A 57,036-nucleotide genomic window follows, 5' to 3' on the forward strand; every position below is an offset into this window, starting at 1 on the left:
GCTATGCCGGGCAGATCATTACCTTCACCTTTCCGCACATCGGCAATGTCGGCGCGAATCCCGAGGATATCGAACGCAGCGCACGGGCGGCCATCGGCTGCATCACCCGCGAACTGCCGACCGCGCCGAGCAATTTCCGCAGCGTCCAGACGCTGCCCGAATGGATGGCCGAACAGGGCCTGATCGGGCTGGCCGGCATCGACACGCGCGCGCTGACCCGCCGCATCCGCGATGCGGGCGCCCCCAATGGCGTGATCGCGCACAGCCCCGACGGCAAATTCGACATCGACGCGCTGCTGGCGATGGCGCGCGGTTGGCCGGGGCTGGAGGGCATGGACCTGGCGAAGGAGGTCAGCCGCACGGATACGGGTGATTGGGATGCGGGGACTTGGACGCTGGGCAAGGGGTATGCTCCTCCCCTCCTGCATGCGGGAGGAGCCGGCGGTCGGCCAACGTCTGCACCGATATCTGAGAACATGCCCACCCCTAACCAATCCCGCGAGCGGGAGGGGGATAGCAGACCTCATGTCGTCGCGATCGATTATGGCGCGAAGGACAATATCTTCCGTAACCTCGTGAAGGCCGGCGCGCGCGTCACCGTGGTCCCCGCGACCGCGACACTCGACGACGTGCTGAGCCACCAGCCCGCGGGCGTGTTCCTGTCGAATGGCCCCGGCGACCCCGCGGCGACCGGCGAATATGCGGTGCCGGTGATCCAGGGGCTGCTCGAGCGGGGTGTGCCGATCTTCGGCATCTGCCTCGGCCACCAGATGCTCGCCATCGCGGCGGGGGCCAAGACCATCAAGATGCACCAGGGCCACCGCGGCGCGAACCATCCGGTGCAGCGCGTCGGCGGCGATTTTGCGGACGGCGTGGTCGAGATCACCAGTATGAACCACGGCTTCGCAGTGGACGCCGCGACACTGCCCGCAGGCGTGGTCGAGACGCACAAGAGCCTGTTCGACGGATCGAACTGCGGCATCGCGATCATGGGCAAGCAGGCGTTCAGCGTGCAATATCACCCCGAGGCGAGCCCGGGGCCGCAGGACAGCTTCTATCTGTTCGAGAAGTTTGTGGGTGGGTTGAAGTGATTGCTCGCGCCGTTACGGCAATCACGCTTATGCTGACATTGGCGGGATGCGCGGCCAGCCCCACAGATTCCGACGCGGAAAGATTGAAGGCGGGGCTGGCACGTGTGGAGACACAATGCGGCGCGAAGCCTGGCACGTTAAAACTCGATAGCGATAACTTGGTCGCAGTGATGCCGACGCCGGATGCAAAATACGAAACGATCGATTGCGTGTTTCGAGAGCTGAAGAAGCCAGAATTCTCGGACCACATCAAACTCGGCTTCGTCGGCAACGAATCATACGCAGCAGAAGAACAGAAATAATGCCCAAAAGAACCGACATCCAATCCATCCTCGTCATCGGCGCCGGCCCGATCGTGATCGGTCAGGCGTGCGAGTTCGACTATTCGGGGACGCAGGCGATCAAGGCGCTGAAGGAGGAGGGCTATCGCATCGTCCTCGTCAACTCCAACCCGGCGACGATCATGACCGATCCCGAGCTGGCCGACGCCACGTACGTGGAGCCGATTACGCCCGAGATCGTCGCCAAGATCATCGAAAAAGAGCGCCCGGATGCGGTACTGCCGACGATGGGCGGGCAGACCGCTCTGAACACCGCGCTGGCTTTGTTCAACGACGGCACCTTGACCAAATATGGCGTCGAGATGATCGGCGCCGATGCCGAGGCGATCGACAAGGCCGAGGACCGGATCAAGTTCCGCGACGCGATGGACAAGATCGGGCTGGAAAGTGCGCGCTCGGGCATCGCGCACACGCTCGACGAGGCGTTCGCGGTGCTCGAACGCACCGGCCTGCCCTCGATCATCCGGCCCAGCTTCACCATGGGCGGCACCGGCGGCGGCATCGCATACAACCGCGAGGAGTTCGAGCATATCGTTCGCGGCGGCCTGATCGCCTCGCCCACCACCGAAGTCCTGATCGAGGAATCGCTCCTCGGCTGGAAAGAATATGAGATGGAGGTGGTGCGCGACCGCAAGGACAATTGCATCATCATCTGTTCGATCGAAAATGTCGATCCAATGGGCGTCCACACCGGCGACAGCATCACCGTCGCCCCCGCGCTGACGCTGACCGACAAGGAATATCAGATCATGCGCAACGCGAGCATCGCGGTGCTGCGCGAGATCGGGGTCGAAACCGGCGGGTCGAACGTGCAGTTCGCGGTCAATCCGAAGGACGGCCGCCTGATCGTGATCGAGATGAACCCGCGCGTGTCGCGCTCCTCGGCGCTCGCGTCGAAGGCGACGGGCTTTCCGATCGCCAAGGTCGCGGCGAAGCTCGCGGTCGGCTACACGCTCGACGAAATCTTGAACGACATCACCGGGGTGACCCCGGCGTCGTTCGAGCCGACGATCGACTATGTCGTCACCAAGATCCCGCGCTTTGCCTTCGAAAAGTTCAAGGGCGCCGAGCCCTTGCTGTCGACGGCGATGAAGTCGGTCGGCGAGGTGATGGCGATCGGCCGCACGATCCATGAATCGATGCAGAAAGCGCTGCGCGGGCTGGAGACCGGATTGTCGGGCTTCAACTTCGTCGATCGGCTGGTCGGCGCGAGCCACGAACAATTGAAAAGCGAACTGGCGCAGCGCACTCCAGACCGGCTGCTGATCGCGGCGCAGGCGATCCGCGAGGGCGTGTCGCTCGCCGAGATCAACCGCATCGCGGGCTATGACATGTGGTTCCTCGCCCGCATCGCAGAGATTGTCGAGGCCGAGAACGGCGTGCTCGAAAATGGTCTGCCACGCGATGCCGAGGGGCTGCGCCGGCTGAAGGCGATGGGCTTTTCGGACAAAAGGCTCGCCTATCTGGCGCTGCAGTCGGCGCATCTGCGGCCCGGCACCGGCGCGGCGGCGGCGCGCGGCAGCGGGCTGATTCACGAGGCAGTGAAGGCGATGACCGGCGGCGTCACCGAAGGCGAGGTGCGGAGCCTGCGCCACAAGCTCGGCGTGCGGCCGGTGTTCAAGACCATCGACACCTGCGCCGCCGAATTCGCCGCCAAAACGCCCTATCTCTATTCGACCTATGAAGCCCCGACCTTCGGCGAGCCCGAGAATGAGGCGAACCCGTCGGACCGCAAGAAGATCGTCATTCTCGGCGGCGGGCCGAACCGGATCGGGCAGGGGATCGAGTTCGATTATTGCTGCTGCCACGCCTGCTTCGCGCTTGGAGAGGCGGGCTATGAAACGATCATGGTCAACTGCAACCCCGAAACGGTGTCGACCGACTATGACACGTCGGACCGCCTCTATTTCGAACCGCTGACCGCCGAGGATGTGCTCGAAATATTGCACGTCGAGCAGTCGAAGGGCGAGCTTGTGGGCGTGATCGTCCAGTTCGGCGGCCAGACGCCGCTCAAGCTCGCGCAGGCGCTCGAGGAAGCGGGCATCCCGATCCTCGGCACCTCGCCCGACGCGATCGACCTCGCCGAAGACCGCGAACGCTTTGCGGCGCTGGTCAACAAGCTGGGCCTCAAGCAGCCCGAGAACGGCATCGCGCGCAGCCGCGAAGAAGCCGTCGCGGTCGCGGCGCGCATCGGTTACCCGGTGCTCACGCGCCCCTCCTATGTGCTCGGCGGCCGCGCGATGGAGATCGTCGACGATCAGGCGCAGCTCGAAAATTACATCGAGACCGCGGTGCAGGTGTCGGGTGATTCGCCCGTGCTGATCGACCGCTATCTGCGCGACGCGATCGAGGTCGATGTCGATGCGCTGTGCGACGGCACCGATGTCGTAGTGGCCGGGGTACTCCAGCATATCGAGGAAGCGGGCGTCCATTCGGGCGACAGCGCCTGTTCGATCCCGCCGTACAGTCTGCCCGCCGACATCGTCGCCGAGATCGAGCGGCAGACCGACGCGCTGGCGCGCGCCCTCAACGTCCGCGGGCTGATGAACGTGCAATATGCGGTGAAGGATGGTGAGGTCTACCTGATCGAGGTCAACCCGCGCGCGAGCCGCACCGTGCCCTTTGTCGCCAAGGCGGTGGGTTCGCCGATCGCCAAGATCGCGGCGCGGGTGATGGCGGGCGAACGCCTTGCCGATCTGCCGAAGATCAATCGCGACATCGACCATGTCGCGGTCAAGGAAGCGGTTTTCCCCTTCGCGCGCTTCCCTGGCACCGACCCGGTGTTGTCGCCTGAAATGAAGTCCACCGGCGAAGTCATGGGAATCGATAGCGATTTCAATCTCGCCTTTGCCAAGGCACAGCTCGGCGCGGGAGACCGCCTGCCGACCGACGGGCGGCTCTTCGTGTCGGTGAAGGACAGCGACAAGCCGCGCATCGTCGCGTCGGTGAAGCAGCTCGCCGCCTGGGGGTGGCAGGTGATCGCGACCGGCGGCACCGCCGACTATCTGGCGGGGCAGGGCATCGACGTCGAACGGGTGAACAAGGTCGCCGAAGGTCGTCCGCACATCGTCGACCGGATCAAGGACGGCGATGTGCAACTGATCTTCAACACGACCGAGGGGTGGCAGTCGCTCCAGGACTCGCAGTCGATCCGCGCCTCGGCGCTCGCGGCCGACGTCGCCTATTATACGACGGCGGCGGGCAGCGATGCCGCAACCCATGCGATTGGCGCGCTGCGCTCGCACTCTCTTGAAGTAAAGCCGCTTCAGGACTATTATTGAGGGACCGCTTCATCTCCCTACATTGACGGAAACAGCGGCTCAGCCGCCCCGGCGAAGTTTCGCTGGCGGTGGATTATTGACGAAGGACAACAGGATAATGGCAAGCGTTGAAAAGGTTCCGATGCTGCAGGAAGGCTATGAGAAGCTGAGCGCGCAGCTCGCCACTCTCAAAGCCGAACGCCCCCTCATCGTCGATGCGATCGAGGAAGCGCGCGCGCATGGCGACCTTTCGGAAAATGCCGAATATCACGCCGCGAAGGAACGCCAGGGCCAGGTCGAAGCGACCATCGGCGATCTGGAGGACAAGCTGTCGCGTGCGCAGGTCATCGACCCGACGACGCTGTCGGGCGACCGCATCGTATTCGGTGCGACGGTGACGCTCGCCGACGAGGACGACAAGCCGGTCAAATATCAGATCGTGGGGCAGGCCGAGGCCGACGCCAAGGTGGGCAAGATCAGCTATAATTCGCCGCTTGGCCGCGCGCTGATCGGCCGCAAGGTCGATGACGAGATCGAAGTCACCGTTCCGGCGGGCGACAAATATTATCTCGTCACGAAGATCGAATTCATCTGACGATCGCGCCGAAATGAAACCGCAGGACGCACCGCTGGTCACGGGAGTTTCCGTGCTATGCGCGGTGATCTTCATCCTGCTGTCGATCAGCGGCTATCAGGTCGAGGCGATCGTGCGCGCGGGTTTCATTCCCGCGCGCTTTGCGATGGAGCCGATTGCGGCGCCGGGCTTTTTCGTGCCCTTCGCGCTCACCCCGCTGACCTCCGCTTTACTGCACGGCGGCATCCTCCACCTGGTGTTCAATCTGGTCGTCTTGCTGTTCATCGGCCGCCAGCTCGAAGCGCCGCTGGGGACGAAGGCGATGGCGGTATTGCTCGTCGCCGGCGCCTATGCGGGGGCCTTCGCGCAATATCTGGCCGATCCGCAATCGCCGGTGCCGATGATCGGCGCCTCGGGCGCGATTTCGGCGCTGATCGCGGTGTTCGCGCTGATTTTCAGTCGCTCCGAGACGCAGGCGCTGGGACCGATTCCGGCGCATTGGGTGCGCGCACTATGGCTGGCGGCAGCATGGATCGGGGTGCAGGTCCTGATCGGCTTTGCGGGCGGCGCGGGATTCGGCCTCGTCGCGATCTGGGCACATGTCGGCGGCTTCCTCGCGGGGATATTGCTCGCACGGCCGTTGCTGCGCTGGCGCTTCGGCGCGCGCTGACCGTCAGGACAGCGCGAGCAGCCCGCCCGCGAGCAGCATCGCGACGCGCACGTCGATACCGCAGCCTTCGGCGCGCTTTGCGGCGATAAAGGCGGCGATTTCGGGCAGCGGGACGCGGTGGACCGCAATGTCCTCGCCATCGACGCCGCCGCCTTCGCCGACCTTGGTCAGCCCGGTCGCGCGGAGCAGGGTGAAGCTTTCGCTGACCATGCCGGGCGAACTGTAGAATTCGCCGACGGTCAGCCACTCGGTCGCGCGGTAGCCCGTTTCCTCTTCGAGTTCGCGCACCGCGGCAAGCTCGGGCGCCTCGCCCGCGCTGTCGTCCCCGACAAGCCCCGCGGGCAGTTCGAGGCAATATTTGCCGAGCGGGACGCGATATTGTTCGACCAGCAGGATGTGCCGCCCGTCGGCGTCCTCGTCGATCGCCAGGATCACCGCGGCGTGAATGCCGCGCGACCGCGACACATATTCCCAATTGCCTTGCTGTTTCACCGTGATGAAGCGGCCTTCCCAGCGCGTTTCGACGGGCGTGCCGGCTGCGGGGCGGGTCATATCGTCTCCGTCGGCGAAAGGGTAAGGATCAAAGCTCGATCAGCCGGTCGGGCAGCTCGTTGGGGTTGCCGTCGCTCTTCGGGAAATGTTCGGCCAGCACGATACCCATGCGGCGGACCGCCTCGGCCATGCCATGGCCCGGACGACCGGCGCGCACCTCGTCGATCAGCGCTTCCATCGCTTCACCCCATATCGAGGGCGCGACCTTGGCGGCGATCGCTTCGTCGGCGACGATGTCGGCGCGATGTTCGCGCAGGCTAACATAGAGCAGGATGCCGGTGCGGCCCATCGTCTTCGCCTCGGTCCCGACCTTGAACAGGTCGATGGCGCGGGCGCGGACGCGCGCGGCGAGGATCGCGCGCGGCGTCAGCCACAGGCGCAGCGGGCGCCACAGCAGGACCAGCCAGACGCCGATCCATTTGAGCACCCCGACCGCGATGACGGTGCCGAGCCATTGATTGGCGGTCAGTTCATGCCCCCAGCCCCCGCTCAGCCGGTAGTAGAGACCCTGATAGAAATCGGGAAAAAGCGCGATCACCGACATGGCGATAAAGGCGATGACGCTCGCCCAGACGAGCGCGACATCGTCATAGTCGTTCGACTGCGCGGCGATCACCGTGACGATCTCGCCATCGGTGTGCCGTTCGGCCTCGGCGACCGCGGCGGTCACGATGTCGTGATCGGCTTCGCTGACATGGCTGACTTTCATTGCGCGTCCCCCTTACCAGCCGCCCGAGGCACCGCCGCCGCCGAAGCTGCCGCCCCCGCCCGAAAAGCCGCCTCCGCCGCCGAAGCCGCCCCCGCCGCCCCAGGAACCACCGCCCCAGCCGCCACCCGAACCGCCGCCCCAGTCATTGTCGCCCCAGATGATGATCGGGGCGCCGCCCCATGGGCGATGCTTGCGATGCCGCCGTCCACGACGCCCGAAGGCGCCGAGCATCGGCAGGATGAAAAAGAAGAAGATGATGAAGGCCACGAAGATCAGCCCGCCGATATTTCCATTGTCGGCGCGGTCGCGCTCGGCCTTCGCGGCCGACGCGGCGCGCGCCGCGGCTTCCTCCGGCGGCAGCTGGATCTGCTCGGCGATTGCATTCACGCCGTCCTGGATGCCGCCGGGCATGTCGCCGGCCTTGAATTTGGGCGTCACCACGTCGCGGATGATCCGGCCCGACAGCGCGTCGGTCAGCACGGGTTCAAGCCCATAGCCGACCGAGATGTTCATCCTCCGTTCGTTGGGGGCGATCAGGAAAACGACGCCGTCGTTATTCTCCTTGCCGCCGATGCCCCACGCGCGGCCGAGCTTGTAGCCATAGTCGCTGATGTCATTGCCATCGAGGCTGTTCACCGTCGCAACGACGAGCTGATGCCCCGTGGTCTTTTCCAGTTGTTCGAGCTGGACGGTCAGATTGGCTTCCTCGGCCGCCGGAATGATATCCGCCTGATCGACGACGCGCCCGCTGAGCTTGGGGAAATCCTGCGCCGCCGCGGGCGCAGCCGTCAGCAACAGCAGCCCGGAGAGGGCCGCCGTTGCTATGGAACGAAGCTGGGCGATCAGGCCCACCTTATTGACCGAAATCGACCTTGGGCGCGACGTTCGCGTTGGGATCGACCGCCTTATAGGGGGTCATCGGCTTGGCGCCGTGGACGATCTTGGCGCCGATTATGTCGGGGAAGGTGCGGATCGTCGTGTTATAGTCCTGCACCGCAGCGTTATAGTCCTGGATCGTTACGTTGATGCGGTTTTCGGTTCCCTCGAGCTGGGTCATCAGGTCGGCAAAGCGCGCCTGGCTCTTGAGCTCGGGATATTGTTCGACGGTAACGAGCAGGCGGCCGAGTGCGCTCGACACATTGCCCTGCGCCTGCTGGAAGGCCTGAACCTTCGCGGGGTCTTCCAGGTCGTCGGTGCTCAGCTTCACCTGCGTCGCCGATGCGCGCGCCTGGATGACGCCTTCGAGCGTCGATTGCTCGATCTTCGCGGCACCCTTGGCGGTTTCGACGAGGTTGGGGATCAGGTCGGCGCGGCGCTGATAGGCGGCTTCGACATTGGCCCATTTGGCCTTCGCGGCTTCTTCCTTGGTCGGAACGCTGTTGATGCCGCAGGCCGACAGGCTCATCGCGGCGGCCGGAACAATCAGCCAGCGGGCGGAACGATAGGACATGGTCATCAGGCTCCCTCAGGCGGCGTTTTGCCGCAACAATACACATAATAGGATGCCCCTTGCTTTTGCGCAATGACCGGCGCACCACCATGACGGCAGGATCAGCAGTTCGGGGAGCAATAAGATGCTGAACGAGTTCAAGGAATTTATCGCGCGCGGCAATGTCATCGATCTGGCGGTCGGCGTCATCATCGGCGGCGCGTTCGCGACGATCACCGGATCGCTGACCGAGGACGTCATCATGCCCCTCGTCGGCTGGCTGTTCGGCGGGGTCGATTTTTCGAGCAAGTTCATCCTGCTCGGCAGCATTCCCGACGGCATCGCCGCGACCGACTATGCGGCCTTGAAAAAGGCGGGCGTCGCGATGATCGGCTATGGTGCCTTCATTACGGCGGTGATCAACTTCCTGATTTTGGCATGGATCATCTTCCTGCTCGTGCGGGCAGTGAACAGGGTGGTGCGCAAGGAAGCGCCGGCCGAAGCGCCCGCGGGGCCGAGCGAGGTCGATCTGCTCACCGAAATCCGCGACGAACTGCGCAAGAAATAGCATTTCATCGCGCGCCGGCGTGGGTCCGGTGTCGATTCAGGACGAAAGGCCCGCCTGCGCTCTTCCAAAGTGCGGGCGGGCTTCCTATATGGGGAGGGTCGGTTTCGACCGGCTATGAGGATAAATGGTGTCGTGGAATAGACACAGCGGACCCGGGGGCAGTACCCGGCGGCTCCACCACAAGCCCACGTCCTTTTCGAAGGGGTGCGCGGGCTTCTGACGGGGCCGAACCAGGATCGACGTGTGTTCAAAGACGATGTTTTCTTCCGGGCTGAGTAACCCGTTAAAGGCTCAAAACCAATAGGTGCTAACGATAACGAAGCACTCGCTCTTGCTGCCTAACCGATAAGCCTCACGGCCTAAGGTTAGACAAATAGAACGCGGTTCGGACCGAACCGGGCAACAGAATCGGATACCAGCGGCTGGGGACGAGCCGGGCAACAGAATCGTCCCACCTTTCCCTTTTTCAGCTGCCGCCTCTCGCGTCGCCCCTGCGACGGCGTCTCGTCAATGCGCGCCGTCGCATTGACCATGATCGCCCAGCGCCTCGATCACCCGGCAATCGCCGGCCAAGCCGCCGCGGCAGCGGCCGACGATGCGGGTCAATTCATCGCGCAGCGCCGAAAGCTGCGCGATCTTCGCCTCGACCTGTTCCAGATGCGCGGACGCGATGCGATCGGCGTCGGTGCAGTCACGCTCGGGATGATCGGAGAGGTCGAGCAGCGAGCGGATTTCCTCGATCGTGAAGCCCAGTTCGCGCGAGTGGCGCACGAAGCGCAGCCGCGCGCGATGCGCGTCGTCATAACTGCGGTAATTGGCATCGGTCCGCGCCGGGGCGGGGAGGAGGCCGATCCGCTCGTAATAGCGGATTGTTTCGATGTTGGTGCCAGTGGCACGCGACAGTTCGCCGATCTTCATCGCTTGACCCTGTAGTTGCTACAGGGTGCATATAGGAGGCCGACTCGAAGAACCAAGCGGCCGCCCGGCAATTCCTGCGGCGGCCGAGACGGAAGGAGATGCAGGCGATGGCCGACCAATGCTGCGCCGAAAAAAGCGGAGCGACCGCGCTGAACGACCCCAAGTGGCGGCGCATCCTGTGGATCGCGCTGCTGATCAACGGGGCGATGTTCCTCGTCGAAATCGTCGCGGGCGTCGCAGCCGATTCGCGCGCGCTGCAGGCCGATGCGCTCGATTTTCTGGGCGACAGCGCCAATTATGCGATCAGCCTGACGGTCGCCGGCATGGCGATCGCATGGCGCGCACGCGCGGCGATGCTGAAGGCTGCGACGATGCTGGCGTTCGGGCTGTGGATATTGGCGTCGACGATCTGGGGCTTCATCGGCGGCAGCGCACCGCATGCCGAAACGATGGGGATGATCGGCGTCGTCGCGCTCGCCGCCAATGTCGCGGTCGCGCTGATGCTCTATCGCTACCGGACCGGCGACGCCAATATGCGCTCGGTCTGGATATGCTCGCGCAACGATGCGATCGGCAATCTGGCGGTGATGGCGGCGGCGCTCGGCGTGTTCGGCACCGGGCAGGGCTGGCCCGACCTTTTGGTGGCCGCGATCATGGCGCTGCTTGCCATATGGGGAAGCGCCGAAGTCTTCCGCCACGCGCGCCGCGATCTCGCCGCCGACTGACGCGCATCGCCAGACAGGCACCATTCGTATGCGCCGCGCGGAACCGAACCGGCGGCAAAGCATTTCCCCGCTTTGCCTTCGCCGGTCAGGAGCATATCGTGGCGCACAAGATGCGGATCAGGGGCGCCTTGCACTTCGGCCCGGCGCGCGCGTGCCGACGGCCGCGCGCACGATGGAGGCACGCGCGTGGCTGATCCCGCAGCGCCCGCGGCAGCCGGCGGCGCCTATGTGTTCAAGCCGCACGAACGCCCGATCATGCCGGGGTCGCCCGCGTCGCCTGACCATCCCGTCGGGCGCAAGGTCGGTTATTTCGTCATTGGCCTGTATCTTGCGATCGTCGGCGGTTTCCAGAATGGCCTGCTCATCGCCAATCTGACGGTGCTGCAGGGGCATCTCGACCTGACGCCCGCAGATGCGGGCTGGGTCACCGTTTCCTATAATATGACCAATGCGTGCATGAGCATCCTGCTCTATAAGTCGCGCCAGCAATTCGGTATTCAGCGTTTCGTGCGTGCGACGATGATCGCGCTCCTGATTGCCAATTTCGTCCAGCTTTTCGATGCCGGTTACCGCATGGAGCTCATCGCGCGCGGCGTGTCGGGGATCGCTGCGAGCGGGCTGACGACGCTTGCTGCCTTCTACATGATGCAAGGGTTGCCGGCGAAGATGCGGATTGCGGGCTTCCTGCTCGGCATCGGGCTGGGACAGGTGGCGATTCCGCTCGCGCGCGCCATATCGCCGCTGTTGCTCGCCGACGGGGACATCGGCAATCTGTTCGTGCTGCAATTCGCGCTCTCGCTCGTCGCGGTCGGCGCGGTCAACATATTGCAGCTCCCGCCGGGCGAAACGATCCGCTCGTTCGAAAAGCTCGACCTTATCACCTTTCCGATCCTGGCAGTCGGCTTCGGGCTGCTCTGCGCCTTTCTGGTGCAGGGGCGCATCATCTGGTGGTCGACGCCGTGGCTCGGCGGCGCGCTGGCTGCGTCGGTGGTGTTGATCGGCACCGCCTTCCTGATCGAACATTACCGGCGAAATCCGATGCTCCACACGCGCTGGATCGGCAGCCGCAACCTCATAAAATTCGCGCTGACCGGCGCACTCGTCCGCGTGCTGACGTCCGAACAGAATTTCGGGGCGAGCGGGCTGCTGTCCGCCACCGGCCTCGTCAACGATCAACTTGTCACCTATTATGCGGTGCTGTCGTTCGCGACGCTGATGGGGGCAGTGCTTTCGATCGCGCGGCTCGACCCGACCGACCTGCGGCGGCCGATCCTCGTTGCGCTGGCCGTCATTACCGTGGGCGCGTTCCTCGACACCCATTCGGGTCTGCGTACCGGACCGGTGAACCTGTATTTCTCGCAAGGCGCGATCGCCTTTGCCGCGGTCTATGTGATGGGTCCATTGCTACTCGAAGGGCTGCTGCGCGCCATTTCGCGCGGCCCTGCCTATATGGTCAGCTTTCTGGCGGTGTTCAGCCTGTCGCAGACGATCGGCGGGCTTGCCGGGGTCGCGGCGCTATCGGCTTTTCACACGCTGCGCACCAAGGCGCATCTGATGACGCTGGGGCAAAGCCTGTCCACGACCAACCCCGAACTGGCGCAGGGGATCAACGCGATCGCGGCGAGCCTGACCGGCAGCATCGCAGATCCCGCACTGCGCAGCGCGACCGCCGCGGGGCAGGTGTTGCGCGAGGCGGCGCGCGAGGCGACGATCCTGGCGTTCAACGACGTGTTCGTCGTGATCGGCAGCCTGTCGGCGATCGCCTTCGTCGCGATGTTCGCGCGCTGGGTTTATGATCGACGCCGCGGAATCAATCCATTGGCACGGGAACTTGAAGTCTTGCAGAAACTGAGGGCGCAAAATCAATGAGCGACGATAAACAGGAAGGCGCGCCGCCCGCGCCCGAAACGCCGGCACCGGCTCCGACGCCGGACCCGATGCCGACCCCGGCACCGGCTGCTGCCGATCCGACCCCGGCGGGACCGCCCGCCGACGCGCCGGCAGAGGGCTGGGCGCCGCCGCGTTCGCGCGGACGGATCAGCCTGTTCGGCGCGATCATCCTCGGCGGCGCGCTCGCCATTCTCTACGCCTGGGGACTACCGCCCTTCCGCGCGAACAGCCAGACCACCGACAATGCCTATGTGCGCGGCCAGACGACGATCATCGCGCCGCAGGTCGGCGGCTATGTGACCGCGGTGCTGGTGCAGGATTTCCAGACTGTCGCGGCGGGGCAGGAACTGGTGCGGATCGACGACCGCATCTACCGCCAGCGCGTTGCGCAGGGCAGCGCCAATATTGCCGCGCAGACCGCCTCGCTCGACAATAGCGCGCAGAGCAGGCGCTCGGCCGAGGCGCAGGTGAAGGCGCAGGAGGCGGCGGTCGCCAACGCCCGCGCGCAGCTCGCCCGTGCCCAAGCCGATATGCGGCGCGTCAACGATCTGGTCGGCGAAGGATCGGTGTCGATCCGCGAACGTGACCAGACGCTCGCGGGGCTCCGCCAGGCCGAAGCAGCGGTGCGGCAGGCCGAGGCGCAGCGCGCGATCGCCGAGGAGCAGGTGCGATCGGTGAGCGTCGGGCGCGGCGGTCTGGAGGCCGGGGTGGCCAATGCAAAGGCGGCGCGCGGTCTGGCCGACATCGATCTTCAGAACACGATCGTTCGCGCCCCGCGCGCGGGCAAGCTGAGCGAAGTGTCGGTGCGCGTCGGCCAGCTCGTCAGCCCGGGCACCCAGCTCATGTATCTCGTGCCCGAGAAGCATTGGGTGGTCGCCAATTTCAAGGAAGCGCAGACCGCGAATATCCGCGTCGGCCAGCGCGCGACGCTGCGCGTCGATGCGCTGGGCGGCGCCGAGCTGAAGGGTGTGGTTGAAAATATCGCCCCCGCGGCGGGCAGCGAGTTCAGCATCATCAAACCCGACACCGGATCGGGCAATTTCGTCAAGGTGCCGCAGCGGATCGCCGTGCGCATCCGCATCGAACCGAAACAGAAACTTGCCGAGCGGCTCGGTCCCGGCATGTCGGTGGTGGCGACGGTTCATACCGGACGCGGCGAATGAGGCGGCTCACCTTGCCGTTTGCCGGTCTGGCGCTGGCGTTGGCGGGCTGCGCGCCCGCGCTGACGCCGCCGCCCGCCGCGAGCGCGGTCGCACCGCCCGCCGACTGGCGCACCGTGCTGCCGACCGACGGTGCGGCGATCGACAGCCGCTGGTGGTCGGCATTCGGCGACGCGCGGCTGACCGCGCTGGTCGAACAGGCGCGCGCGAACAACAGCGACCTTGCCATCGCGGCGGCGCGCGTCGCCGAAGCGCGGGCACAGGAGCGCGTCGCACGCTCGCTGCTGCTGCCGAACCTGTCGCTGAGCGGGCAGGGGGCCGAGGCGCGCAGCGTCAACGCCTTCGGCCAGCCGACCGAAAGCTTCGCCGCGCAGCCGGTGTTCCAGGCGAGCTACGAGATCGACCTGTTCGGCCGCAATGCCGCGACGCGCGAAGCGGCGCGGGCCAATGCGGCGGCGGTTGCGGCGGCGCACGAGGCGGCAACACTGTCGGTCAGTGCGGCAGCGGCGAGCGGCTATATCACGCTGCTCGCGCTCGACGCGCGGCGGCAGTTGCTCGCCGAGACGCTGACCTCGCGGTCGGAGGCGCTACGGCTCGCGCGCAGCCGCGCCGAGGCCGGCTATACCTCGCAGCTCGAACTGCGACAGGCCGAGGCCGAATATCAGGCGACGACGCAGCAGATCCCGGCGATCGAGGCGGCAATCGCGCGGCAGGAAAACGGCCTGTCGCTGCTGGTCGGCGATACGCCGCATGCAATCGCGCGCGGCGAAGGTTTTGCCGCGCTCGCGGTGCCGCCGGTGCCTGCGGTGCTGCCGTCTGAACTGGTGCGGCGGCGGCCCGACATCGCGCAGGCCGAATATGCGCTGGCGGCGACCGACGCCAATCTGCGTGCCGCGCGGGCACAATTCCTGCCGCAAGTCCGGTTGGCGGCGTCGGCCGGGGCGGTGATTTCGTCGGCTTTGGGCGATCCGATCAGCATATGGTCGGTCGGCGGCAGTATATTGGCGCCGATCTTTTCGGGCGGGCGACTGCAAGGCCAGTTCGACGCCGCGACGGCGCAGCGCGATCAGGCAGCTTTCGCCTATCGCAAGACGGTTCTCACCGCCTTTCGCGAGGTGGAGGACCAAATGGCGGTGATCGACCGGTTCAACGCGCAGGAACAGGCGCTGATGGCGCAGCGCGCGGCGGTGGCCGATGCGCTGCGGCACGCGACCAACCGCTATCGCGCGGGCTATTCGCCCTATCTGGAACAGCTCGACGCGCAGCGGTCGCTGCTCGGCGTCGATCTCGCGCTGATCCAGCTCCGCGCCGACCGCCTGAACGCATATGTCGCCCTCTATCAGGCGCTCGGCGGCGGCGCCCCGGCGGCTTAATCGCCAGCGAGGATTTTCTCGATCCCCGATGCCACCGCGGGGTGATAGGTGGCGCGCGAGCGGGCGAACAGGTCGCGCGCGATCGCATCGCCCCACGCGCCCTGACGCTTCAGCCCGGTGTAGAGCGGCCGGATCAGCAGACCGCGCCCGACGGTGCCGGCGAACTGGCGCAATGACGGTAGCGCGGGTTCGTAGCGGTTGGCGATGGCAAGTTCGAGCCAGGCCGAACGGACATAGGCGTTGGTTGACGCCGACAGACCCAGCGTTTCGTCGAGTTCCTTGAGCCGCGCCGCGCTCTGCGCCCGCGGGATGCCGTTCAGGAAACGTAGCCATTGCTGCGTCGTCCAACCTTCGGGGGCGATGGCGCGCGCCGGACCGCCGGCGTTGAAGGCGGCAAGCTTGGCATCGACCGCGGCCAGCGTCGCGCTCTTGTGGTGCACCGCATTGTCGGGCAGGCCCGCGGCATAGGACCAGCGGTCGAGTTGCAACGACAGTTCGAGCGCCGGGTCGCCCTTCAGCAGATTTTCGCGCAGATCGGTCAGGAAACCCGCGGTCGTCTGCGGCTGAAAGGCATGGCGGTCGAAATAGGATTTGAGATAGGCGTCCCAGCGCGCGCGGCCGACCGTCGTTTCGATCATGCGCAGGAAGTTGGATCCCTTGGTATAATCGAGCGTGCCGTCGCCGGGTGCACCGTGCAGCCGGGTCTTGGCGCCGGTCTGGCCGCCATTGGCGTCGATGTCGCGCATCATATTGTCCCAGTCGAGATCGGCATACATCGCCGCGCGCTCCTTGCCATAGAGCGCCTCCATGATCCGGTTCTCGAAATAGGTAGTGAAGCCTTCGTTGAGCCAACTGTCGGACCAGGTCGCATTGGTGACGAGGTTGCCCGACCAGCTATGCGCCAGTTCGTGCGCGACGACGTCGGTGTTCGACCGGTCGCCGGTGATGATCGTCGGCGTGAGAAAGGTCAGCATCGGGTTTTCCATGCCGCCATAGGGAAAGGAGGGCGGCAGGACGAGCATGTCGTAGCGGCCCCAGCGATAAGGGCCATAGAGCGCCGAGGCCGCGTCGATCATCTTTTCGACATCGCCGAATTCGCGCGCCGCGGCGTCGAGCATCGTCGCTTCGGTCCACACGCCCGAGCGTGGGCCGAGCGAGCGGAATTTAAGGTCGCCGACCGCGAAAGCGATCAGATAGGGCGGCACCGGCTTGTCCATGCGAAAGCGAAAACGGCGGCGACCGTCGGGCAGCGCTTCGCCCTTGTCGCCGCTCAGCTTCTCGCCGCTCATCACCGCGACGAGATCGCCCGGAACGGTCAGCGTCGCATCCCATGTCTGACGGATACCGGGGCTGTCCTGCGTCGGAATCCAGCTCCGGTTGAGGATCGCCTGGCCTTGGCTGAACAGATAGGGCTTGGTCTTTCCCGCAGTCATTTCGGGCGGCAGCCATTGTAGCGCATTGGCTCCCGGCCGGCTGCGATAGGTCAAGACGATGCGCTGCGCGCCATCGAGTTCGACCGTCAGCGCCGAACCGAGTTCGGGATCGGTATCGCCGACAGCCCATTTGAGCGGCTTGCCATTGGCGTCGGTGACCGAAGAAATCGCCAGATTGTCGGCATCGAGGACGATCGACTGGGCATTGTTGGCGACGAGCAGATCGAGCGTCGCGGTGCCGCCCAGCGTGCGGGTCGCGAAATCGACATCGAGGTTCAGCGACACATGGGTGACGCGGGCGACCTCGGGATCGGCGTGGGTCCATACGTCCTTCGCTTCGGGCGTGGTCAATATGGGGGCAGGGGCGGTCGCCGTCTGTGCGGCGAGGGGCGAGGCGCCGGCGAGCAGCGCGGCGGCGAGCAGGATCATACGCATGGGAAGGCGGCGTAGGCGGCGACGCACGAAACTGCAACCGGCTGGTGGCACGAAGCAATCCTGGCGAACGCGAAATTGGCGGTGGCGATTGCGGCCGATCGGGCGCAAGGTGCGCGCCACCCCCGACGCGGGCGCTTCCCGCGCGGGATGTCGATGATTCAAATGATGGATTTTGCCAATGACCCGATATCGCCCCATTTCGTTCGCCGCGGCCGCGCTCGCCGGCGCTGCTCTGCTTGCCCCTCCCGCCCTCGCCGAAGAGGGGATGTGGACCTTTGATGCCTTTCCGGCGCAGCAGGTGAAGCAGACGTATGGCTGGGCGCCCGACCAGGCGTGGCTGGGCAAGGTGCAGGCGGCGGCGGTGCGTCTGACTGGCGGCTGTTCGGCAAGCTTCGTATCGGCCGAAGGCCTGATCCTGACCAACCACCATTGCGTCGCAAGCTGCCTGTTCGACAATTCGAAGGCGGGCGCCGACTATCTCAACGACGGGTATGTCGCCGACCGCCGCGACATGGAGCTCAAATGCCCCGGTCAGCAGGCCGAGGTCGTCACCAGCATCGGCGACGTGACCGGGGCCCTCAAGGCGGCGATGGGATCGCTCGCGGGCGAAGCGCTGACGAAGGCGCGCGATGCGAAGATCGCCGAAATCGAAAAGAGCGGTTGTCCCGACACCGACAAGACGCGCTGCCAGGTCGTCACCCTGTTCGGCGGCGGTCAGTACAAGCTCTACAAATATCGCAAATATTCCGACGTGCGGCTGGCATGGGCGCCTGAGGATCGCGCCGCGACCTTCGGCGGCGATCCCGACAATTTCAACTTCCCGCGCTATTCGCTCGATGCAAGCTTCCTGCGCGCTTACGAGAATGGCAAGCCGGTCGCGACGCCCGCGCACCTGCAATGGAACCCGCGCGCGCCGCGTGAGGGCGAGATGACCTTCGTCGTCGGCAATCCCGGTTCGACCAGCCGGCTCTACACGACCAGCCAGCTTGCGTTCGAGCGCGAACTGCGCCTGCCGATTACGGTGACGACCTATTCCGAACTGCGCGGCCGCCTGCTGCGCGCGATGGAGGAAAGCAAGGATCATGAGCGCGAAGGGCTCGATCTGCTCAACGGGCTCGAAAACAGCCTGAAAGTCTATATCGGCCGCCAGAAGGCGCTGAACGACCCGGCCTTCACCGCGACATTGGTCGCCAAGGAGGACGAGCTGAAGGAGAAGAGCGCGGGGAATGCCGCGATCGGCGATCCCTGGTCGTCGGTCGACAAGGCGGTCGGCGCCTATCGCTCGCTCTATTTGCCGGCGCGCTTCACCAATCCGATGAGCGATCTTTATGGCTATGCCGAAACGCTCGTCTATGCGGCGCAGGAGCGCTCGAAGCCCAATAGCGAGCGCCTGCCCGGCTACACCGACAGCGCTCTGCCGCTGACCAAGAAGAGCCTGCTCGATGCGAAGCCGGTCTATCCCTGGCTCGACGAGCTGACGCTCGAATGGAGCCTGTCGAAGGCGCGTGAATATCTGGGTGCCGACGATCCGGACACCAAATTGCTGCTCGGTCAGGAAAGCCCCGAGCAGCTTGCCAAGCGGCTGGTCGAAGGATCGAAGCTCGCCGATCCCGCCTATCGTCAGATATTGTGGGACGGCGGACTCGCCGCGATCGAGGCCAGCGACGATCCGATGATCCGCTTCGCGCTGCGCCTCGCACCGCGCCAGCGCGCGCTCAAGAAGGCGGTCGACGAAGCCTATGGCGGCCCGCTTGCGGTCGCCGGCGGCAAGATCGCCGACGCGCGCTTCGCCGCCTATGGCGACACGCTCTATCCCGACGCGACCTTCACGCTGCGCATTTCCTATGGTCAGGTGAAGGGCTGGATGGAGCGCGGCAATGCGGTGCCGATCGCAACCACGATGGGTGGCACCTTCGACCGCGCGACGGGCAACCCGCCGTTCGACCTCGCCCCGGCTTTTGCGGCGAAAAAGGCGGCCATCGATCCGGCGGTCACCTATGACTTCGTGACGACCAATGACATCATCGGCGGCAATTCCGGCTCGCCGGTGATCGACAGGGCCGGTACCGTCATCGGCGCCGCGTTCGACGGCAATATCCACTCGCTCGGCGGCAATTACGGTTACGACGGCACGCTCAACCGTACCGTGGTCGTTTCGACCGCTGCGGTGCAGGAAGCGCTCGAAACCATCTATCCCGCGCCGGCGCTGATGAAGGAGCTTGCGGGCAAATAGCGATGCCTGCTTCGCCGCGGAGGTGATGCAGACAGGTTGCGGCGGGCGGCGGACTAACCGTCGCCCGCCGCAGCGGACTCATCTCGATGGTCGGGCTTAAGCGCGACAACAATGGCCGAAAGCGCCGACGCTAACGGCGCGCCCCGCGGGGTAATTCCAAGTGAATGCCAATTTTTGAAGTCCCGCAGGACTGTTTGGTGCGCCACGCAGTCCGCCGAGCTTTGCTCTCTCAATTTGAAGCGCAAATTTCGCGAGATTTTCGCTGTTTATGTACATTACAGCGTAAAATCGCTGACTGAATTCCCTTCGAAGCATCACAAAAGGCTGAAACGGGCAGGGATTGCAATGGTTTCCCAAGATGCGCGCATGAACGCGGGTTACAAATTAACAGGGAAACGAGCGCCAAACAAAGATGCCTGATCACCGTAGCCGCGCGCGATCACGCTGGCGCGCGAGCCAGACAACGCACGGACGCTTGCGTTCCAGATGAGCGCTGGCTAATATTGGGAACGAGAGTAATTGCTCCGATCGCAGGCCAAAGAGCCTAGCGCCCCGCCAAGGACAACAGAAGTCTCGCCAATGCGGCGTGACCAGTTGGATTGTCCTATCATGGAAAATATCAAGTTGGAGTTCCTCGCGCCGGGCGAGATCAAGCCGCGCATTCGCGCCTACCGTAAGCACAGCCCAAAGCAAGTCGATCTCATCGCTCGGTCGTTGAAAGAGCGGGGCTGTATCGAACCTGTCTTGGTTGACAGCCAGAACCGCATCGTTTGCGGCGAAGCCGTGGTTGCCGCAGCTGGGCAAATTGGCCTCAACCGCCTGCCGGTCGTGCGAGCCGGTCACCTTAGCGATGACCAATTGCGGGCTTATGCGGTGGCGGCGAACAGGCTGATGTACTTGCCGACGTACACGCGAGGCGCGTCACGATCGTGAAGGACGCGGCGCTGGAATTGGCGGCGTTCAGCATCAATAGCGGGGGCCTGCAAGACGCGTTCTCCCCCGCGACCATGGGCAGTGCCGCACTAGAGCGCTTTGACCTCTTGTCGATGCGGTGGCGCACAGGCCAGGATGTCGTAGGTCACGGTGCGTTCAAGGCAAGCTATGCTGGCACCACCTATTTTTACCGGGCGCCGTCGGGCGCGACCTACAGCGCTTCCTATGAGCTCGTTAAACTAGCCGCGGCACGTGCCGCCGGCGTGCGCCTCCACGCGTACGACGAGGCATCGAGGGAATTCTCAAGCGTCCTGGGATGTGAACCGCAAGGCTTGCCCGGCCGGGCTCTCGTCGCGTGTTCGGGATCACTGCCTCGCATCGAGCCAGGGCTTTCCATCTATCGCGACGTCGGCCCTGACGTAGCCTCGCGCGTCCTTGAGTTTCTTTACAACGGAGAGTTGCCGTCGTGATTTCGCGTACACCCCGCACCGTGATGAACTACGTCCGCGACGCGTATCTTCGCTACTACGACACGGCATTCTGGATGCGCGATGAAGCCATCATGGCCGAGCGTAAGAAATTGCTGCTCGAGCCTGGCGTCATGGCGCAGGAGCCGCTCCTTGAGGCGGTCCCGGTCTATCCGTCGGTAACGCCGGTGGCAGAGGCATGTGAGCGCGCGGGCTTGTCGTCTTGGACTGGCGATCGACTAGGGCAGGTGGTGTTCGGCAAACCAGGCATTGCGCTCCGCGAGCACCAGGCGCAAGCACTCGAATACGCGATCAAGGGCGACGCCGAGGGAAGAAAGAACGTCGTCGTTACGTCGGGCAGCATGGCCGGTACCGGACCAACGTGTGGGACTATGCGGGCGTCAATTCGCTGAAGGCCGATCGCGACGAGGAACTCGCGATGCATCCGACGGTGAAGCCCGTGGCGATGGTTGCCGACGCGATCCGCGACTGTTCGCGCCGCGGCGGGGTCATCCTCGACGCGTTTTCGGGCTCGGGAACGACCATCATTGCGGCGGAGCAGACGGGTCGGCGGGCTCGAGCGATCGAACTCGATCCACGATATGTCGACGTCGCGATCCGGCGCTGGCAGCATCTGACCGGCGGCAAGGCGACGCTTGCCGGATCGGACAGCACATTCGACGAGCTGTCCGAAATGGTCGCGGACCTGGAAGAATGAGAATGAGCGGCGCGGGCGTCATGCCCGCGCCGCTCATTTCATTTGTGCTGCTATTGCCGTGAGTGAAGTTCTGGGAACTTCGTGCCACGCGTCTTCGACATCGGCACGAGGAGAAATCGATGAACGACGAAGATGATTACAAGGTCGGCTACGGCAAGCCGCCGAAGCAGCACCAGTTCAAAAAGGGAGTATCCGGCAATCCAACAGGTCGACCTCCCAAGGTTCCGCAAGACAATGACCTGAAGTCCATTCTTGAAAGAGTTGGAAATGAAGTGGTCGAGATCAACGGTCGGCCCGTTACCCTCCTCGAGCTCAACCTGATGACGATGCAGCGGAAAGCCGCCAAGGGCGATGTGCCGGCAAGCCGGCATCTTGCCAAGCTGCGCGCCGATGCGGGCGTTGGCAAACTTGACACTCTCTGTGGCGTCCTGGTCGTGCCCGGCAAGATGCCGTTGGAGCAATGGAGTGCGGCTGCCGCAATTCAGCAGTCGAAGTACCGCGTCAAGAATGTCGATGACGAGTTGGGATGAGGTTAGGCGGGAAACCGCCGAGGAGATCAGCGTGCCGGGCGGTACGCGGTGCCCGAGCGGTAGCGCTGCGGTTCGGCGCTCAGGTCTCTACGCCTTTAGAAATCCTTGAAACTTGCGCAAGGACGTCCGACTATCCGCGTGAGAGAATGGCAGAAACTTTAATGAGCCGCGACGCCCGTTGGAGCCATGGGGTCCCTTCTGAATGCGCGCGGGTCGATCAAGGCGAAGCCATTTGCAGGGGATGAAGTTCGCATGATTCTGGATATGCGTTGGCCGACGCCACCGCTGGTCGGGCCCTGGCACGAACTCGCCGAAGATGTGGCCGATGCGTTTCGCGGGGTGCTGGAGAGCGATGGCAGCTTTGCAAGCGCGGCATGTCCGCCCGGCGAGATCGGCGCGTTTCGCGTCCATCCGCTGCTTTTCTGGCCGGACTGGATGTGGGTGGATGCGCTGATCGAGGAGACCGGTGCGGCCTCGAAGGTCATATCCTTTCTCTACGGCCCTCACGGTCCGCACAAACTCGATGGCACATCGCGCATCTTCCACGATGTCAACGATCTCATATCTATCCGGATCGAAAAGGCCGAGGTCGTGTGTGATTATCTGCGGGTGTTCTGCAGCGCCGTCCGGATGGAGGACAAGCCATTTTTTATCATCGAATCGCCCGGCCGGCTCCAGCAGCTCATCTACCCGTTCGACTTGCCTGAAAGCGCGGTCCCGCTCGCGAGGCCGCTGGAGGCCGTTCGCCAGCGCGACGGATGGAAAATTCACGCGCTCGTTCTCTTCGGCGCTACCCTGTTCGAGGCGACCTTTCTGATCTCGACCTACGGCCTCGTCGACATGATCGACGACAAGCTGCTGACCGACGGTCTTCCCGATCATCCTATCCGGTTCGACGGGATATTCTATCGTCAGACCGGCGCAGGAGCAACGCAATGAGCGCCTTGGCCGACCAGTTCGGGGCAAAGACCCCCTCCACGCTCAAATTGCCCGAAACCATCGAAGGCGATGGCTTGCTCGTCGGCTGGTCGCTCGAGACCCGTCCCAGGCAGCGGCCCATCGGATTCAGCTTCGGCGCCGACGCAGGCGCGTCGGACCTTGCCGCGCGCCCCATACTTCTCGAAGGCGAGGGGCATTTGATCACCATCGCCCCGACCGGTGCCGGCAAGGGCATCGGCTGCGTGGTCCCGGCGCTGCTTCGGCACAGGGGACCCGCGATCGTCATCGACCCCAAGGGCGAGAATGCCGCGATTACCGCACGCCGTCGGCGCGAGCTCGGGCAGCAGGTTATCGTGCTCGATCCGATCGGAATTACATCCTTTCCCGGCGACTGTCTCAACCCGCTCGATCTGATCGATCCGCATTCGGCGACGGCCGTCGATGAGGCGCATGTTCTCATCGATCAATTGCTCGCATTTACCAATGACCGCGACAAATTCTGGCAGGGGCGCGCGCGCCAGTTGCTCGTCGGGGCGCTGTTTCACCTGCTGACCGATATGCCCAAGTCAGACCATAATCTGGGCCGGCTGCGGCAGATCGTGAACGGCGCAGCCGAGAGCAACGGGGCTTTGCTCGTCGAGGCCCTGGAAGGCTCGCGCCATCCCGAGGCGCGCAATACGGGCCAGCTCTTCAAGATCAGCGCACCGGAAACCCTTGGCGGCATCGTCGCATTTGCGCAGGAAGCGATCGACTTCCTGCGCGGGCCTGCGCGTTCCTTCGCGGCGTGTGTCATAGCCGGTAACGAATGCTTTTCGGAAGCTCCGTTAAGAGATCGAGCGGCCAGCTTTGGTTGCCGCCAGCCATGGTCACCCGGGCGAGGCGACAGTCCGCTTCTCTCAACATTCCGCCAAAAGCGGCCCGACTGCAAACGTTGAGAGTTTCAGACGCCGCCAGGCGTCAGAAAGTCTTCGGTGCCCGAACCGCGGTGGTCATGAGCCGAGCTATGGGGAAAGCTGTTTTGCGCTGATGCTGGGGTAGCCAGATGCCGCCCAAAAGCAGGCGCATCTGAGAACGGACCGTCTGAATTTAGATCGCGAAAGCGGACGCTGAAAGTCGGACCGTCCGATTTTGCGGTTCCGGCGTCTGCTATTGGGCAGCACCGGCGCGAGCGGGTCCGCTTCCAGGCGCGGGTGCGCGCTGGATCGTGTCGGTGCCAGGCCGTGCCGGGTCACGGCGCATGTGTCCCGGGTGCGAGGGATGGCGGTGGCGGCGCGCGGGGCTGATAGCGGCGCTCGAACACTTCGATGATGATCATGATGCCGCCGCAGCACGGACAGGTCGGTCGGGGCTCTGCATCGTCGGCGGGCTCGACGGTCGGCGGAGGTGCGACATCGAGCAGGCGGCGCGCGCGTTCGAGATGGTCCTTGCGGCGTGCGCTGGCGAGGAGGCCATAGTGGCGGATGCGGTGGAACCCGCGCGGCAGGGCGTGGAGGAGAAAGCGGCGGATGAACTCGTCGGCGGCGAGGGTCATGACCTGCTGCCGTCCGGCGCCGGCCTTGCGGTAATCCTTGTAGCGGAAGGTGACCCCGGCCTCGTCGAAGCGAAGGAGGCGGCTGCTCGATATGGCGACGCGGTGGGTGTAGCGCGCGAGGTAAGCGAGCACGGCCTCGGGGCCCGCGAATGGCGGCTTGGCATAGACCACCCAGCGCTTCTTCCTGACGGGTGAGAGGTGCCGCAGGAATGCACGCCGCTCGGCAAGATCCGACATGCTGCCGTAGAATGCGAGCTGCCCGCGATCATGGAGGGCGCGCAGCCGGGTGAGGAACAGGCGTCGGAAGAGCGCGCCAAGGACGCGGACCGGGAGCAGGAAGGCGGGGCGCGCCGATATCCAGCGCGTTCCATCGCGCGATATGCCGCCGCCGGGCACGATCATGTGGATGTGCGGATGATGGGTGAGCGCCGAGCCCCAGGTATGGAGGACGGCGGTGATGCCGATCCGGGCGCCGAGGTGCTTGGGATCAGCGGCGATGGTCAGCATCGTATCGGCCGCGGCCTTGAACAGCAGATCATAGACCAGCGCCTTGTTGTAATAGGCGATCGCGGCAACCTCGGCAGGGAGGGTGAACACGACATGGAAGTAACCGACCGGGAGGAGATCGGCCTCGCGCGCCTCGAGCCAGCTGCGCGCGGCGGCGCCCTGGCATCTGGGGCAGTGGCGGTTGCGGCAGCTGTTGTACGCGATCCGCCAGTGCCCGCAGTCGGTGCAAGCCTCGACGTGGCCACCCAAAGCGGCGGTGCGGCAATGTTCGATCGCCGACATGATCTTGAGCTGATGCAGGCTGAGATGCCCGGTATGGGACGTGCGATACGCAGGGCCAGCAGCACGGAAGATGTCGGCGACCTCGAGCGAGGCGCGCATCAGCCTCAGCCGTCGGGTGCATCCTCGCTGGGCGATGCGAGCGCGAGCCTGTCGAGCGGGCTGACGATCGACCGCACGGTCTTGGTCGCGACCTGCGTGTAGAAGGCGGTGGTGTTTAGCTTGGCATGGCCGAGCAGCGCCTGGATGACGCGGATATCGACGCCGTCCTCGAGCAGATGGGTGGCGAAGCTGTGGCGCAGCGTATGCGGTCCGACGCGCTTGTCGATATCCGCGGCCTCCGCAGCTTCGACGACGACGCGGTAGAGCTGACGCGTGCTGATCGGAGCCGCGGCGCTCTGTCCGGGGAACAGCCAGCCATCGGGAACGAGGATGCCCTGCTGCCGTCCGGCGCGCCACCAGTCGCGCAGGAGCAGGAGCAGCCCTTCGGGCAGCATGGCGTTGCGGTAGCGGCCGCCTTTACCGCGCTCGATCCTGAGCAGCATGCGCTTGCTGTCGATATCGCTGACCTTCAGCGCCGACACCTCGGCGACGCGCAAGCCCGCGCCGTAAGCGACCGAGAGCGCGGCCTGGTGCTTGAGCGAGCGCGTCGCATCGAGCAGGCGCTTCACCTCGGCCATGGTCAGCACGACCGGTATCTTGCGAACCTGCCTGGTGCGGACGAGCTTGCGCGCGAGATCGGGGCGGTCGAGCGTGTGCGTGAAGAAGAACCGCAATGCGCCGACGATGCTGTTCATGGTCGGCGCCGGGACGCCCGCCTGTTGCTGCTCGATCTGGAACTGCCGGATATCCTCGGCGCTCGCGGTGTGGGGCGAGCGCCCGAGCCAGGTCGCGAACCGCCCGACGTCGCGAAGATAGTTACGCTGCGTCTCCTTCGAGAAGCGCCGCATGGTCATATCGTCGATCAGGCGCTGGCGCAGCGGGCTGATCGGGCCAATCTGGACAAGCTCGTTCATCGTTCGACTCCTCAGTTGAAGGAGTCGAAAGGGTCTGCCTGTGGCCGCAGACGTTCAATCAGGCGCGGCGCTCGCTCAGCGCTTTACATCGAGGCTAGCGCCAATCCGCGATAGCGGTTCGTGCAGCGGCCACTACCTCTTGTTGGGACAAGGTATTCCTGCGAATGTAGGCATATATTTGACTCTGACAGGACGAGCCAATGACGGAGTGCCGGCCGCCTCACACCCGAGCCCAATGTGGTCGGGGCTATCGAGCGTCGACGGACTGCCATGGAACACCGATAGAGCTGATAAATGCCACCGGCGGCGGCAAGCTTGATGCAATCGTTCGGCATTATCGAGAGAATTACTCGAAGGACGTTCAGGACGAGATGTCCTATTTCGGCGACACCGGCATGGATCTCCCCCGGCAGGCTGCATCCGCGCGAGGCGATAATCCCGGGCGGGGGGGGGGGGGAGGGCACAAATTGGCCGCCGGCAATAGGCGCACGATGCCGGCGGCCAATCTTCGCGGACCGCTCTCTACGCAACCTTCGCGTAATGCAGCAGGTCGACCATCCTGAAATCGTCGCCCGTCTTCGACGCATCGACGGTCGGCAGGAAGGGCTGCCATTCGGGATCCTGTGCCAGATAGGAGCCCTTGTCGCCGTCGAGCAGCCCGAGGAACACCTCGGTCACGATCCGCGCCCCGACCGGGCCGAGCCGCTCGCCATTCTCCACCGTCTGCGCCTCGCGGAGGATGTAGAACCAGAGCGGCGTGCGGTCGTCGAAGCCGTGAGGCTTGAGGTCGGCAAGGTCGCCCTTCGACAGCTCAGGCAGCTTCATCGCGCGGGCGACGCGCTGGCCCGAGGGGAGCGCGAAGGTCAGGTGACGCAGCAGGTTGCGCTGCGCGAGCGACGCCGGGTTGGTCTTGGGATCGGGGTTGGGCACCACCGAGCCCGGCAGGCGGAAGAGCGCGGTCGACAGCGTCGTGTCGATCTTCTTGTTCGGCTTCACATTGCCGTCGGCGAAGTCGAAGAAGGTCGGCCAGTCGACGAAACGCCGCGGCGCGCGGCAGCCGCCCGACAGGTCGTCGGGATCGTCGGGGTCCGACGGGGTGGGCTTGAAGATCATCGCGAAGAAGGGATTGCCGCCGTTGCCGGTGAAGTTCGCGCGGTAGGACGGGCGGATCTGGCTGTGCCCGAAACGATAGGCGGCGACCGAGAATTCGACCGGAATATAGGGCTCGTTGTGCCAGCTGTAATATTTGCGCCCGTTCTGCAGCACATCGTCGACCACCGCATCGCCGCAGGTCCGGCGCAGGAACTCATGGACTACGATCCATTGATAATGCCAGCGCACGATCCGCTGCGCCTCGGCGAAAATCTCGTCGGAGCCGGTCAGCTTGATCTTGGTCTTCACATAATCGACGACCTCGTTGTGGAATTTCAGGAACGCGACCTGGAGCTGGCTGATGATGAGATTTTCATCATCGCGCGGATCGCCGATCAACGCGACCTTCTGGCTGTTGCGCGGCAGGTCGAACTTGTTCGCGGTGCCCGTCGCTTCGAGCAGGAATTTGCCGCCCTTGCCGCCTCGCGTGTCGTAGAGATGCGGGCTGCCGCCCGGCCCGGCGCCGTAGACATTGTCGAGGCCGAGGCTCGGCGTGCGGAAATTGGCGATCTGTTCGGGATCGGCCTGCCGTTCGAGGCTGGAGGTCGGGTCGAACGTCATGTCATGGTCGAGGAACTGGCCGAGGAAGGTGAAGCCCGCGGTCAGGTTGGGGTTGTCGCTGTTCTTCGCCGACAGCGCCGGGTTGGTGATGAGCTCGGCGGGCGTCTTGGCCAGATTGTCCTTGGAATCCATGATCCCGCCAGGCTTGCCGATCTCCATCAGCGCGGCGCGGACATCGGGGGTATCGGCGGCGAAGGGGGGCAATTCGCCGAACATGCGGCCGAAGCGGCCAGCGTCGGAATATTTTGAGCGCGGCGGAACGATGTCGCGCGGATATACGCCGTGACGAGGCATGGCAGTCTCTCCTGCTATCTAGCTATGCTGTTGCGATTTTTGGGAGGGCTTCGCCGTCAAGGAGACGGCGCGCATCCGCTGTTCTGGCACGACACCAAGACGGGCAGGTTGCGCGCGCGACGGGCGCTTTCAAAGATAAAAGAGGCTTAATGCCGCGTTAGGCTGACAGGGAGGTGCTTTAACGCGACCAAGTGCGCGCGGTCTGTCTGACGGATTGGCCGGCGTTTCGATCGGGAAAAAGCGGGCTAGCCTTCCAACCGCGCAAGCGGTGTGGTTCCCGGTCCGTCGCGCCGCCGAGCCGGGCAGCGCGGGGGCCTCGGCTTACGGATGCGGATTATGCCGCTGGTTCAGCAACCTCGCTCAGTCCGCCGTCCGTTCGGCGATGCGCCGTAGCTCCGCCTCCGACACAATCGTCAGATGCTGATTCCGGCTGACCAGCAGCCGCCTTCGATCCCATTCGGCGAGCGTTCGGCTCGCGGTGTGGAGCGTGGTCCCCGCGATGTCGGCGATGTCCTTGCGCCGGAGCGGAAAGGCGATCCGCACGCCCTCGTCGTCACGGCAGCCGGCCTGTTCGAGCAGGCGCAGCAGCGTCCGCGCAATGCGGCGCTCGGCGCTCTGCGTCGCGAGCTCGCGCAATCGCTCCTGCGCTTCGCCGAGGCGCTTGCCGATGATGCCGGCCATGTTGATCGCGACCTGCGATTGCCGCCGCATCAGCGCGAGCAGATCGGCGGGATCCCAGCTGATCTCGACCGAGTCGACCATCGCGGTCGCATCGGCGGGATAGAGCCCGTCGGTGAGGAACGGGACGCAGCCGAAAATCTCGCCGGCCCCGATAAGACGCACGAGTATCTCTTCGCCGTCGCTCCCAACCTGCGAGATACGCACACAGCCTGCGAGCAGCGCGTGCGCGCGGCCGGCGCGCTCGCCCTGGCCGAAAATGCGGGTGTCATGCGGCAGTTCGCGCAACCGTCCCGATGCGATCACCTCTTCGCGCGTGGCCGACGGCAGTCCGGCCAGCAGCGCGAGAGTGCGGATCGTCCTGGGATCGACGGAGGTTCGGGCGGCCATGACTCGCTTCTAACGGCGCCGGAGCAAAAGTGGAGCTCTTTGCGCCAGCGCAAATCGGCGTGTCGCGCCTGTGCTAGAAGCGTCGCCATCGGGGATCGGAAGGACCCCGGCGAAAACAGGCGAAGGAGGATGGCATGGTCTGTCCCGAATGCGGAGAAGTGATCGGATCAGGACCGCTCGATCTGCGGCGCTCCGCGCCCTTACGACAGGATGGCGCTGTGTTGCTCCTGCGCCGGTCGATCGGTGAGACGCTCGCGCGTGCAAGGCGCCTCGCTCGCCGCTGGGTGCGCGCCTGACGATGGCACAGCCCCATTGCCGCTCGGGCGACATTGCCCGGCTCGGACCGGTTGGCGACGCCGCCACGCACAGCGTGGCGCTCGCGCGCACCGCGTCATTCGAGGCGATTCACCTCGTCGTTCGCGCCGGAAGCTCGATCGCCCCGCATCAGGTCACGGGATCGATGACGCTATACTGCATCGCGGGCCATGTGCGTTTCGAGGGCGGCTCGCCGTCCGAGCTTCGGGCGGGCGACTGGCTATTCCTCGAACCGGGAACCCCGCATGCGCTCGCAGCGGTCGCGGACACGTCGCTGCTGCTGACGATCCTGTTCGACGAACCCGGTGCCGAGGCCGCGGCGCCGGCGGGCTAATCGCATGTTCTGCAGATAATGGCTTAGAAACAGGGGGTTGCAATGGGCGAATATCGCAAGCTTTGGTGGACGTTGATCGCGGTGCTGACCGTGACCTTCGCCATATTGGGGGTGGCCGGCGCCGAAGTCTATCGCAAGGCGCCGCCGATCCCCGCGAAGGTCGTCAGCGCCTCGGGCGCGCTCCTGATGACCCACGACGATATCATGGCGGGGCAGGCGGCGTGGCAGAGCACCGGCGGGATGCAGCTCGGTTCGATCTGGGGCCACGGCGCCTACCAGGCGCCCGACTGGTCGGCCGACTGGCTGCACCGCGAACTCACCGCCTGGCTGAGCCTTGCGGCTGAGGACGGCTATGGCAAGCCGTTCGACGATCTTGCCGTCGAGCAGAAGGCGGCGCTGACCTATCAGCTCAAGCAGGAATATCGGCATAACGCCCTCGATCCGGCGACCGGCGTCGTCACCGTGTCGGACCGCCGCGCCCGCGCGCTTGCGATCGTCGCGGCGCATTATGACGCGCTCTACGGCACCGATCCGGCGCTGCGCGAAATGCGCGATAATTATGCGATGAAAGAGGATACGCTGCCGAGCGCGGAGAAGCGGCAGAAGCTGGCCGACTTCTTCTTCTGGACCGCGTGGGCGGCGTCGACCGAGCGGCCGGGGACGGTCGCGACCTACACCAACAACTGGCCGCCCGAGCCGTTGATCGGCAACCAGCCGACGCCGGAGAATATTCTCTGGTCGCTCGCCTGTGTCGTCATCCTGATCGCGGGCGTGGGCTCGCTGATCTGGGGCTGGGCGTTTCTGCGCCGCCACGAAGACACGCCGCTCGCCCCTGCCGACAAGGATCCGCTGACGCTCGCGGCGCTGACCCCGTCGCAGCGCGCGCTCGGCAAATATCTGTTCGTCGTCGCCGCGCTGTTCATCTTCCAGGTCTTCATCGGTGGCTTCACCGCGCATTACACGATCGAGGGACAGAGCTTCTACGGCATCGATGTCTCGCAGTGGTTCCCCTATGCACTGACCCGCACCTGGCATGTGCAGAGCGCGGTACTGTGGATAGCGACCGCTTTCCTCGCCGCCGGGCTGTTCCTCGCGCCGGTGGTCCACGGCGGCGATCCGAAGCATCAGAAGCTCGGCGTCGACCTGCTCTTCTGGGCGCTGATCCTCGTCGTCGCCGGCTCGTTCGCGGGCAATTATCTCGCCATCGCGCACGCGATGCCCGAGAGGCTGAGCTTCTGGCTCGGGCATCAGGGCTATGAATTTCTCGATCTCGGCCGCGTCTGGCAAATCGCGCTGTTCGCGGGGCTGCTCTTCTGGCTGGTGCTGATGCTGCGCGGCATGATGCCCGCGCTGCGGCGCGAAAAGGAAGGCGACCGGAGCCTGCTCCTGCTGCTCACCGTCTCGACGGTCGCGATCGGGCTCTTCTACGGCTCGGGTCTCTTCTATGGCGAGCGCACCCACATCACGATCATGGAATATTGGCGCTGGTGGGTCGTCCACCTGTGGGTCGAGGGCATCTTCGAGGTCTTCGCGACCGCCGCCATCGCCTTCATCTTCGCCTCGATGGGCCTCGTGTCGAAACGGATCGCGACCGCGGCCAGCCTCGCTTCGGCCTCGCTGTTCATGGTCGGCGGGGTGCCGGGCACCTTCCATCATCTCTATTTCTCGGGGACGACGACCCCGGTGATGGCGGTCGGCGCGGCGTTCAGCGCGCTCGAGGTCGTACCGCTGATCGTGCTCGGCTACGAGGCGTGGGAGCATTGGAGCCTGCGCGACCGCGCGCCGTGGATGCGCTCGCTGCGCTGGCCCTTGATATGCTTCGTCGCGGTCGCCTTCTGGAACATGCTTGGCGCCGGGGTCTTCGGCTTCATGATCAACACGCCGGTCGCGCTCTTTTACCTCCAGGGGCTCAACACCACCGCGGTTCACGCCCATGCGGCATTGTTCGGGGTCTACGGTTTTCTCGCGCTGGGCTTCACCCTGCTGGTGCTGCGCTACATCCGGCCTGAGATCGCGTTCAACGAGCGGCTGATGCGCACGGGCTTCTGGGGGCTCAACGCGGGGCTGGTGCTGATGATCTTCACCAGCCTGCTGCCGGTCGGCCTGTTCCAGTTCGAGGCGAGCGTGACCACCGGCATGTGGTATGCGCGCAGCGATACCTTCCTGCAGCAGGGCTTCCTCGAAACCTTGCGCTGGGTCCGCACCTTCGGCGACGTGGTGTTCATCGTCGGCGCGGTCGCGATCGCGTGGCAGGTCGTGATCCTCGGCCTGTGGCGGAAGGGCGCGCGGGCATGAATATGGCGATGATGGCCGCCGCGGCGCCCGATGCCGGAGCGCGGTCGCCGCTCTGGCTGCGCGGCGGCTATCGCCTGCTCTTCGGATGCGGCGCGCTGTGGGCGGTCGTCGTCGTGACGTTGTGGGTCGGCGCGCTTGGCGGGCGCTTGACGCTGCCGATCGCGATGGAGCCGCTCGCGTGGCACCAGCACGAGATGCTGTTCGGCTATCTCGGGGCGATCATCGGCGGCTTCGTCAGCGCCGCCATGCCCAACTGGACCGGGCGGCCGACGGTGACGGGCTGGCGGGTCGCGGCGGTCGGCGGCCTGTGGCTGGCGGCGCGGCTGGCGATCCTCTTTTCGGCGACGGTGCCGCCGCTCGTCGGCGCGGTGCTCGATGTCGTCTATCTGCTGATTCTGCTCGCCTATGCGGCGCGCGAGATTTTCGCCTCGGGCAACCGCAACAAGCCGATCCTGATCATCCTTTTCCTGTTCGCCGCCGCCTGCGCGCTCGATCATGCCGCGATGATGGGGGCGCTCGCCGACCCCGCGCTCGGCGTGCATCTGGGCTTTGCGCTGATCCTGCTGCTGATCTCGCTGATCGGCGGGCGCATCACCCCCGCCTTCACGCGCAACTGGCTGATGCGACGGGGGAGCAGCGAGGGCCTGCCGACCTTGCCGAACCGCTTCGACATGGCGGTGATCGGCGCCACCGCGCTCGCGCTCGCGGCGTGGGTCGCGGAGCCAGCCAGCGCCATCGCAGCCGGGTTGCTGATCGCGGCGGGCGTGCTCCAGTTCATTCGCCTCGCGCGCTGGGCGGGGATGAAGGCGCTCAGCGATCCGCTCGTTTTCGTCCTTCACATCTCCTACGCGTGGCTGCCGACGGGGCTGATCCTGCTCGGCTGCGCGACGCTGCATCCGGTGCTGCCGGTGTCGAGCGCGATTCATGCGCTCGGGGCGGGCGCGATGGGGGCGATGACGCTGGCGGTGATGACGCGCGCGACGCGCGGCCATACCGGTTGTCCGCTCGAGGCCGACCGTGCGACGGTCCTCATCTATATTCTCGTTCACGCGGGCGCGCTGCTGCGCGTGGTCGCGCCGCTGCTGCCCTTCGATTATCTGACGGTCATTGCGGCCGCGGGCGGGCTGTGGGCGGCGGCTTTCCTGCTGTTCCTGCTCGTCTATGTGCCAATGGCGGTGCGGCCGCGATAGAAGCCGGCTGCCGCCGCGATTGTCAGCACGCCGGGCCTAAAAGAAGGACCCCGCCAGCGAGGGCGGGGCCAAGGAGGGGAGGTTGCCATGCGGCAAGGGACTGTCCGTCGTCAGAACATTCGGCACAACTCGCGGCGTAGATTAGCGGAGTGCGGACCTCGTCAGGGGGTTGATGTTAGGCGGCGAACTTGCGGTGCTGCAAGCGCCGATGTTCGATGGTCTGTCGCTTGATCCTTTCGCGCAGTTTGATGATTGCCGGAGCCTGCCGAAGTAGGCGTCGGCAGGCGTCACGTTGGCCAGGCTCTCGTGGTATCGCTGGTGATTGTAGTGCTCGACGAAGGCCTCGATGTGGGCTTCGAGGTCGCCGGGCAGGAAGTAGTTTTCCAGCAAGATGCGGTTTTTCAGGGTCTGGTGCCAGCGCTCGATCTTGCCCTGGGTTTGGGGATGACACGGGGCGCCGCGGACATGGCTCATCTTCCGGGCCTCGATGTATTCCGCCAGCTCACCCGCGATGTAGCTGGGGCCATTATCGCTGAGTAGCCGGGGTTTGTGCAGCACCGTGGCGCTGTCGCAACCAGAAGCCGCCAGGGCGAGGTCCAGCGTGTCGGTGACGTCCTCGGCTCGCATGTTGGTGCACAGCTTCCAGGCGGTGATGTAGCGCGAGAAGTCGTCGAGCACGGTCGACAGATACATCCAGCCCCACCCGATGATCTTGAAGTAGGTGAAGTCGGTCTGCCACATCTCGTTCGGCCGCGTGGTTTTCGTGTGGAACTGATCGGCAGCCTTGATCACGACATAGGCCGGGCTGGTGATCAGGTCGTGGGCCTTCAACAGGCGGTAAACCGTGGATTCCGACACGAAGTAGCGCTGCCCATCGGTGAAGCGCACGGCCAGTTCCCGGGGGCTCAGCTCAGACTGTTCCAGCGCCAGCTCGATGATCTGGTCGTGGATGCCCACCGGGATGCGGTTCCACACCCGGCTCGGCGCCGATGGCCGATCTTCCAACGCCTCCGGCCCGCCTTCGAGGTAGCGATCATACCAGCGGTAGAATGTCCGACGAGGGATGCCGAGTTGGTTCAGCGTGCGCTTGGCCGACAGGTGCGACTGCTCGACGGTTCTGATGATCTCGAGCTTCTCGGATGCGGGATATCTCATTCGTCGTTGCCCCCATCCGCGACCATGCTTTTTTTGAGCAGACTGTCTGTCGTCAGAACATTTGGCGCAGATCGCGGCGTTGATTAGCGGAGCGCGGGCCTCGTCCTGGGGTTGATATTAAGCGGCGAGCTTGCGGTGCTGCAAGCGTCGGTGTTCGATGGTCTTCCGTTTGATCCTTTCGCGCTGTTGGATGATGGCGTCTGCCCTGCCGAAGTAGGTGTCGGCGGGCGTCACATTGCCGAGGCTTTCGTGATATCGGCGGTGATTATAGTGGTCGATGAAGGCCTCGATCCGGGTCTCCAGATCGCCGGGCAGGAAGTAATTTTCCAGCAGGATCCGGTTCTTGAGGGTCTGGTGCCAGCGCTCGATCTTGCCTTGGGTCTGGGGATGCATCGGGGCGCCGCGGACATGGCTCATACCGTTGGCACCGATCCATTGGGCCAGCTCCTCGGCGATGTAGCTCGGACCATTATCGCTGAGCAGCCTGGGCTTTTGCACGACCCTGGCTGACGAACAGCCCGAGGCTTCAAGCGCCAGTTCCAGCGTGTCGGTGACGTCCCCGGCGCGCATGGTGGTGCAAAGCTTCCAGGCGATGACATAGCGGGAGAAGTCGTCGAGCACGGTCGACAGATACACCCAGCCCCAACCGATGATTTTGAAGTAGGTGAAGTCGGTCTGCCACATCTCGTTCGGCCGCGTCGTCTTGGTGTGGAACGCATCGGCCGCCTTGATCACGATGAAGGCCGGGCTGGTGATCAGGTCATGGGCTTTCAGAAGCCGGTAAACCGTCGATTCCGACACGAAGTAGCGCTTCTCGTCGGTAAAGCGCACAGCCAACTCGCGGGGCGATAGCTCGGACTCGTCCAGCGCCATCTCGACGATCTGCTGCTGGATATCGTTGCCGATGCGATTCCACACCCGGCTCGGCGCCGATGGCCGATCCTCTAGCGCCTCCGGCCCGCCTTCGAGGTAGCGGTCATACCATCGATAGAAGGTCCGGCGGGGGATGCCGAGCTGGTCCAGCGTCCGCTTGGCGGGCAGATGCGACTGCTCGACGATCCTGATGATCTCGAGCTTCTCAGATGCGGGATACCTCATTCTTCGTCGCCCCCATCCGCGATCATGCTTTTTTTGAGCAGACGGTTTTCCAGCGTCAGGTCGGCCACGCATTCCTTCAGGGCACGGGTTTCGCGGCGCAGATCGTGCACCTCGCCGGTGGTCGCAGCTCGGGCGGTATCGCCGGCCAGACGACGCTTGCCCGCTTCCATGAACTCCTTCGACCAGGTGTAATACAGGCTCTGGGCGATGCCTTCCTTGCGGCACAGCTCGGCGATGCTGTCTTCGCCGCGCAGCCCCTCCAGCACGATCCTGATTTTGTCCTCTGCAGAGAAGTGCCGGCGCGTCGCACGCCGTATGTCCTTCACCACCCGCTCAGCTGGGGCCTTCGGCGCCGATTTTTTCAAGGAGGATTTGGGCTTCATCTTCGTTCCTTCGTCACTACGACGAAGCCCAAATCCTCCTTAAATCACAACCTCAAATCTGTGCCATTGGCGCTGACGGCGGACAGGCCGGACCATCGAGGTGCTGGTCCGCGAAGACACCTTCGAGTGGGAAGGTCAAACCTACAAGTCGCTGAGCCATATAGCTCGCGAAGTGACCGGAGCGCACTGGTCGGGGCCGCGCTTTTTCGGGATGTCCACACGTCGTGGCTGACCGGATCGTTCGCTGCGCAATCTACACGCGCAAATCCACCGAGGATGGTCTAGAGCAGGAGTTCAATAGTCTAGATGCCCAATATGAAGCCTGTGTCGCCTATGCTGCGAGCCAGCGCCACGAGGGCTGGAAGGTAATTCCGGATCGATACGATGACGGAGGCTTCTCGGGCGGCAACATGGCGCGGCCAGGCTTGAAGCGACTGCTCGCCGACGTTGCGGCCGGGAAAATCGATGTTGTCCTGCTCTACAAGATCGACCGTCTGACACGGAGCCTCTCGGACTTCGCGCGGATTGTCGATATCCTAGATCAGCGGGGCGCCAGCTTCGTGTCGATCACCCAGTCGTTCAACACGACGACAAGCATGGGCCGGCTAACGTTGAACATGCTCCTATCCTTCGCCCAGTTCGAACGCGAAGTCACCGGCGAGCGCATCCGCGACAAGATCGCGGCCTCGAAGCGCAGGGGCATATGGATGGGTGGTCCGGTGCCGCTCGGTTATGTTGCCCGCGACCGCAAGCTCATCATCGAACCACAGGAGGCCGAACAGGTTCGCCATATTATGCGGCGTTATCTTGTTCTTGGCTCGGTCCGGATGCTCGTCGAGGAATTGAACGCTGACGGGTACCGAACCAAGGTGCAGAACCGGACTAGCGGTCCGCACAAGGGCGGGTGCCTCTATCGCCGGGGTACGATCTACCACTTGCTCGCGAACCGGATGTATCGTGGGGACATCGTTCACAAGGGCGAAGCATTCCCAGGCGAGCATGAGCCGGTCGTATCGGAAGAGCTGTGGAATGAGGTCCAGCGGACACTCGCCAACCGGTCGCAGGGCGGATCGAGCCAGCACGGAGCACGCTGGCCGAGCCTACTGATCAACCTTCTCTATGACGGGGAAGGGCGGCCAATGTCTCCGAGTCACTCGACGCGAAAAGCAGGAAACACTGGCATGTCCGCACAGCGCAGGCGTTATCGCTATTATCAAACGCGCACTGATGCCGAAGGTGGCGTTGCGTGGCGCGTCACTGCGTCGGATATCGAGCCCCTCGTCCGCAGCCGTCTCGCGACCTTCCTAGAGGATCAGCAGGCGATCATCGGGATGGCTGAGAATCGCAGCGCTGAAATCATCAGCGCCATATTGTCGTCTGCTCTTGGCATGGCTGCAAAACTTCGTTCGCACTCGACGGGTGAGTGCCGGGACGCCATCGAACAGATTGTTCGCCGCATCGACCTCGCTCGGGACAACATAGCCATCACCGTCAGCACCGTGGGACTGAGAGTCCAACTTGGGCTGCTCGAGGTGCGGAGCGGGGAGGGCGCAGTCGATGAGATCGTCCTGCATTGTCCAGTCGTCAAGGTAAGGCGCGGACATGCGCTGCGGCTGATCTTGCCTCCATCGACGCCCGCGGTTCCGCCACGAGAGCGCGACGAGAAGCTGGTCCAGCTTGTTGCAGAAGCATATGCGGCACGGAAGCTGGTCCTGGAGAATCCGGGACGAGCGATGGCCTCGATTGCTTCGGATCATGGCAGGTGCCGTACGCGTCTTGCAAAGCTGGTCGGCCTGTCGTGCCTCGCGCCCGATATCGTGACAGCCATCGTTGAGGGGCGTCAGCCTGCCAAGCTCACTCCCAATATGTTGACCACCATAAATCTACCGCTGTGCTGGCGGGAGCAACGCGCCGCTCTCGGGTTCTGAACCAAACTATCGACTGCAGTCACAAAAATGCCCGGCAGAGACCGGGCTTCCTTTTTGCCGTTTTGATGGCGAGTTTTGCGGGTCTCTGACTGCAGTCCGGATCAGCCGAGGCGCAAATGCGCAGAAAGGCGCGCCCTTGCGGGGCGATCCCAGATAACTGCCGATTTTTGAAGTCCTGCCGGACTGTATGGTGCGGTCGAGAAGACTCGAACTTCCACGGCCTTTCGGCCACAACGACCTCAACGTTGCGCGTCTACCAGTTCCGCCACGACCGCACATCATGATGGTCCGGATCGGGTCCGGCACCAGGTAGGAGCGGGCGCCTAGCAAAGCTTTGTTGGCGATGCAAGCGAGCACCGCGCAATTATTTTTCGGGATCGCGCAATCGGTGCGGCGGCGCAGAGGCGCAGGTTCGCGCCATGTCATCGAAACGACTCCGAAGAGTCACTCAACTGTCATGGCTCTACCGTCAGACCGTCATCGAATCACCCTAGTGGCGGCGTCACCGGGGGCGAGGGGCGATTCCTTTTCTCGTTCGCGGATGAATGTTCAGCAGCGTGCCGAGGGCGCGCACACGGGGAACGGAGATTTTCATGGCGGCTTTTGCGCGCGTTCGTTTGGTCATGCTCAGTGGCGTGGCCTGTTCTGTCCTGGCAGCCTGCGGCGCCGACAATATCGCGTCGCCGGGTGAGGGCGGCACCATCATCATCAATCCGACGCCGACCCCCACGCCGACGCCGACCCCGACGCCGACCCCGACGCCCAGCGTGACCCCGGCCGCGGGCTGTCCCACGATTTCCGATCCGCAGGGCCTGACCGACAGCGGCACGATCAAGAATCCGACCGTCGGCGAGTTCCGCGTCTGCACGCTGCCGTCGCGCATCAACAAGAGCGTGACGCTGCCCAAGATCGCCGGTCTCGTCTATCGCATGAACGGCCGCGTCGATGTCGGCACCGATCAGGGCGCGGCGACGTCGGGCACGACCAACGTCGTGCTGACGATCGAGCCGGGCGTGATGCTATACGGCGAATCGGGCCCGTCGTGGCTCAACGTCAACCGCGGCAACTCGATCCAGGCGGTCGGCACCCCGACGCTGCCGATCATCTTCACCAGCCGCGACAACGTCCAGGGCCTGAACACCGAAAATTCGTCGGGCCAGTGGGGCGGCGTCGTGCTGAGCGGCCGCGCGCAGATCACCGATTGCGGCACCAGCGGCGCGACCCCGGGCACGACGGCGTGCGAGCGCCAGACCGAAGGCGCCGTCGATCCGGCGCTCTATGGCGGTGCGAGCAACAGCGAGAGCAGCGGCCGCATGAGCTATGTCCAGATCCGCTATTCGGGCTACATCCTGTCGTCGAACAGCGAGCTTCAGTCGCTGACGCTGCAGGGCGTCGGTTCGGGCACCCAGCTCGACCATATCATGTCGTACAACAGCTCGGACGATGCGGTCGAAGTGTTCGGTGGCCACGCGCACATGAAATATTTCATCGCGATCGGCGCCGAGGACGATAATCTCGACACCGACGTCGGGACCAAGGCGAACTTCCAGTACGGGATCGTCGTCCAGCGCGCGAACATCGGGGACGCGATGATCGAGGCTGATACCGACAACGCGCTCGACGGCGACAATCCGCGCCAGAACACGCGCGTTGCCAACTTTGTCTTCTACCAGAATTCGCCCAACGCCTCGGCCGACCAGGCATCGATCCTGCTGCGCGGCGGCACCGACTACGGCATCTACAACAGTGTGCTGCTTAGCCCGAACAATCCCTGCCTGCGCATCAGCCGCGCGCAGACGGCTTCGGCGACGCAGAATGCGGCGATCGACGAATTTGGCGCGCCGGTATTCCAGTCGGTGCTCATGCAGTGTGCGGCGACCAAATATATCGGCAGCGGCGTGACCGCGGCCGAGGTGCAGGCGATCTTCGGTGCCGGCAGCAACGGCAACAGCGATACCTATGTTCCGACGCTGACCAGCCTGTTCGTCAACGGCGCGACCGAAACGGCGGTGACGCCGTTCGATATGTCGACGTTGAACGGCCAGACCTTCAACAGCATCGAACTGACCCGCGCCGGCTTCTTCGACAAGACGACCTATATCGGCGCGGTCAAGGACGCCAACGACACCTGGTACCAAGGCTGGACCTGCAACAGCGGCACCGCCAGCTTCGGCACCGGCAACAGCGGACTCTGCACCTCGCTGCCGACCAGCTGAGATTGAAACGTCGACCAGGAGGGGGCGGCGCGTGCCGTCCCCTCCCGCATATCTGATCCGGATTCTGGGGAAACCGCCATGTCCAAGCCGTACCGGCTCGCCAGCCTGCTTTTGATCACCACGGCGCTCGTCGCGCCCGCCACGGCGATGGCGCAGACCGACCCCGCTCCGGCCGAACCCGCGGCAGAGGCTGCCGCGGACGCGGCGCCGGCAGACGCTGCCGAACCGGCACCACAGGACGATACCGACATTTCGATCCCCGGCGCGGAGATCGTCGTCACCGGCCGCCGCAGCGCCAATATCGAGCGCACCGCGCCGCAGGTCGTCTCGGTGCTCGGCGCCGCCGACATCGCGCGTACGGGTGAAGGCAATATCGCCGGCGCGCTCGGCCGCGTCACCGGCCTCAGCGTCGTCGGCAACGGCTTCGTCTATGTTCGCGGCCTTGGCGATCGCTATTCGCTCGCGCTGCTCAACGGTTCGCCGCTGCCAAGTCCCGAACCGCTCAAGCGCGTCGTCCCGCTCGACATTTTCCCCAGCAGCATCATCGCCTCGTCGCTGGTGCAGAAAAGCTATTCGGCGAATTTCCCCGGCGAATTCGGCGGCGGCGTGATCAACCTGACGACCAAGGCAGTTCCGCGCGAGCCGTTTCTGACCATCGGCGGCAGCATCGGCGGCAATTCGGAAACCACCGGGCAGCTCGGTTACACCTATTATGGCACCGGCAGCGACTGGACCGGCTTCGGCGACGGTGGCCGCAATCTGCCGCCCGCCTATGCGGCGTGGCGCGCATCGGGGCTGCGCATCAACGATCCCAGCGTCAATCAGCAGGCGATCGCCGGCCAGTTCGTCAACGCCAGTAATGCGGTGCTGCAGCAGAACAACAATATGCCGGTCAACTGGGGCGTGAACGTCACCGGGGGCAAGTCCTGGACGATCGGCGATGCCGAACTCGGCCTGATCGCGACCGCTGGCTACACGACCAAATGGCGCACGCGCGATATTGCGCAGCAGACCGCGAACGCGCTCGACCTGTCGTCGCTCAACACCAATGTCCGCCGCGTCGTTACCGACAACCGTGTCGTTGCCAACGCGCTGCTCGGTCTCAGCCTCGAATTCGGCGATAACAAGATCCGCTGGACCAACCTTTATATCCGCGACACGATCAAACAGGCGCGCCTGGGTGCCGAAGACCGGCCCGACACCGCCGACGCCAATCCCGGCGTCAGCTTCCAGTATCAAGACACGGCCTGGTACGCCCGCCAGCTGATCGACACGCAGTTCGTTGGCGAGTTCAAGCCGATGGACGGCCTCGACGTCGATATCCGCGCCGGCTACGCCAATTCGCAGCGCGAAGCGCCGTTCGAGCTGAGCTTCATGTACAGCCGTTCGAACAGCCCGACCGATCCCTATGGGCAGTTCTTCACCAACACGCTGAACACGGGCCAGCGGCCGGGCAGCGCGACGATCGCCTTTTCGGACCTCAACGAAGATCTCTATTCGGCCGGTATCGACGTCACCTACGATCTGGCGGCGCGGGTCAAGCTGATCCTCGGCTACGCCTTCAGTGATACCAACCGCGTCACCGAACGCCGCGACTTCCTGTTCCAGGGCAACAACAACATTCCGCTCGGCATTTCGCTGCTGCGCCCCGACCTGCTGCTCTCGCAGGCGGTGATCTGCTTCCCCGGCGTCGATGCGACGGTTGCGCCCGATTGTCCGGCGAACCCCGTTGCGACGGGGATCGCGCTCGTCGACAGCACCGGGTCGAACCCGACTTTCAAGGCGACGCTGCGCAACCATGCGGGCTATGTTCAGCTCCAGGCCGATCTGACCGACCAGCTCAATCTCAACATCGGCGCCCGCTACGAAAGCGCCGATCAGGGCGTGAGCGCGGTGCAGGTCTATACGGTCAACCCGACGCTGCCGCCGGCGACCAACCTCAAGCGCGACTATCTGCTTCCTGCCGCGACGCTGACCTACGAAATCTCGCCGCAGCTGCAATTCCGCCTGAGCGGGTCGAAGACGATCGCGCGGCCGCAGTTCCGCGAGCTGGTATTCCAGACCTATTATGATCCGGACAGCAACCGCACGTTCCAGGGCAATCCGCAGCTCGTCGACAGCCAGCTCTATAACGCGGAAACGCGCCTCGAATGGTATTTCGCACCCGAACAGCGCGTGTCGCTCGGCGGCTTCTGGAAAAAGATCAAGAATCCGATCGAAACCTACGCCAGCTTCGACGGCAACAGCGTGACGACGCGCTTTGCCAACGCGCCCGAGGCGACGCTTTATGGCGTCGAGTTCGAGGCGCAGAAATATTTCGACCTCAGCGGTATGAACGGGGCTTTCTGGGCCAGCCGCCGCGCAGTGCTGATCGGCAACTACACCTGGTCGCAATCGAAGCTGAAGGTCGGGCCGACCGATCCCGTTCAGGCTTATCCGTTCACCGGTGCGACGCTGGCGAGTCAGTTCTACCGCGACGGCGCGCCGCTGACCGGCCAGTCGGATCATCTGGTCAATCTGGAATTCGGCCTCGAAGACACCGACAAGCTGTCGCAGCAGACTTTCCTGATCTCTTATGCATCCGATCGCGTCACGCGGCGCGGCCCGTCGGGTCAGCCCGACATCTTCGAACGGCCGGGCATCCAGGTCGATTTCGTCGCGCGCCAGGGTATCCCGCTGTTTGGCAAGGAACTCGAACTCAAGTTCGAGGCCCGCAACATCTTCGGTACGAAATACAAGGAAATGCAGGAAAGCGGCGACAACCGCATCTATTACAACCTGTACAAGACCGGCACGACCTTCTCGCTGGGCGGGTCGCTGAAATTCTGAGGCATCCCTTGCCAGCCGCTCCGGCCGCAGCGCCGGGGCGGCACTGGCGGGTGCCGGCGCCAGCCCGGACTCGCCCCTCTGACAAAAAACTGTAATCTTCCCGTCAACTGATTGTCACGGACGGCGCCTAGGCGATTCGCGAGATAGGTTTCAGCTGGGGGACAGATAGGGTCATGGCGACGCTGATGAGGGGATCGGCCGTTCGGCTGCCGCACTGGCTGCGTGCCGGCAGGCGGGCGCCGCGCGATGCCGCGCCGCTGATCGGCGTCGTCATCCTCGGCGCACTGCTGATCTGGCAATGCGTCAATCTCCTCTGGGCGTTGATCGTTCCGCTCGCCCCGCTCGGCGCGTGGCAGCCGCAGACCGCGGTCATCGCATCGCCGGCCGAACGCCGCGCGATTTTCTCGAGCTTCGACCCCTTCTTCCGCAGCGGGCCGCAAGGGCCGGCCAGCGCGACGGTCACCTCGCTTGGCCTGACGCTGTTCGGGATCAATCTCAACGAAGCGACCGGCGGGGGCTCCGCGATCATCGCGAGCGATGACGGTCTACAGAACAGCTATGCCGTCGGCGACGAGATCGCGCCGGGCGTCAAGCTGGTCGGCGTCGCCTTCGACCATGTGCTCCTCGACCGCGGCGGCACGCGCGAAAGCCTGTTTCTCGATCAAAGCGGCGACGCGCCGGTCGCCAATCCCGCAGCGCCGTTGCCCGCCCCGACGCCCGAGGTCGGATCCCCCGGTGCAGCGACCAACGGCACCACCGCGAGCGGCGAGATGTCGCCCGCCGCGCTCAAGGCCGGCATCGGCTTCGCGCCGCGCACCGAAGGCGGCAAGGTCACCGGCCTTTCGGTCCAGCCGCAGGGCGACGGCGCCGTCTTCCGCGCTGCGGGCCTGCGCCCCGGCGATGTCATCCGTTCGGTGAACGGCCGTCCGATCGGATCGGCCGCCGATGCCGCCGCGCTCGCCAGCCAATTTGCGCCCGGCGCGCGCGTCTCGCTCGAGGTCGAGCGCGGCGCGAGCGTCGTTCCCGTCGCCCTGTTCCTTTCGAAACAATAGGTTTTATGCGCCTCAAACTCTCTCTCATGCTGGCCGCCGCCCTTGTTTCGGCGACCCCCGTTCCCGTGCTGGCCCAATATACGCTGAACGTCCGCGACGCCGACGTTCGCGCCTTCATCCAGGATGCGGCGCGGATCACGGGGCGGACATTCGTGATCGACGGGCGTGTCAACGGCAAGGTATCGGTCGTCACCGACCGGCCGCTGTCGCGCAGCGAATATTTCGAAATTTTCCTCTCGACGCTGCGCGCGAACGGACTGGTCGCGGTGCCCAATCCCAACGGCAGCTATCGCATCCAGCCGATCGACGGCGCGGCGACGCAGCCGACGCGCATCGGCAGCGGCGGTGCGGCGCAGAACCAGTTTGTCACCGAAATCATCCGGCTGCGCCATATCGACGCGATGGCGGCTGTCGAAACGCTGCGCCCGCTGGTCAGCCCGCAGGGCTCGCTGACCGCAAACCGCAATGCGAACAGCCTCGTTGTTGCTGATTTCGCCGACAATATCCGGCGCATCCGTGCGCTCGCGTCGAGCATCGACCGCGATACATCGACCAGCGAGGTCGTTGCGCTGAAAAACGCTGGCGCGCGCGAAATTGCCGCCGCGCTTCAGGCGCTGGTCCCGGCGGCGGGCGAGGGCGCGCAGGCGCCGGTCGCGATCGTTCCGATCGACAGCAGCAATGCGGTGGCACTGCGCGGCGATCAGGCGATGGTTGCGCGCTTCGTGTCGATGGCGCGCGACCTCGACATGCGCGCAGCGGGCGGTACCGAATTGCGCGTCTATTGGCTGGAACATGCCAATGCCGAAACGCTGCTCCCGACGCTGCAACAGCTTGTCGGCGGCGGCAGCGACCCGGCGCAGAAGGCGGGATTGCCGCCGGCATCCTCATCGTCTTCGTCGGGTGGCAGCGGCGGCACTCCGGCCCCCGCGGCCACGACCACCGCCAGCGCCGCGCCGACCACGGTCAGCGGGGCGGGCGGCAGCATCGCGACGCGCGGTCCGGCGATCGTCACCCGCTACGAAGGCGCGAACGCGATCATCGTCGCCGCCAATGCCGATGTGCAGCGGATGCTCGGCGAACTGATCCGCCAACTCGACGCGCGCCGTCCGCAGGTGCTTGTCGAGGCGATCGTGGTCGAAATCGGCGACGATGCGGCAAAGCGCCTCGGCGTCCAGTTCCTGCTCGGCGGCAAGAATATCCCCTTCGCCGCGACGAGCTATGGCAATGCCCAGCCCAATATCCTGACGCTGGGGGGCGCTTATGCCGCGACCAAGCTGACGCAGGATTCGACGACCGTCGACGGCACGACCGTCGTGACCCAGACGTCGAGCGCGCTCGGCAGCAGCCTGCAGGAAGCCGCGGCGGCGTCGCTGCTCTCGGCCACCGGCGGCTTTGCCGGCTTCGCGGGCGACATCGGCAAGAACACGGTGTTTGGCGCGATCATCAATGCGGTGAAATCGGATACGACGTCGAACCTGCTCGCGACGCCGCACATCGTCACGCTCGACAATCAGGCCGCGAAATTCCTGGTCGGGCAGGAAGTTCCGATCACCACCGGCGAGGCGCTGAGCAAGAATTTCGACAATGCCTTCCGCACCGTCCAGCGCGAGGAGGTCGGCATCAAGCTGGAAGTCACGCCGCAGGTCAATGGCGCGGGCGAGGTCAAGCTGTTCCTGCGTCAGGAAGTGTCGAGCGTCGCCGGCCCCGTGTCGTCGCGCAACAGTGACCTCATCCTCAACAAGCGCTCGTTCGAAACGACGCTGACTGTCGACGACGGTCAGATCCTCGCTATCGGGGGACTGCTCAACGACGACGAACGCAAGACGATCGAGCGGATTCCGCTGCTCAGCGACATCCCGCTGATCGGCGAACTGTTCAAATCACGCAGCCGCAGCCGTGCCAAGACCAATTTGATGGTCTTCATCCGCCCGACGATCCTCAAAAATGCCGAGGACAACGCCGCACTGACGGCGCGCCGCTATGGCTATATCCGCGACTTCCAGCTGCGCCGGAATCCCGGCGAGGAACCCGCGATCGACACGCTGGTGCGGGATTATATGGGCACGACGCCGCCGCTGCCGAGCGCGGCGACGGCCGCCGACGTGACGGTCGGGCCGGGGGAGCAGCCTGCGCTGCGCCGTCCGGACGGCAGCGTCACGCCCGTCGATGTGCCGCCGTCCGAGGGAGGCCAGCCGTGACCGACGCTGTGCCGGCCGCCGCGCCGCAGACGGTGCCGGTCGACATCCCCTATGGCTTCGCGCGCGGTCACGGCGTCGTTATCGCACCCGACGGTGAAGGCTGGCTCGCGACTCTGCGCGAGGGGAGCGACCCGGCGGTGCTGATCGAGGTAAAGCGCTACCTCGCCGCCCCGCTGCGGGTCGTGACGGCAAGCGTCGCCGATTTCGACCGGCTGCTCTCGGACCATTATGCGGTCGACGCGTCGGCGGCGGCAATGGCAGGCTCGCTCGATGGCGGCGACATCGATCTGATTGCGAGCGGCATGCCGAGCGCCGAGGATCTGCTCGACAGCGCCGATGATGCCCCCGCGATCCGCCTCATCAACGCGATCATCGCCGAAGCGGTGCGCCAGGGGGTCAGCGATATCCATATCGAACCCTATGAGAGCGGCCTTGTCGTGCGGATGCGCGCCGACGGCGTGCTGCGCGAACATCTGCGCATGCCCCCGCATGTCGCGCCCGTCGTCGTCAGCCGCATCAAGGTCATGGCGCGGCTCGACATTGCCGAACGCCGAGTGCCGCAGGACGGTCGCATCGCGCTGACGCTGGCGGGCAAGGCGATCGACGTCCGCGTGTCGACGCTGCCCAGTCGCGCGGGCGAGCGCGTCGTCATGCGCATCCTCGACAAGGATACCGCGGGCATCGATTTCGACGTGCTCGGCCTGTCCGGCGAGGCCGACCGCATCCTGCGCGAGGCGCTGGCCGAACCCAATGGCATCATTCTCGTCACCGGGCCGACGGGTTCGGGCAAGACGACCACGCTCTATGCAGCGCTGAAGCAACTCAACGACGGTCAGCGCAATATCCTCACCGTCGAAGATCCGGTCGAATATGCGGTCGAGGGCGTCGGCCAGACGCAGGTCAATGCGAAGGTCGGGCTTGATTTCGCGGCGGGGCTGCGCGCTATCCTGCGCCAGGACCCGGACGTCGTGATGATCGGCGAAATCCGCGACCGCGAAACCGCCGATATTGCGGTGCAGGCATCGCTTACCGGCCACCTCGTCCTGTCGACCGCCCACACCAACGACGCGGTCGGCGCGATCACGCGCCTCAAGGATCTGAAGGTCGAACCCTTTCTGCTCGCCTCGACCCTGCGTGCCGTGCTCGCGCAGCGTCTGGTGCGCAAGCTGTGCCCGACGTGCCGCGAGCCGGTGCAGGCCGACAATGGCATTGCCGCGATGCTCGGCCTCGACATCGGCACCGTGATCTGGCGGCCCAAGGGCTGCGATGAATGCGGACATACGGGCTTCAAGGGCCGGATCGGCGTGTTCGAGGCGATCAAGGTCGATGAGACGGTGCGACGCTACATCTATGCCGGCGGCGACGAGTCGATGATCGCGAAGCACGCCTTTCTGAAGGCGCCGACGCTCGCCAGCGCGGCCCGCGCGATGGTCGCAAAGGGGATCACGACGCCGGAGGAAGCGATCCGCATCGCGCGGCGCGAGGATGTCGATGCCTGATTATCGCTATGTGGCGATCGATCCCCAGGGCCGCGAGCGCAAGGGACGATTGACCGCCGCCAACGACGACGCTGCGCGAGCCAACCTTGCCGCGCGAAAATTCCATATCGTCGCGGTCGAGGAAGCGGGTACGCGCGCCGCGCCGGCGCGGTCGCTTTTCGCCTTTCGCAGCGCGCGGTTGAGCGCGAAGGAACTGGCGCTCTTCACGCGCCAGCTTGCGACGCTCGCCGAAGTCGCGCCGCTCGAAGAGGCGCTGCGCACGTTGACGCGCCAGAGCGAGGCCGAAAGCGCGCGCGCGGTGATCGGCGATGTGCATGCGGGCCTGCTTGAAGGCCGCCGCCTTGCCGACGCGATGGCACGGCAGCCGGCCAGTTTCCCGCCGCTCTACCGCGCGATGGTCTCGGCGGGCGAAACCACGGGTAGTTTGACGACGATCCTCGCGCGGCTGGCCGACCTGCTCGAACGCCAGGCGCAGGTGCGCGGCAAGCTGATCGCCGCGCTTGCCTATCCTGTGGTGCTCGCGGTTGTCGCGATCGGGGTCGTCGCGGCGCTGATGATCTTTGTCGTCCCGCGCGTCGTCGAACAATTCGACGACGTCGGGCAGCAACTGCCTTTCCTGACCCGCGCGGTCATCGCGGTTTCCAGCTTTGCGGCGAACTGGTGGTGGCTGATGCTGCTGCTGATCGCGGGCGCGATTTTCGGCTGGGTCAGCGCGATGCGCCGCCCAGCCTTCAAGGCGGGGGTCGATGCCCGGTTGCTCCGCCTGCCGCTGCTCGGCCGCCTGCTGCGCGACCTCTATGCCGCCCGCTTCGCCCGGACGCTCGCGACGATGGTGTCGAGCCGGCTGCCGCTGGTCGAGGGGTTGCGGCTCACCGTGCCGACAATCCGCAACGCCGCGCTTGCCAGTGCAACCGGCCGCATCGTCGATCAGGTCCGCGCGGGCAGCAGCCTGTCGTCGGCGCTGCGCGATGCCGGCGTGTTTCCGCCGCTGCTCGTCTACATGACCGCGAGCGGCGAAAGCGCGGGTCGACTCGAACAGATGCTCGAACGCGCCGCCGATTATCTCGAACGCGAATTCGACCGTTTTACCGCCGCTTCGATGGCGCTACTCGAACCTGTCATAATTGTCATTATGGGGTCTTGCGTCGCGCTTATCATCCTTTCCATCCTGCTTCCGATCCTCCAGTTGCAGAACCTTGCAGGGCTATAATAAATGTCGCTGATGCAGCTTTTCCTTCGCCTGATGCTCGATCCCTCACGCCCGCCGCGGCGCCGCCGCAAGCGCGACGAGCGCGGCTTCACGCTTACCGAATTGATGGTCGTTATCTTCATTATCGGGCTGCTCGCGACGGTCGTGCTGATCAACGTCCTGCCCAGCCAGGACAAGGCGATGGTGACGAAGGCTAAGGCCGATATTGCGACGCTGGAGAATGCGCTCGAACAATATCGGCTCGACAATCTGACTTATCCGGCGACGACCGACGGGCTGAACGCACTGTCGACGCCGCCGCCGTCGCTGGCGCAGCCCGAACGCTACCGCCGCGGCGGCTATATCAAGAAACTGCCGAGCGATCCTTGGGGACGTCCCTATAATTATCAGGCACCCGCCGCGAACGGAAAGCCGTTCGACGTCTGGTCGCTCGGCGCCGATGGCGCGCCCGGCGGGACCGACGAAAATGCCGACATTCACGGGGACAGCTGACCGCGGTCGCCTCCGGCGCGGCAAGGCGCGCGGCTTCACGCTGGTCGAACTGATGGTCGTTCTGACGATATTGGCGCTGGCCGCGACCGCCGTCGTGCTGACCATCCCGGGCGAGGAACGCAGCGTGCGCAACGAGGCCGATCGGCTGGCGGCGCGGCTCGCCGCGGCGCGCGACGTCGCGGTGGTCGAGGGGCGCAGTGTCGCGGTCAATTTCGCGCCGTCGGGCTATGGTTTCGAACGTCGCATCGACGGTGCCTGGGCGCCTTTGCCCGGCCGGGCCTTTGCGCAGCGCAATTGGCCCGCCGATATTCGCTTCGCCGCTGGCGACGGGCAGGGCGCGGCGCGCATCTTGTTCGACCGCGTCGGCACCAGCCCAACGCCGCAGGCGGTGGTGCTGGCGGGCGGCGACGCGCGCGAAGTGGTCCGCGTTTCGGCAACCGGAGAGGTCAGCCGTGATCGCTAGGCCGTCCATCGCCGGCCAGCGCGGGTTCACGCTGCTCGAAATGCTCGTTGCGCTCAGCATCATCAGCATTGCGGCGCTGACGCTCGTCCGGCTCGATGCCTATGCGGTGCGAACCGCGGGCGATCTCGACGAGAGCACCGTCGCGGGCATCGTCGCGCAGAATCGTGCCGTCGAACTCTGGACCGATCCGGCGCCGCCGACGATCGGCGCCAGCACGACCAGCGTGACCAATGCCGGGCGCAACTGGCGCATCGAACAACGCATTGCGCCGACCGCCGACGACAGCCTGCTGCGTATCGACCTGATCGTCCGGCCGGAGACGGGGCGCGGGCAGGCGGCGCTGACGATCATCCGGGCGGCGCGATGAGGCACATTCGAATTTCTTCTCCCTTTGCCCTGAGCTTGTCGAAGGGCCGTCCTTTCTTCGGCGTCAAAGAAAAGAGCGGTGATTCGACAGGCTCAGCACGAACCGAGGTTGCGATAGGCCAGCACGGCTTCACCCTCGTCGAAATGCTCGTTGCGCTGTCGCTCTTTGCCGCGATCGCGGCGATGGGGGTGAGCCTGCTACGCAGCAGCGTTGACACACAAGAGGCGGTACAGACGCGGCTCAAGGCCATGAGCGGGATGAACCGCATCCGCGCGGTCATGGCGAATGATTTGGCGCAGGCGGTGCAGCGGCCGACGCGCGGCGCGGCGGGCGAGGCGGTTCCGGCCTTCACCGGCTCGGCGAACGGCTTCGCCTTCGTTCATGCGGGCGCGGCGACGATCGAGGGAGGCGCGCGGCCCGATGTCGAACGCGTCGGCTATGCCCTGATCGGAGGTGAGTGGCGCCGCGCGGTGCAGCCGACGCTCGACGGCACGACGCTCGGCGACGGTGACCGGCTGGTCGGCGACGTTTCGGCGGCTGCGGTGCGCTACCGCGACGAGCGCGGCAACTGGAGCGAAAGCTGGTCGAGCGATCCCGACGACCGTTTGCCGCGCGCGGTCGAGGTGCGATTGACCCGTGCCGGGCGGCCGCCGCTGACGATGCTGTTCCTGACCGCGCCGACGCTCCCACCACCGCCGCCTTCGCCGACTGGGGCGACGCCATGACCGGGCCGACACGGGACGATCGCGGGGCGGCGCTGCTCAGCGTGTTGCTGCTCGTCGCGGTCATGGCGGTGATCGCAGCGACCGCGCTCGACCGGTTGACGCTTGCGACGCGGATCGCGGGCAGCGCCGCGACGGTCGATCAGGGACGCGCCTATGCCTTTGCCGCCGAACAGATTGCGCTGCGGCGCGTCGCCAATCTGGTGGCGCGCGATCCGTCGCGACTGTCGAATGATGGCGATTGGCTCGACCGCGATTTTATCCTGCCGCTGCCGGGCGGGCAGGGGAGCGCGCGACTGAGCGATGCCGACAATTGCTTCAATCTCAACAGCCTGGCCGCCGAAACCGCGCCGAGAAAGCTCAGCCAGCGGTCGGGCGCTACCGCGCAATTTACCGAGCTGATGGTGCTGCTCGGTATCGACCGCGGGCAGGCGATGGCGATTTCCGGCGCGGCGGCCGACTGGATCGACAGCGACGGCAACGACGGGCCGCTCGGCGCCGAAGACGGCGTCTATCGCGCGCTCCCCGGCGCCTACCTGCCCGCAAACCGCAAGATGGCCGATGTCAGCGAATTGCGCGCGGTGCGCGGCGTGACGCCCAAAATCTATGCGCGGCTGAAGCCGTGGATATGCGCGTTGCCGCGCGCCGAACCGGTGAAGCTGAACGTCAACTCGCTGCGCCCCGAACAGGCGCCGCTGATCGCGATGCTGATGCCGGGGCAGATCAGCATCGCCGATGCACGGGCGGCGCTGGCGGCCCGGCCCGCTGGCGGCTATGGCAGCAGCGTGCGATTCTGGGAGGCGCGCTCGCTCGCCCGGCTCGATCCGCCCACCGACGTGGGCGAACAGGCCGCGGTGACCAGCCGGTGGCTCACGCTGACGACGCAAGTGACGATTGGGGACGGGTTTTTGACGGCACATTCGCTTATCGACGTCAATGGCGGCGCGCCGGGCGCCGGTCAGGCGCCGCCGGTCATCGTCCGCCGGGACTGGGGCGAGGCCGACTGACGTGGCGCGGACGCTGATCCTCTGGCTGCCGTCGGCGGCGGCGCTCGGTGGCGACGAACCCGCACGGCCCGCCTGGCTGCGCATCGACGATGGCGTGATCGTCGACAGCGGGCAGGACGACGGCTGGGTCGACGCCTGGGAGAAACCACAGGACGACGCGGGCGACGATCGACTCATTGCACTCGCCCCTGCAGGCGACGTGCCGATCCATTGGCGCGCCTATCCCGATGCGGCCCCCGCGCAGGCGGCGGCGGCGGCGCGGATCGACGCGCTGCGCGACAGTCTGGGCGACGCGGCCGGACTGCACATCGTGGCCGGTGAGCCGGCCGAGACCGGACAGGCGGTGCCGGTGGCCGTCACCGCCCACGCCGCGATGACGGCCTGGACTGGCTGGCTCGCGGCAGAGGGGCTGACCGCCGCGGCGATCCTTCCCGCCGCCGCCATCTTGCCGCCGCCCGACGCCGATCATTTGTGGACTGCCGAACTTGGCGGCGAAGCGATCCTGCGCTCGGCCGATCGGGCATGGCGCTCCGATCCGGAAATCGACGCGCTGGTCGCGCAGGAGCGGACGATCGTCCCGCTGGGCGCCGATGCGGCGCGGGAAGCGTTGCTGCTCTCGCTCGCCGCGCCGCCGCTTGATCTGTTGAGCGGAAGCTGGAAGCCGAAGCGCCGCTGGGCGGTCGATCCGGATCTGGTGCGGATCGGCAAGCGCCTGCTCGCGGCGTTGCTGATCGTCAGCCTGCTGATCCCGGTCGCTTATGCGGTGCGCCTTGCCGCCGACACCCGCCGCGCCGATGCCGCAGTTGTCGCGGCTGCGGCGACGCTGGGGATCGAAGCTCCTGATGCGACCGCGGCGGAAGCCGAAGTCGATCGCCGGCTGGCCAGCGCGGGCGGCGGCCCGCTTGCCTTTTCGGTCCCGGCGTCGGCGCTGTTCGATGCGATGCGCGACACGCCGGGGGTGACGCTCAAGACGCTGTCGCACCGCACCGACGGGACGCTGACGACGACGCTGGCGGGGCCGCGCGTCGATGATCTCAACAAGGTGCTGCTGGCGCTGCAGGCGCGCGGCTATCGCGTGACCGCGCAGCCGATGGCGGGCACCGACGGCCAACAGATGGCAAATATTACGGTTCGGGCGGTGCCATGATCGACAGGATGCGCAATTGGTGGGCGGGTTTGTCGCGGCGCGAGCATTGGCTTGTCGGCGTTGCCGCGGCGCTGGCGCTGACGGTGCTCGTCTGGGCGCTCGGCCGTCCGGCCTATGCGGCGCTGGTCGATCTTGGCAGCGACCATGCCGCCGCGATCGAGCGCGAAGGGCGCGTCGCGGCCAAGGTGCATCTTTTGTCGCAGCGTCCGGCGAAAGCGGTTGCCGCCGCCACCGATGCGGTAGCGATCGACCAGTTTCTGGCGCAATCCGCGGGCGAGATCGGCCTGACGCTCGACCGTAACGAAGCGCGCGGAACGGCGCAGGCAACCATCGCCATCGCGACCGCGAAGGCGCCCGTCCTCAACGACTGGCTCGCCGCGCTCGAGACGCAGGGGTTCGTTGTCGATCAGCTCACGGTCACCCCGGCCGCCGACGGCACGGTGGGCATGACCGCCGAACTGCGCAAGGGCGGACAGTGATGGCCCGCTCGCACCGTCTCTGGATCGCCGCCGCGGCACTGCTCGCGCTGCTGCTGATCGCCGCGACCTTTCCGATGCGGCTGGCATTGTCGCTCGCTGGGGTCGCCGACGCGGGCTTCAGCGCGCGGACGGTGCGCGGCTCGGTCTGGTCGGGCGAACTTGTCGACGCGCGATTGGGCGCTCTCCCGCTCGGCACGGTCAAGGCCAGCCTGTCGCCGCTCGCCCTGCTGACGGGCAGCACGGAACTCGCCTTTGCGCGCCAGGACGATCGGCTGGGCGCCTTGTCGGGCCGACTCTACGGCACCAACCCGCGCGGCGCCGCCGACGTTAACGGCGTCACGACGCTCGCGGGCGGCCTCGGCGCGATCCCCGTCGACACCCTCCGCTTCGAAGGCGCCACCACACGCTTCGACAATGACGGGAAATGCGTAGAAGCAAGCGGACGGGTGCAGCTTTCGATCGCGGCGCCGATTGCCGGTCTGGATCTGGCGCGCGGGCTGTCGGGCCCGCTGAGCTGTGCGAACGGGCGTGCACAGGCGGCGCTGAGCAGCCAGTCGGGGATGGAGCGGCTGACGCTGGGGTTTGACGGTCGTGGCGCGTGGCGCGCGCAGTTCGCGATCACCGTCGACGACGATCCGTCGATGGCGGCGGCGTTGACGATGCTCGGCTTCCGTCCGGCGTCGGACGGCTACGTGCTGGCGACCACGGGCCGATTCTGACATGGCGGCGTTCGACGCCTTGCCCTTTGGCATGGGCGTCGGCTTGGCCGCTTTGGCGGGGTTGCTGCTCGGTAGCTTCCTGGCGACGCTGGTGCTGCGCTGGCCGCTGGGGCGGTCGGTGTTGCGCGGGCGTTCGCATTGCGATGCGTGCGGCACGGCGCTGACCGCGCGCGACCTTATACCCCTGCTGTCGGCCATCGCGGCGCGCGGTCGCTGCCGTCATTGCGGCGCACCGATTGACGCGCTGCATTGGCGGGTCGAATTGTTGTCGGCGGCGATCGGGGCAGCGGCGCTCGCGCTGATGCCCGGCACGGCGGGCTGGCTCTGGGCGCTGTTTGGCTGGCTGTTGCTGCCGCTCGCGCTGCTCGACGCGCGGCATATGTGGCTGCCCGATCCGCTCAACGTGGTGCTGGCGCTCGCCGGACTGCTGCTCGCCGGGCCGCTGCTCGAAGTAAGTCTGCTCGATCGCTGGATCGGCGCGGTGGCGGGTGGGCTGGTCCTTGCAGCCATCGCTGCCGCCTACCGGCGCGTGCGTGCGAGCGAGGGGATGGGGGGCGGCGATCCCAAGCTGGTCGCGGCGATCGGGTGCTGGATCGGGTGGCAGGCACTGCCGCTGCTGTTGCTGCTCGCCAGCCTGGGCGGGCTGGTCTGGGCGTTTGGCGCGCAACGAAAAGGGGACGGCCCGCTGTCGATGCGGGCCGTCCCCTTCGGTGTGTTCGCTTGCACCGCCGCTTGGGCGACGGTGCCGCTTTGGCCGTTGATCAGCGGCCGATAACGACCGTCACCGCGCGGCGGTTCTTCGCCCAGGCTTCCTCGTTCGATCCGAGTTCGGCCGGCCTTTCCTTGCCATAGCTGATGACATTCATACGGCTCGGGTCGATGCCGAGCGAGGCGAGATAATTCTTCGCAGCGTTGGCGCGGCGTTCGCCGAGCGCGATATTATAGTCGCGGGTACCGCGTTCGTCGGCATGACCTTCGATCGTCACGCGCACCGCGGGATTGCGCTGCAGCCATTGCGCCTGGCTTTGCAGCGTCGCCATATCCTCTGCATCGACATTATATTGATCGAAGCCGAAGAAGATGCGGTCCGAGGCGACGTTGGCGATGAAGTCCTGCTGCGACCCCGGAACGACCGCATTGGGGTCGGTTCCCGTACCGGTCCCGGTGTCGGTTCCTTCGGGGGCTGGCGGCAGCGTTTCGGGGGCCTTCTTCGAACAGGCACCCACAGTCAGCATGGTGATCGCCGCGATCATCGCGGTGGTTTTGCGTATCGTCATGTCGTCTGTCCTTTTTGTTGCGTTTTCAGTCGTGGCGAAATGCGATGAACGTCAATTTAACACAGGATTGAACCCCGCGGTTTTCCTTTGGTTCCGCGCGCGCCGGCGCGCCTCAGGGCAGGATCGGGCCCCAGCTCGGGTCGGACCCGTCCTGCGGCGTCGGCAACCGGCGCAGGTTCACGCCGGTCAGGTCGACCTGCCAGATCGTCGATTTGCCCTCGCGGCCCGATGTGGTGCGGAAGAACTGGATCACGCGGCCGTTGGGCGACCAGGTCGGCGCTTCGTCCTGCCAGCTGTTGGTCAGCAGCCGCTCGCCGCTGCCGCTGGGGGTCATCACGCCGATGCGGAACTCGCCGCCGCCCATTTTGGTGAAGGCGATCAGGTCGCCGCGCGGCGACCATTCGGGCGTCGCATAGCGACCGCCGCCGAAGCTGATCCGGCGCTGATCGGACCCGTCAACATTCATCGTATAGATTTGCTGGCTGCCCGACCGGTCGCTTTCGAAGACGATCTTCTTGCCGTCGGGCGAAAAGCTGCCGCCGACGTCGATGCCGGGGGCATTGGTCAACCGCACCGGCGTGCCGCCTTCGGTCGAGATGCGATAGATGTCGGTGTTGCCGCCGACCGCCATCGAAAAGAGGATCTGCCGGCCATCGGGCGACCAGCGCGGCGCGAAGGTCGCGTTGCGGCTTTCGGTCACCAGCTTCTGCGTGCCCCCATTGACGTCATAGATGAAGACGCGGACGCGGTCGTTCAGATAGCTGACATAGACGATCTTCTTGTAATCGGGCGAGAAACGGGGAGACAGCGCCAGCGCCTGACCATTGGTGATGAAGCGGTGGTTGCCGCCGTCCGAATCCATGATCGCAAGGCGCTTGATCCGGTTCCCCTTCGGCCCGCTCTCGGCGATATAGGCGACGCGGCTGTCGAAGAAGGGCGATTCCCCCGACAGACGCGAATAGATGGCGTCGGCGCATTTGTGCGCGGCACGGCGCCAGTCGCCCGGCTGGATTTCGAAACCCTGCCGCACCAGCTCGCTGCCGAGCTGGGTGTCATAGAGATAGCAGCCGACGACGAAGCCGCCGGTGCTGTTCGTCTGGACGAAGCCATGGACGACATTTTCGGCGTTGCGCGCCTGCCAGTCGGCGAAGCGCGGCGCGCGCACTTCCGCCATGCTGATCGCGCGAACGCTGCCGGGGCCGAGCGGCGCGTAAAGCCCGCTGCGTTCAAGGTCGGCGGCGATCACATCGGCGATCTGCCGCCCCAGATTGTCGGTGCGCAGCCCGGCGACGGTGGTGACGGCAG

The 57,036-nt window shown here is 65.4% G+C and carries 52 protein-coding genes, 1 tRNA gene, 1 other RNA gene and 1 pseudogene (2 of these 55 only partly in view); 40 read left to right on the plus strand and 15 right to left on the minus strand.

Going from position 1 to position 57,036, the window contains the following annotated elements; genetic code table 11:
* The 5 genes from carA to AOA14_RS12715 form a co-directional block, all read left to right on the plus strand.
* Positions 1-1,091: the 3' portion of a glutamine-hydrolyzing carbamoyl-phosphate synthase small subunit gene (gene carA / locus AOA14_RS12700; protein ID WP_062902080.1), read on the plus strand. 169 nt of this gene lie to the left of the window's left edge; only the last 1,091 of its 1,260 coding nucleotides appear in the window; its start codon lies beyond the left edge, outside the window; the stop codon is at positions 1,089-1,091.
* A 29-nt stretch (positions 1,092-1,120) separates the two neighbouring features.
* Positions 1,121-1,393 carry a hypothetical protein gene (locus tag AOA14_RS19830; RefSeq protein WP_062767961.1) on the plus strand — a complete coding sequence of 91 codons (273 nt, stop codon included), beginning with the start codon at positions 1,121-1,123 and terminating at the stop codon, positions 1,391-1,393.
* Positions 1,393-4,713, plus strand: a complete 3,321-nt coding sequence (gene carB, locus AOA14_RS12705) for a carbamoyl-phosphate synthase large subunit (protein WP_062902081.1) — start codon at positions 1,393-1,395, stop codon at positions 4,711-4,713. Before AOA14_RS19830 ends, carB begins: the two co-directional genes overlap by 1 nt.
* Positions 4,714-4,810: 97 nt before the next feature.
* Positions 4,811-5,287: a transcription elongation factor GreA gene (gene greA, locus AOA14_RS12710; protein ID WP_003047342.1), complete on the plus strand. Its 477-nt coding sequence runs from the start codon at positions 4,811-4,813 to the stop codon at positions 5,285-5,287.
* A gap of 13 nt (positions 5,288-5,300) precedes the next feature.
* Positions 5,301-5,936: a rhomboid family intramembrane serine protease gene (locus AOA14_RS12715; protein WP_062902082.1), complete on the plus strand. Its 636-nt coding sequence runs from the start codon at positions 5,301-5,303 to the stop codon at positions 5,934-5,936.
* Positions 5,937-5,939: 3 nt separating this feature from the next.
* Here AOA14_RS12715 and AOA14_RS12720 read toward each other — a convergent pair whose 3' ends face one another.
* From AOA14_RS12720 to AOA14_RS12735, 4 genes are read right to left on the minus strand one after another with little or no spacing between them, the layout of a single operon-like run.
* The gene (locus AOA14_RS12720) at positions 5,940-6,488 is read right to left on the minus strand and encodes an NUDIX hydrolase (protein WP_062902083.1); all 549 of its coding nucleotides are present in this window, start codon (positions 6,486-6,488) and stop codon (positions 5,940-5,942) included.
* Between the two features lie 28 nt (positions 6,489-6,516).
* Complete coding sequence (locus AOA14_RS12725; RefSeq protein ID WP_062902084.1) at positions 6,517-7,197, minus strand: TPM domain-containing protein; 681 nt, start codon at positions 7,195-7,197, stop codon at positions 6,517-6,519.
* A gap of 12 nt (positions 7,198-7,209) precedes the next feature.
* A complete protein-coding gene (locus AOA14_RS12730; protein WP_409372296.1) occupies positions 7,210-8,040 on the minus strand; it encodes a TPM domain-containing protein in 831 nt (276 codons plus the stop codon).
* A gap of 10 nt (positions 8,041-8,050) precedes the next feature.
* The gene (locus AOA14_RS12735) at positions 8,051-8,653 is read right to left on the minus strand and encodes a LemA family protein (RefSeq protein ID WP_003047327.1); all 603 of its coding nucleotides are present in this window, start codon (positions 8,651-8,653) and stop codon (positions 8,051-8,053) included.
* Positions 8,654-8,771: 118 nt separating this feature from the next.
* Between AOA14_RS12735 and mscL the strand changes: the two genes are divergently transcribed.
* Both mscL and ssrA read left to right on the plus strand, forming a co-directional pair.
* Complete coding sequence (mscL, locus tag AOA14_RS12740) at positions 8,772-9,194, plus strand: large conductance mechanosensitive channel protein MscL (RefSeq protein ID WP_062902085.1); 423 nt, start codon at positions 8,772-8,774, stop codon at positions 9,192-9,194.
* A gap of 58 nt (positions 9,195-9,252) precedes the next feature.
* Positions 9,253-9,611, plus strand: a transfer-messenger RNA (tmRNA) gene (gene ssrA, locus AOA14_RS12745).
* Between the two features lie 90 nt (positions 9,612-9,701).
* Here ssrA and AOA14_RS12750 read toward each other — a convergent pair.
* Positions 9,702-10,112 carry a MerR family transcriptional regulator gene (locus AOA14_RS12750; protein WP_062902086.1) on the minus strand — a complete coding sequence of 137 codons (411 nt, stop codon included), beginning with the start codon at positions 10,110-10,112 and terminating at the stop codon, positions 9,702-9,704.
* Positions 10,113-10,219: 107 nt separating this feature from the next.
* Here AOA14_RS12750 and AOA14_RS12755 point away from each other — a divergent pair, with 107 nt between their 5' ends.
* The 4 genes from AOA14_RS12755 to AOA14_RS12770 all read left to right on the plus strand — a co-directional run bounded on the left by AOA14_RS12755 (position 10,220) and on the right by AOA14_RS12770 (position 15,260).
* The gene (locus AOA14_RS12755; protein WP_062903153.1) at positions 10,220-10,837 is read left to right on the plus strand and encodes a cation efflux transmembrane domain-containing protein; all 618 of its coding nucleotides are present in this window, start codon (positions 10,220-10,222) and stop codon (positions 10,835-10,837) included.
* A 186-nt stretch (positions 10,838-11,023) separates the two neighbouring features.
* Positions 11,024-12,706 carry an MFS transporter gene (locus AOA14_RS12760; RefSeq protein ID WP_062902087.1) on the plus strand — a complete coding sequence of 561 codons (1,683 nt, stop codon included), beginning with the start codon at positions 11,024-11,026 and terminating at the stop codon, positions 12,704-12,706.
* Positions 12,703-13,890 (plus strand): HlyD family secretion protein, encoded by a 1,188-nt coding sequence (locus AOA14_RS12765; protein ID WP_062902088.1) that lies wholly within the window; start codon positions 12,703-12,705, stop codon positions 13,888-13,890. The genes AOA14_RS12760 and AOA14_RS12765 overlap by 4 nt, the downstream gene beginning before the upstream one ends.
* Positions 13,887-15,260: an efflux transporter outer membrane subunit gene (locus tag AOA14_RS12770; protein WP_062902089.1), complete on the plus strand. Its 1,374-nt coding sequence runs from the start codon at positions 13,887-13,889 to the stop codon at positions 15,258-15,260. Before AOA14_RS12765 ends, AOA14_RS12770 begins: the two co-directional genes overlap by 4 nt.
* Here AOA14_RS12770 and AOA14_RS12775 read toward each other — a convergent pair.
* Positions 15,257-17,128, minus strand: a complete 1,872-nt coding sequence (locus tag AOA14_RS12775) for a M1 family metallopeptidase (RefSeq protein WP_062903154.1) — start codon at positions 17,126-17,128, stop codon at positions 15,257-15,259. The genes AOA14_RS12770 and AOA14_RS12775 overlap by 4 nt on opposite strands.
* Before the next feature lie 178 nt (positions 17,129-17,306).
* Between AOA14_RS12775 and AOA14_RS12780 the strand changes: the two genes are divergently transcribed.
* The 9 genes from AOA14_RS12780 (at position 17,307) to AOA14_RS12815 (ending at position 23,883) form a co-directional block, all read left to right on the plus strand.
* Positions 17,307-19,361, plus strand: a complete 2,055-nt coding sequence (locus AOA14_RS12780) for a S46 family peptidase (RefSeq protein WP_062902090.1) — start codon at positions 17,307-17,309, stop codon at positions 19,359-19,361.
* A 111-nt stretch (positions 19,362-19,472) separates the two neighbouring features.
* Entirely contained in the window at positions 19,473-19,781 is a 309-nt protein-coding gene (locus AOA14_RS19835) for a hypothetical protein (protein ID WP_202988258.1), read from the plus strand.
* A gap of 189 nt (positions 19,782-19,970) precedes the next feature.
* Positions 19,971-20,294 carry a ParB/Srx family N-terminal domain-containing protein gene (locus AOA14_RS12785; RefSeq protein WP_062902091.1) on the plus strand — a complete coding sequence of 108 codons (324 nt, stop codon included), beginning with the start codon at positions 19,971-19,973 and terminating at the stop codon, positions 20,292-20,294.
* Entirely contained in the window at positions 20,291-20,764 is a 474-nt protein-coding gene (locus AOA14_RS12790) for a hypothetical protein (RefSeq protein WP_062902092.1), read from the plus strand. The genes AOA14_RS12785 and AOA14_RS12790 overlap by 4 nt, the downstream gene beginning before the upstream one ends.
* A gap of 23 nt (positions 20,765-20,787) precedes the next feature.
* Complete coding sequence (locus AOA14_RS19840) at positions 20,788-21,174, plus strand: hypothetical protein (protein ID WP_062902093.1); 387 nt, start codon at positions 20,788-20,790, stop codon at positions 21,172-21,174.
* Entirely contained in the window at positions 21,144-21,479 is a 336-nt protein-coding gene (locus tag AOA14_RS12800) for a DNA-methyltransferase (protein ID WP_062902094.1), read from the plus strand. Before AOA14_RS19840 ends, AOA14_RS12800 begins: the two co-directional genes overlap by 31 nt.
* A 119-nt stretch (positions 21,480-21,598) precedes the next feature.
* Complete coding sequence (locus AOA14_RS12805; RefSeq protein WP_062902095.1) at positions 21,599-22,009, plus strand: DUF5681 domain-containing protein; 411 nt, start codon at positions 21,599-21,601, stop codon at positions 22,007-22,009.
* Positions 22,010-22,261: 252 nt separating this feature from the next.
* Positions 22,262-22,948: a hypothetical protein gene (locus AOA14_RS19845; protein ID WP_202988259.1), complete on the plus strand. Its 687-nt coding sequence runs from the start codon at positions 22,262-22,264 to the stop codon at positions 22,946-22,948.
* On the plus strand, positions 22,945-23,883 hold the full coding sequence (locus AOA14_RS12815) for a type IV secretory system conjugative DNA transfer family protein (RefSeq protein ID WP_062902097.1): 939 nt from the start codon (positions 22,945-22,947) through the stop codon (positions 23,881-23,883). The genes AOA14_RS19845 and AOA14_RS12815 overlap by 4 nt, the downstream gene beginning before the upstream one ends.
* 293 nt (positions 23,884-24,176) lie before the next feature.
* Here the strand turns inward: AOA14_RS12815 and AOA14_RS12820 are convergent, their stop codons facing one another.
* The 4 genes from AOA14_RS12820 to AOA14_RS12835 form a co-directional block, all read right to left on the minus strand.
* On the minus strand, positions 24,177-25,367 hold the full coding sequence (locus AOA14_RS12820; RefSeq protein WP_062902098.1) for an IS91 family transposase: 1,191 nt from the start codon (positions 25,365-25,367) through the stop codon (positions 24,177-24,179).
* 5 nt (positions 25,368-25,372) lie between these two features.
* The gene (locus AOA14_RS12825; RefSeq protein WP_062902099.1) at positions 25,373-26,281 is read right to left on the minus strand and encodes a tyrosine-type recombinase/integrase; all 909 of its coding nucleotides are present in this window, start codon (positions 26,279-26,281) and stop codon (positions 25,373-25,375) included.
* 522 nt (positions 26,282-26,803) lie between these two features.
* Complete coding sequence (locus tag AOA14_RS12830; protein ID WP_062902100.1) at positions 26,804-28,288, minus strand: peroxidase family protein; 1,485 nt, start codon at positions 28,286-28,288, stop codon at positions 26,804-26,806.
* 360 nt (positions 28,289-28,648) lie between these two features.
* On the minus strand, positions 28,649-29,356 hold the full coding sequence (locus AOA14_RS12835; protein ID WP_003039380.1) for a Crp/Fnr family transcriptional regulator: 708 nt from the start codon (positions 29,354-29,356) through the stop codon (positions 28,649-28,651).
* 298 nt (positions 29,357-29,654) lie between these two features.
* On the opposite strand from AOA14_RS12835, the gene AOA14_RS12840 reads away from it, so the two are divergent.
* The 3 genes from AOA14_RS12840 to AOA14_RS12850 are packed head-to-tail and all read left to right on the plus strand — an operon-like array spanning position 29,655 to position 33,490.
* Positions 29,655-30,005, plus strand: coding sequence for a cupin domain-containing protein (locus tag AOA14_RS12840; protein ID WP_003039377.1), 351 nt, complete (start codon positions 29,655-29,657; stop codon positions 30,003-30,005).
* Between the two features lie 42 nt (positions 30,006-30,047).
* Positions 30,048-32,300, plus strand: coding sequence for a nitric-oxide reductase large subunit (locus tag AOA14_RS12845; protein WP_003039373.1), 2,253 nt, complete (start codon positions 30,048-30,050; stop codon positions 32,298-32,300).
* Complete coding sequence (locus tag AOA14_RS12850) at positions 32,297-33,490, plus strand: NnrS family protein (protein WP_003039370.1); 1,194 nt, start codon at positions 32,297-32,299, stop codon at positions 33,488-33,490. The genes AOA14_RS12845 and AOA14_RS12850 overlap by 4 nt, the downstream gene beginning before the upstream one ends.
* Before the next feature lie 175 nt (positions 33,491-33,665).
* Here the strand turns inward: AOA14_RS12850 and AOA14_RS12855 are convergent.
* Both AOA14_RS12855 and AOA14_RS12860 read right to left on the minus strand, forming a co-directional pair.
* Positions 33,666-34,681, minus strand: a pseudogene (locus tag AOA14_RS12855) (IS3 family transposase); the annotation flags it as partial.
* A gap of 81 nt (positions 34,682-34,762) precedes the next feature.
* Positions 34,763-36,126, minus strand: a protein-coding gene (locus tag AOA14_RS12860; RefSeq protein WP_409372266.1) for an IS3 family transposase whose coding sequence is annotated in 2 segments (ribosomal slippage) — positions 34,763-35,776 and positions 35,779-36,126 — 1,362 coding nt in all. Because the reading frame shifts where the segments join, the coding sequence is not laid out codon by codon here.
* Positions 36,127-36,226: 100 nt separating this feature from the next.
* Here AOA14_RS12860 and AOA14_RS19330 point away from each other — a divergent pair.
* Both AOA14_RS19330 and AOA14_RS12870 read left to right on the plus strand, forming a co-directional pair.
* Positions 36,227-36,358, plus strand: coding sequence for a DUF2924 domain-containing protein (locus AOA14_RS19330; RefSeq protein ID WP_238929652.1), 132 nt, complete (start codon positions 36,227-36,229; stop codon positions 36,356-36,358).
* Positions 36,351-38,054 (plus strand): recombinase family protein, encoded by a 1,704-nt coding sequence (locus AOA14_RS12870; protein ID WP_062902101.1) that lies wholly within the window; start codon positions 36,351-36,353, stop codon positions 38,052-38,054. The genes AOA14_RS19330 and AOA14_RS12870 overlap by 8 nt, the downstream gene beginning before the upstream one ends.
* A gap of 188 nt (positions 38,055-38,242) precedes the next feature.
* On the opposite strand, the gene AOA14_RS12875 is transcribed toward AOA14_RS12870, so the two are convergent.
* Positions 38,243-38,329: transfer RNA gene (locus AOA14_RS12875), tRNA-Leu, on the minus strand.
* Between the two features lie 318 nt (positions 38,330-38,647).
* Here AOA14_RS12875 and AOA14_RS12880 point away from each other — a divergent pair.
* From AOA14_RS12880 to AOA14_RS12950, 15 genes are all read left to right on the plus strand, one after another.
* Positions 38,648-40,270 carry a beta-helix domain-containing protein gene (locus AOA14_RS12880; RefSeq protein ID WP_062902102.1) on the plus strand — a complete coding sequence of 541 codons (1,623 nt, stop codon included), beginning with the start codon at positions 38,648-38,650 and terminating at the stop codon, positions 40,268-40,270.
* A gap of 78 nt (positions 40,271-40,348) precedes the next feature.
* Positions 40,349-43,099, plus strand: coding sequence for a TonB-dependent receptor domain-containing protein (locus AOA14_RS12885; protein WP_062902103.1), 2,751 nt, complete (start codon positions 40,349-40,351; stop codon positions 43,097-43,099).
* Positions 43,100-43,272: 173 nt separating this feature from the next.
* Positions 43,273-44,151 (plus strand): type II secretion system protein N, encoded by an 879-nt coding sequence (locus AOA14_RS12890; RefSeq protein ID WP_062902104.1) that lies wholly within the window; start codon positions 43,273-43,275, stop codon positions 44,149-44,151.
* 5 nt (positions 44,152-44,156) lie between these two features.
* Positions 44,157-46,349, plus strand: coding sequence for a type II secretion system secretin GspD (gspD, locus tag AOA14_RS12895; protein WP_058811989.1), 2,193 nt, complete (start codon positions 44,157-44,159; stop codon positions 46,347-46,349).
* The gene (locus tag AOA14_RS12900) at positions 46,346-47,848 is read left to right on the plus strand and encodes a GspE/PulE family protein (protein ID WP_202988260.1); all 1,503 of its coding nucleotides are present in this window, start codon (positions 46,346-46,348) and stop codon (positions 47,846-47,848) included. The genes gspD and AOA14_RS12900 overlap by 4 nt, the downstream gene beginning before the upstream one ends.
* A complete protein-coding gene (gene gspF, locus AOA14_RS12905) occupies positions 47,841-49,058 on the plus strand; it encodes a type II secretion system inner membrane protein GspF (protein WP_062903155.1) in 1,218 nt (405 codons plus the stop codon). Before AOA14_RS12900 ends, gspF begins: the two co-directional genes overlap by 8 nt.
* 12 nt (positions 49,059-49,070) lie before the next feature.
* Entirely contained in the window at positions 49,071-49,550 is a 480-nt protein-coding gene (gene gspG, locus AOA14_RS12910; RefSeq protein ID WP_040589238.1) for a type II secretion system major pseudopilin GspG, read from the plus strand.
* Positions 49,525-50,013 carry a GspH/FimT family pseudopilin gene (locus AOA14_RS12915; RefSeq protein ID WP_062903157.1) on the plus strand — a complete coding sequence of 163 codons (489 nt, stop codon included), beginning with the start codon at positions 49,525-49,527 and terminating at the stop codon, positions 50,011-50,013. The genes gspG and AOA14_RS12915 overlap by 26 nt, the downstream gene beginning before the upstream one ends.
* Complete coding sequence (gspI, locus tag AOA14_RS12920) at positions 50,003-50,380, plus strand: type II secretion system minor pseudopilin GspI (RefSeq protein WP_062902105.1); 378 nt, start codon at positions 50,003-50,005, stop codon at positions 50,378-50,380. The genes AOA14_RS12915 and gspI overlap by 11 nt, the downstream gene beginning before the upstream one ends.
* 143 nt (positions 50,381-50,523) lie before the next feature.
* Entirely contained in the window at positions 50,524-51,105 is a 582-nt protein-coding gene (locus AOA14_RS12925) for a type II secretion system protein GspJ (RefSeq protein WP_062903158.1), read from the plus strand.
* On the plus strand, positions 51,102-52,109 hold the full coding sequence (gene gspK, locus AOA14_RS12930) for a type II secretion system minor pseudopilin GspK (RefSeq protein ID WP_062902106.1): 1,008 nt from the start codon (positions 51,102-51,104) through the stop codon (positions 52,107-52,109). Before AOA14_RS12925 ends, gspK begins: the two co-directional genes overlap by 4 nt.
* 1 nt (position 52,110) lies before the next feature.
* Positions 52,111-53,256 (plus strand): type II secretion system protein GspL, encoded by a 1,146-nt coding sequence (gspL, locus tag AOA14_RS12935; protein ID WP_062902107.1) that lies wholly within the window; start codon positions 52,111-52,113, stop codon positions 53,254-53,256.
* A complete protein-coding gene (gene gspM / locus AOA14_RS12940; protein WP_062902108.1) occupies positions 53,253-53,735 on the plus strand; it encodes a type II secretion system protein M in 483 nt (160 codons plus the stop codon). The genes gspL and gspM overlap by 4 nt, the downstream gene beginning before the upstream one ends.
* Positions 53,735-54,454 (plus strand): type II secretion system protein N, encoded by a 720-nt coding sequence (locus tag AOA14_RS12945; protein ID WP_062902109.1) that lies wholly within the window; start codon positions 53,735-53,737, stop codon positions 54,452-54,454. The genes gspM and AOA14_RS12945 overlap by 1 nt, the downstream gene beginning before the upstream one ends.
* A 31-nt stretch (positions 54,455-54,485) precedes the next feature.
* Entirely contained in the window at positions 54,486-55,229 is a 744-nt protein-coding gene (locus tag AOA14_RS12950) for a prepilin peptidase (protein WP_238929653.1), read from the plus strand.
* Here AOA14_RS12950 and pal read toward each other — a convergent pair.
* A complete protein-coding gene (gene pal / locus AOA14_RS12955) occupies positions 55,216-55,731 on the minus strand; it encodes a peptidoglycan-associated lipoprotein Pal (RefSeq protein ID WP_174531846.1) in 516 nt (171 codons plus the stop codon). The genes AOA14_RS12950 and pal overlap by 14 nt on opposite strands.
* 112 nt (positions 55,732-55,843) lie before the next feature.
* Positions 55,844-57,036, minus strand: the 3' portion of a protein-coding gene (tolB, locus tag AOA14_RS12960; RefSeq protein WP_082819925.1) for a Tol-Pal system beta propeller repeat protein TolB. It continues 175 nt past the right edge of the window; only the last 1,193 of its 1,368 coding nucleotides appear in the window; its start codon lies off the right edge, out of view; its stop codon occupies positions 55,844-55,846.

The sequence above is a fragment of the Sphingopyxis terrae subsp. terrae NBRC 15098 genome (genome assembly GCF_001610975.1).
Classification (GTDB): domain Bacteria; phylum Pseudomonadota; class Alphaproteobacteria; order Sphingomonadales; family Sphingomonadaceae; genus Sphingopyxis; species Sphingopyxis terrae_A.

Coding starts and splice junctions, on each gene's coding strand:
- AOA14_RS19830 (WP_062767961.1), top strand. CDS start 1,121: ATGCTGACATTGGCGGGATGCGCGGCCAGCCCCACAGATTCCGACGCG.
- carB (WP_062902081.1), top strand. CDS start 1,393: ATGCCCAAAAGAACCGACATCCAATCCATCCTCGTCATCGGCGCCGGC.
- greA (WP_003047342.1), top strand. CDS start 4,811: ATGGCAAGCGTTGAAAAGGTTCCGATGCTGCAGGAAGGCTATGAGAAG.
- AOA14_RS12715 (WP_062902082.1), top strand. CDS start 5,301: ATGAAACCGCAGGACGCACCGCTGGTCACGGGAGTTTCCGTGCTATGC.
- AOA14_RS12720 (WP_062902083.1), bottom strand. CDS start 6,488: ATGACCCGCCCCGCAGCCGGCACGCCCGTCGAAACGCGCTGGGAAGGC.
- AOA14_RS12725 (WP_062902084.1), bottom strand. CDS start 7,197: ATGAAAGTCAGCCATGTCAGCGAAGCCGATCACGACATCGTGACCGCC.
- AOA14_RS12735 (WP_003047327.1), bottom strand. CDS start 8,653: ATGACCATGTCCTATCGTTCCGCCCGCTGGCTGATTGTTCCGGCCGCC.
- mscL (WP_062902085.1), top strand. CDS start 8,772: ATGCTGAACGAGTTCAAGGAATTTATCGCGCGCGGCAATGTCATCGAT.
- AOA14_RS12750 (WP_062902086.1), bottom strand. CDS start 10,112: ATGAAGATCGGCGAACTGTCGCGTGCCACTGGCACCAACATCGAAACA.
- AOA14_RS12755 (WP_062903153.1), top strand. CDS start 10,220: ATGGCCGACCAATGCTGCGCCGAAAAAAGCGGAGCGACCGCGCTGAAC.
- AOA14_RS12765 (WP_062902088.1), top strand. CDS start 12,703: ATGAGCGACGATAAACAGGAAGGCGCGCCGCCCGCGCCCGAAACGCCG.
- AOA14_RS12770 (WP_062902089.1), top strand. CDS start 13,887: ATGAGGCGGCTCACCTTGCCGTTTGCCGGTCTGGCGCTGGCGTTGGCG.
- AOA14_RS12775 (WP_062903154.1), bottom strand. CDS start 17,128: ATGCGTATGATCCTGCTCGCCGCCGCGCTGCTCGCCGGCGCCTCGCCC.
- AOA14_RS12780 (WP_062902090.1), top strand. CDS start 17,307: ATGACCCGATATCGCCCCATTTCGTTCGCCGCGGCCGCGCTCGCCGGC.
- AOA14_RS19835 (WP_202988258.1), top strand. CDS start 19,473: ATGGCCGAAAGCGCCGACGCTAACGGCGCGCCCCGCGGGGTAATTCCA.
- AOA14_RS12785 (WP_062902091.1), top strand. CDS start 19,971: ATGGAAAATATCAAGTTGGAGTTCCTCGCGCCGGGCGAGATCAAGCCG.
- AOA14_RS19840 (WP_062902093.1), top strand. CDS start 20,788: ATGAACTACGTCCGCGACGCGTATCTTCGCTACTACGACACGGCATTC.
- AOA14_RS12805 (WP_062902095.1), top strand. CDS start 21,599: ATGAACGACGAAGATGATTACAAGGTCGGCTACGGCAAGCCGCCGAAG.
- AOA14_RS19845 (WP_202988259.1), top strand. CDS start 22,262: ATGATTCTGGATATGCGTTGGCCGACGCCACCGCTGGTCGGGCCCTGG.
- AOA14_RS12815 (WP_062902097.1), top strand. CDS start 22,945: ATGAGCGCCTTGGCCGACCAGTTCGGGGCAAAGACCCCCTCCACGCTC.
- AOA14_RS12820 (WP_062902098.1), bottom strand. CDS start 25,367: ATGCGCGCCTCGCTCGAGGTCGCCGACATCTTCCGTGCTGCTGGCCCT.
- AOA14_RS12825 (WP_062902099.1), bottom strand. CDS start 26,281: ATGAACGAGCTTGTCCAGATTGGCCCGATCAGCCCGCTGCGCCAGCGC.
- AOA14_RS12830 (WP_062902100.1), bottom strand. CDS start 28,288: ATGCCTCGTCACGGCGTATATCCGCGCGACATCGTTCCGCCGCGCTCA.
- AOA14_RS12835 (WP_003039380.1), bottom strand. CDS start 29,356: ATGGCCGCCCGAACCTCCGTCGATCCCAGGACGATCCGCACTCTCGCG.
- AOA14_RS12840 (WP_003039377.1), top strand. CDS start 29,655: ATGGCACAGCCCCATTGCCGCTCGGGCGACATTGCCCGGCTCGGACCG.
- AOA14_RS12845 (WP_003039373.1), top strand. CDS start 30,048: ATGGGCGAATATCGCAAGCTTTGGTGGACGTTGATCGCGGTGCTGACC.
- AOA14_RS12850 (WP_003039370.1), top strand. CDS start 32,297: ATGAATATGGCGATGATGGCCGCCGCGGCGCCCGATGCCGGAGCGCGG.
- AOA14_RS12880 (WP_062902102.1), top strand. CDS start 38,648: ATGGCGGCTTTTGCGCGCGTTCGTTTGGTCATGCTCAGTGGCGTGGCC.
- AOA14_RS12885 (WP_062902103.1), top strand. CDS start 40,349: ATGTCCAAGCCGTACCGGCTCGCCAGCCTGCTTTTGATCACCACGGCG.
- AOA14_RS12890 (WP_062902104.1), top strand. CDS start 43,273: ATGGCGACGCTGATGAGGGGATCGGCCGTTCGGCTGCCGCACTGGCTG.
- gspD (WP_058811989.1), top strand. CDS start 44,157: ATGCGCCTCAAACTCTCTCTCATGCTGGCCGCCGCCCTTGTTTCGGCG.
- gspF (WP_062903155.1), top strand. CDS start 47,841: ATGCCTGATTATCGCTATGTGGCGATCGATCCCCAGGGCCGCGAGCGC.
- gspG (WP_040589238.1), top strand. CDS start 49,071: ATGCAGCTTTTCCTTCGCCTGATGCTCGATCCCTCACGCCCGCCGCGG.
- AOA14_RS12915 (WP_062903157.1), top strand. CDS start 49,525: ATGCCGACATTCACGGGGACAGCTGACCGCGGTCGCCTCCGGCGCGGC.
- AOA14_RS12925 (WP_062903158.1), top strand. CDS start 50,524: ATGCTCGTTGCGCTGTCGCTCTTTGCCGCGATCGCGGCGATGGGGGTG.
- gspK (WP_062902106.1), top strand. CDS start 51,102: ATGACCGGGCCGACACGGGACGATCGCGGGGCGGCGCTGCTCAGCGTG.
- gspM (WP_062902108.1), top strand. CDS start 53,253: ATGATCGACAGGATGCGCAATTGGTGGGCGGGTTTGTCGCGGCGCGAG.
- AOA14_RS12945 (WP_062902109.1), top strand. CDS start 53,735: ATGGCCCGCTCGCACCGTCTCTGGATCGCCGCCGCGGCACTGCTCGCG.
- AOA14_RS12950 (WP_238929653.1), top strand. CDS start 54,486: ATGGGCGTCGGCTTGGCCGCTTTGGCGGGGTTGCTGCTCGGTAGCTTC.
- pal (WP_174531846.1), bottom strand. CDS start 55,731: ATGACGATACGCAAAACCACCGCGATGATCGCGGCGATCACCATGCTG.